This window comes from Ensifer sp. 22521 (assembly GCF_052044795.1).
Classification (GTDB): Bacteria; Pseudomonadota; Alphaproteobacteria; order Rhizobiales; family Rhizobiaceae; genus Ensifer.
Genome location: NZ_JBQENM010000010.1, coordinates 226,935 through 283,805, shown reverse-complemented (window position 1 = coordinate 283,805; position 56,871 = coordinate 226,935). Strand labels below are relative to the sequence as shown.

Below are 56,871 nucleotides of genomic sequence, written 5' to 3'. Positions count from 1 at the left end.
TCGTCAGCCTTCTAGAGCATGGCGCAGGCAAAGGGAACCGGTGGATAGCCGGGGGACCAGTCGATTTTTCCCTTTTGCCATCGGGCGGCAGGATCATTATATTCCGGGCACGGCAGGATGTGCCTGCGAGTGTGGAGTGACATGGTACTGCGCAATCCCGGAGCAAAGGAAATCGCAGCCGCGCTGGATGAGCGCTCGGGCGAAATTTTCCGTCGCATCGTGGAAACCTATCTGACGAGCGGCGAGCCGCTCGGCTCGCGCAATCTGTCGCGGCTCCTGCCGATGTCGCTCTCTCCCGCTTCCGTTCGCAATGTGATGAGCGATCTCGAAGATCTCGGTCTCATCTACTCGCCGCATGTCAGCGCTGGCCGTCTGCCCACCCAGACGGGGCTGCGCTTCTTCGTCGATGCCTTCATGCAGGTCGGCAATCTCTCGGTCGAGGACCGGGCGTCGATCGACCGTCAGGTTCGGCGCGATGATCATATGCAGCCGGTCGATGCGCTGCTGACCGAAGCCAGCCAGATGCTGTCAGGCATGTCACGCGGGGCCGGCCTCGTCATCACCGCCAAGGCCGATCCCGTACTGAAGCATGTCGAGTTCATTCGCCTGGCGCCGACCAAGGCGCTGGCCGTTCTCGTCGGCGAGCACGACCAGGTGGAAAACCGCATCGTCGAGCTGCCCGCCGGGGTCACCAGCTCGCAGCTCACCGAAGCCGCGAATTTCCTCAACGCCCATCTTGCCGGCCAGACGATCGGCGAGGTGCGCGCTCAGCTTGAAACGGTGAAGCGGACGGTGCGCGGCGAACTCGACGCGCTGTCGCAAGACCTCGTCGAGCGCGGTCTCGCCATCTGGTCGGGCAATGAAGGCGACGAGAAGCCGGCGCGGTTGATCGTGCGCGGCCGTGCCAATCTGCTCGAAGGGCTGGAGGGGGCCGAGGATATCGATCGGCTGCGCATGCTCTTCGACGACCTCGAAAAGAAGGACAGCCTGATCGAGCTGCTCGATCTTGCCGAGAGCGGTCCGGGCGTCCGGATCTTCATCGGCTCGGAAAACAAGCTCTTCTCGCTCTCCGGCTCCTCGCTGATCGTCGCGCCCTATCGCGATGGCGAGGATCGCATCGTCGGCGCGGTCGGCGTCATCGGGCCGACGCGGCTCAACTACTCCCGCATCGTGCCGATGGTCGATTATACCGCGCAGCTGATGTCGAGGCTTTCCCGCTAAAGGCGGGCTTTTAGTCGCTGCATGTCTCCTTAAATCGACCTCGATCAAGGACAAAGACATGCAGCAAATCAAAGTGTTACAGCGACCTTTGCGCGTCTGATAAGTCGCGCGGCGCTGTAGGAGCGCGATTGGACCCTTGATTTTTCGGCCCCAAACCTCGATATCGGCTTCAAATCCAGTCACAGCGCATTTTTGCTGACACGCAGGCTCGCGCTTGCGGCGTGGAAATGCGAAGGACGATAGAGACGACACTGCGGAGAACGTCATGACCGACGATACGAACAAGCACGGACCCGAGGCCACCGACGAGGTATTCGATGCCGCGCCCGATGTTGCCGACGCCGCTGAAGCTGCGCCGGTTGCCGAGCCCGATCCGTTGGAGCTCGCGAGAGCCGAGAGCGCCGAGCTGCGTGACAAGTACCTTCGACTTGCCGCCGAGATGGACAACCTGCGCCGCCGCACCGAACGCGACGTGAAGGATGCGAAGTCCTATTCCGTCGCCGGCTTCGCCCGCGACATGCTCGCCGTTTCGGATAACCTGCGCCGCGCCCTCGATGCCATTCCGGCAGAGGCCAGGGAAGCAGGCGAGGCTGGCCTCACCGCCCTGATCGAGGGCGTGGAAATGACCGAGCGCTCGATGCTTTCAGCGCTTGAGCGCCACGGCGTCAAGAAGCTTGAGCCGGAAGGCCAGAAGTTCGACCCGAACTTCCATCAGGCAATGTTCGAGATTCCCAATGCGGACGTGCCCAACAACACGGTGTTGCAGGTCGTTCAAGCCGGCTACGTGATCGGTGACCGTGTTCTGCGTCCGGCCATGGTCGGCGTCTCCAAGGGCGGACCGAAGGTCGTGGCCGGCGAAAACGGTGACGCACCGACTGCCTGATCCAACTGATCAGAGTTTAAAGAAACGCCGCGCGAAGTTCGCGCGGCGTTTTTGTTTTGAGCGGCGTCAGCCGCAAACGCTATCCGAAAAGCTGGTGCAGGTGATCGTTGAGGAAGCGGCCCTCCGGATCGACCTTGGCCCTCAGCGCCCGGAAATCGCCTGCACGGGGATAGAGCGCCGTCACATCCTCGGCGCCGAGGAAATGCAGCTTGCCCCAATGCGGCCGTGAGCCGTACTGCCGCAGGATCGTATCGACATCCCTCAGGTAGTCCCAATAATCGGTTCCCGGCTCGCCCGAGACCGAGAGCGTGATCGAGTCCTGCTCGAAGAAGGGGCTGATCCAGCCGGTGTCTCCGGCGGTGAAACGGTACTCGATCGGATAGATGCAGGTCGGGTGCTTTTCCAGCATCAGCTTGCGCACCGCCTTCACCGCATCCTTGCCGTGGGCGACGGGCACCGCATATTCGAGTTCGTGGAAATTCGGCACGTATTCGATCGGATAGATCTCGGAGGAATATGCGATCTTCTCGAAGCGGCGCTCCGTCGGTGCTTCCTCGGTGATGTCGATCACCTTCATCTCGCAGACGTCGGAGGTGCTGTCTGTGGTCGAGACCGATGCGGTGTCCGGCAGGCAATAGCAATGCCGGCTCTCGGGCACTGGGCACCAGAAAAAGCCGAAGTGGCGGTGTTTGGCGGCCAGTTCGTCGTGCTGTTCGATCATTTCGTCGAAGGTGCAGCGCCAGAGCCTTTCATGCAGATTGTAGCTGTCCATCGCCTGCAGCGTGATCTCCGAGATCACACCAAGCATGCCGACCGATACCCGCGCCGCCTCGAGCAGATCCGGTGTCGTCTCGTCGACAACGAGAATGCTCCCATCCGGCTGCACCAGGCGCATGCCGACGATCTGCGAGGCCATGTTGCCGAGCTTGGCGCCGGTCCCATGCGTCCCGGTCGTCAGCGCGCCAGCCAACGCCTGGCTGTCGATGTCGCCCTGATTGATCAGCGACAGGCCGTTGGATTTCAGCACCTTGCCGAGCTGATTGATGGTGGTACCCGCCTTCACCGCGACGCGCTTGCGCGCGTAGTCGATGCCGACGACACCCTGCATGTTGGAGAGCGTCAGCTGCAGCCCGCTGGTCAGCGCCACCGGCGTGAAGGAATGGCCGGAGCCGGCGCAGCGCACGTTCAGCCCTTGCGACGTCGCCTCGCGCACCATTTCGGCAAGAGCTGCCTCGCTCTCCGGCGCGCCGCGATGACGCACGATGCATGATTGGTTTCCGACCCAGTTGCGCCAGTGGCCACCTGCCTGAAGCATTTTCCCCTCCCTCAAACCGCGGTGAAGCAATTGTCGACGAACAGATGCGTGCCGTTGATGAAGCTCGCCTCATCGCTCGAAAGAAACAGCGCCGCGTTCGCCACCTCTTTCGGGTCGCACATGCGGCCCTGCTGCACGGCGATGGCCGCCTCCGAAACGTCGACCCCGTATTTGCTGAGGCCGACGAGCTCGCGCTTGCCATGATCGGTGGCGATAAAGCCCGGGCAGACGGCATTGCAGCGGATGCCGCGGTCGCGGAACTCGACGGCGATGGCGCGGGCGAACATGTGGCAGGCGCCCTTGGTCGTGTCGTAGAGCACCTCCATCGGCGTTGCCGCCACGGCCGAGATCGACGAGGTGCAGACGATGCTGCCGCCGCCGGCGGAAAGCATGCCGGGCAAAACAGCCTTGGTCATCAGAAACATGCTGCGCACATTGACCGCCATCAGTCGGTCCCATTCGTCTTCCTCGACCTCGAGGAAGGGGCCGACGGCAAGAATGCCGGCGTGATTGAAGAGCACCGTGATGGCGCCGAACGCCGCCTCCACCGCCTTGACGGCCGATGTCACTTCTGCGGATACCGAGACGTCGGCAGGGGCAAAAATCGCCTCGCCGCCATTGGCGCGGATCGATGCCGCGACCTCTTCGCCCTTGCTGCGCGGCAGGTCGACGATACCGACCTTGGCGCCTTCGCGCGCGAAAAGCTCCGACGCCGCCAGGCCGCAGCCTCCCGCGCCACCGCTGATCAGCGCCACCTTGCCTGAAAGCCTGCCTGCCATTGCGCCCTCCTCATCGGCGTTCGCCGCAGTGTTCGCCAAGGGCGACCCGTTTCGCGACGACCTGTTGCTCTCCCGGGGGGAATTATTGTTGACGAAGCAGGGGCTGTCGATATCCCATGGGGGATACGAGGAGCGGGGGGATGAAACCGGAATGCTGGCAAGGGAGTCCGCTGATATTTCGGCGATGATCGGTCTGATCGGCACGCAGGATTTCGGCCAGGCGCTCGACCGGATGCTGCGGTCGTTCACCAGTTTCGACCTCTCCGTCGCCTTTGCCTATCCGTACGATGCCAGGCCGATCGTGCTGCACGACGGCTACACGGCAAAGGTATCGGCGAGCGCGCTTTCCGCCTATCTCGGCGGCGCCTATCTGCTCGATCCCTTCTACGTCGCCTGCTCTGCCGGCCAGCCGGCCGGCCTCTGGCGCATGCGAGAACTCGCGCCGGACCGATTCTTCCAGTCCGACTTCTCGTCGTCCGCCGAGGTTCACCCCTGCGTATCGATGGAATCGGGTGTGCTGGTGGAGGAGGTCGGCTTCGTCATTCCGCTCGACGGTGGCCTGCAGGCGACCTACTCGCTGATGCGCGGCCGCGGCGGCCAGCCTTTCAGCGAGGCCGAACTCGAGCGACTGCGCGTCTATGAGCCGATCGTGCGCGAGGCGGTCCGCTCGAACTGGCGCCAGCACGGCCGGAGCTTTGCGCCGCCGCCCTCCGAAGAGGGCGACAATGTAATGGAAGCGGCGTTCGACAGCCTTTGTTCAGACCGGCTGACGAAGCAGCAGCGCAACATCGTGCGGCTGATCCTTCGGGGACACAGCAACCTTTCGATCGGCAAGGTGATGAACATTGCCGAGGGAACGGTCCGGATCCATCGCAAGAACATCTATCGCCGGCTCGGCATTTCGAGCCAGGGCGCTTTGTTCCGGATTTTCATAGATCATTTGAACGGTCGTCAGCTTTACTGACGCAGGCACTGCGCGTCCGGCGGACGCGCGCCGTTGCTATTTTCAGGCGGCGTGCGAGGTCGCGTCGTCGTCGAGCAGCGTGTAGATCGCGCTGGCGGAATCGCTCGAGCGGATCTTGGCGACCATGTCCTGATCACGCAGGACGCGGGCAATGCGCGACAGGGCCTTGAGGTGATCGGCGCCGGCACCTTCCGGGGCGAGCAGCAGGAAGACGAGGTCGACGGGCTGGTCGTCGAGCGCTTCGAAATCGACAGATGTTTCCAGTCGCGCGAAGATGCCGATGATCGAGGGAAGATTGTTGAGCTTGCCGTGCGGGATGGCGATGCCATTGCCGACACCGGTGGAGCCAAGACGCTCCCGCTGCAGGATCACGTCGAAGATTTCACGCTCGGGAAGCCCGGTGATCTTTGATGCTTTTGCCGCCAATTCCTGGAGGAGCTGCTTTTTCGAGTTGGCCCTCATGGCCGGGATGATCGCATTTTGATGCAGTAGACCTGCCAATGCCATTCTTTTGTCCTCGTTCGCCGGTTAGAGCCGGACAACATCATCATAAATGCGTCGCAATGGCTCTAACCATCTTTGTCATGGCGGGTTCCATGCACAGAAAAGTCACATTTTCCGGCCTGCCCGCTGATTCTGGGCGCGGGGAGTGCCGGCGTGCCGGCACTCCCCTATCCGCTCATGCTTTGATATTGGCAGCGTCAATCCAGCCAATATTTCCATCGTTGCGTCTGTAGACGATATTCAGATCGTCCTTGCCGGGGCTACGGAACATCAGGACGGGTTCATCGGTCATGTCGAGTGCCATCACGGCGCTGGCGACAGACATCGTCCTCAATTGTTTCGTGCTTTCGGCGACGATCGTCGGTGCATAATCCTCGGGGACCTCATCGTCCTCGAACGGCACCGAATCCATCACTGTGTAAGCCACTTCGGCAGCATTCGTACCGTTGCCGTTATGGTGATCCTTCAGCTTCCGCTTGTAGCGGCGCAGACGCTTTTCGATGCGATCCGACGCCGCGTCAAACGCAGCCTGTGGGTCGTTCGCCTGACCGTTCGCCTGCATAACCACGCCCGTATCGAGATGAAGCTTGCAGTCGGCGCTGAAGCGCGGCCCGGATTTTTCCACAGTGACCTGGCTTGAATATCCTCCGTCGAAATATTTGGTAACGGCCTGCTCGATCTGCTCGCCGATGCGAGCTCGAAACGAATCGCCGATTTCCATCTGTTTACCGGATACACGCACACTCATGGAGTTTCCTCTCTCGTTCGTGATTTGCGCAGCCAGTCTATTCCAAGCGGTCCCGTCATCCAAGCCTTTCAGGCTTGCGGGCGCGCCTCTGTCGCAGCTACCGGTCGTACCGGTCCGCTTCCGGGGCGAGCTTGTCCCCGGCAATTGCGGCGGGCTCATATCGCCTGTGTCGGAGAGAGTCAATCGAAGGTCGCAAAAAAGTTAATGCGGCTTAACTTCCGGTGCTCAGAAACCGGCGGCTTTGGCCAGCGCCCGCTTTTCCCGTCGCCGCTGTACGGAGGAGGGGATGCTCATCGCTTCGCGATATTTGGCGACAGTGCGACGGGCAAGGTCGATACCAGCCTTCTTGAGGACATCGACGATATCGTCGTCGGAAAGCACCGCTTCGGCGCTTTCCTCCTGGATCATCGCGCGGATCCGGTGGCGCACGGCTTCCGCCGAATGGCTGTCGCCGCCCTCGGCCGAGCCGATCGAGACGGTGAAGAAATATTTGAGTTCGAACAGCCCGCGCGGCGTCAGCATGTATTTGTTCGAGGTGACGCGGCTGACGGTCGATTCATGCATCTTGATCGCGTCAGCGACGGTCTTGAGGTTCAGCGGCCGTAGGTGACCGATGCCGTTGGCCAGGAACGCGTCCTGCTGGCGAACGATCTCCGTGGCGACCTTCATGATCGTTCGGGCGCGCTGGTCGAGGCTGCGTGTCAGCCAGTTGGCGTTCTGCAGGCATTCGTTGAGGAAGGCTTGGTCGGCACTGTTTTTCTGCGTCCCGCGCGAGACCTTGGCGAAATAGTCCTGGTTGACCAGCACGCGCGGCAGCGCGTCCGGATTGAGTTCGATCATCCAGGAGCCGTCGGGCGCGGCCCGCACGACGATGTCGGGCACGATCGCCTCGCTGACGCTGGTCTCGAAACTGGTTCCGGGCTTCGGATCGAGCTTGCGGATTTCCGCCAGCATGTCGATCAGGTCCTCTTCATCGACGCCGCAGATCTTCTTGAGCGTCGCGAAATCGCGCCGCGCCAGCAGTTCGAGATTGGCGAGCAGTGCCTCCATCGCCGGATCGAGGCGGTCGCGGGCGCGCAACTGGATTGCAAGACATTCGCCAAGCGAACGCGCGAAGACACCGGGCGGATCGAACTGCTGCAGCGTCAGCAATACCCGCACGACATCCGTATGCGCGGCGCCCAGCCGTTCGGCGACTTCGCCAAGGTCCGCCTGGAGATAGCCGGCGTCGTCGAGCTGATCGATAAGGTGCTGCGCGATCAGCCGATCCGAGGGGGCGGGCAGCGCAAATGGCAATTGCTCCGTGAGCGTCTCGCGCAGGCTCTTGCGGCCGGCAACGAAGTCGTCGAGGTCATAGTCTTCGCCTTCACTGCTGCCGGGCATCGATTTCCACTGGCCGAGCAGTTCCGGGGCATCGGCGCGCTGCGGTGTCGTGTCGTCCTGAAAGACATTGGCGAAGTCGGCGTCGAGTTGCTCGCCAAGCCGCTCGCTGGTCGGCGATGTCGCGCTGTCGTAGAGATCGTCCTGCGCGCCGAAGTCGTCGCCGGCAGGCTCGTCCCCGGCTGTGCTCTCGCCGCGCTCCGGCGTGCCTGGCAGATCGTCATTCGCCTGAAATTCGAGCAGCGGGTTCTTTTCGACTTCCTGGGCGATGAACTGATTGAGTTCGAGATGCGTCATCTGCAGCAGCTGGATCGACTGCATCAGCTGTGGCGTCATCACCAGGGACTGGGACTGGCGCAGATGAAGGCTGGCGGACAGTGCCATGCTGACGCGAAACTCCCGAGAAATCTCCTGGGCCGCGGTGTTTCTCCGGTCGCCGGGGTGGCCCTTATCAATTGGCCCAAAAATTGCTTATCGAGAAGGTTTGGTCAAGCGTGGTCGCGGGCGGAATCGCCCGCGAAGCGGTCTCAAAGGCTGAAATTGTCGCCGAGATAGAGCCGGCGCACGTCAGGATTGGTGACGATATCGTTGGCGCGACCATGAGTCAGCACTTCGCCGGCATGGATGATATAGGCGCGGTCGATGAGGCCGAGCGTCTCGCGGACGTTGTGGTCGGTGATCAGCACGCCGATGCCGCGCGAGGTCAGGTGACGGACAAGCGCCTGGATATCGGCGACCGAGATCGGATCGACACCGGCAAAGGGCTCGTCGAGCAACATGAAGGTCGGATCTGTCGCAAGCGCACGGGCGATTTCGAGACGCCGCCGCTCGCCGCCCGAAAGCGCAATCGCGGGGGACTTGCGCAGGTGCGTGATGTTGAACTCGCCGAGCAGGTCGTTGAGCTTGCTCTCGCGCCGCTCCAGGTTCTTGTCATGGACCTCGAGCACGGCGCGGATGTTTTCCTCGACCGTCAGCCCGCGAAAGATCGATGCTTCCTGCGGCAGGTAACCGACGCCAAGACGGGCACGCCGGTACATCGGCATGGTCGTGACGTCGTTGCCATTGATCTCGATCGAGCCTTCGTCGACCGGTACGAGGCCGGTGATCATATAGAAGCAGGTGGTTTTGCCGGCGCCGTTCGGTCCGAGCAGGCCCACGGCTTCGCCGCGCCGCACCACCAGTGAAACGCCGTTGACGACGCGGCGCTCGCGATAGGCCTTCGTCAGGCCGCGCGCGATCAGCGTGCCGTCGTAACGCGCCTTGTCGACCGCGTGTCCGGAAACAACCGCAGCTGTCGCCGACGGCTTGCGGACCCGTTTGCGCTTGTGAAGGAAGGGAAAGTGCACGAGCGATCTACGTCAGTTCTGCTTGCGGGACTTCGGGTCGAGCTGGATCTGCACGCGGCCGCCGCAGGCTTCGAGCTGAGCCTCCCCGGTTTCCATTTGGACGTTGAGCTGGCAGCCGACGAAGACGTTTTTGCCTTCCGACAACACCACCTTTTCGCCCTTCAGCACGAAGACCTGTTTCGTCATGTCGAAGGAACCGGTGTCTGCCGTTGCCTGCTGCGTGCCCGAGCTCAGGAAAACCTTCTGGCTGACCTCGATGCGGTCGATGTCGGCGTCGCCGCTCGAAACCGAGCCGCCGCCGGACTTGTAGTACACCACCATGTTGCCGGCCTGCAGCGTCGTCGTGCCCTGCACGACCTTGACGTTGCCGGTGAAGATCGCCTTGCTCTCCGGATCCTTGATTTCGAGCTTGTCGCTCTCGATCTGGATCGGCTTGTCGTTGGAGAGTTCAAGGCCCTTCATCTTGCTGGATGTGGCCTGCGCCGAAGCGCCGGAGGCAATGATCAAAGCGCCGACACCGGCAATCGCCAGGCTGGCGGAAATCTTGAAAAAAGAGGCGGTTGTGACCGACATGGAGTGCACCGGGTCCTATTTCGCGTTCTTGCGGATGGCGGTGGGCTCGACGTTCACCCTCACCATGCCCTCAAATATTACAATACGTCCCTTATCCGTCATTCGCAGCGTCTGCGCAATGATCGAACCGCCCTTCATGCTGATCGCAACGGGCTGTTTCGTTTCCATCTCGCCGGCATTGATGTCCAGATAGGCCGACTGGAAGTCGGCGTTGATGCCATTATTGACGGAAATGGTGAACGGGGCGTTCATATCGAGCGTATTGGCGCCGCGGTCGTAGATGCCGTTGGTGGCGTCCACCGTCGCGACCATCGAATCCTTCATCGGCATTTCCGCATGGATCGTCTGCAGCGTGATGATGTCAGGATTGGCGATGTCCTGGAGCGCTCGCTGGGCCTTCATCGAATAGCTGATCCCCTGCTTGTTGCGGCCGGAGATGGCCGGATTCTGCATCACGATCTTGCCGTCCTCGATCGTCGCCGTTTCGAGTTGCAGATCGACGGGCATGAAGGCCCGGACGAAGGAAACGGCGGCAAAGATCACCGCGATGACGCCGGCGACCACGGGCAGGATGACTTTCAGCCGGCGGACGCGCACGGAGTGTCTCGCGGCGAGCGCATAGGCGTCGGCGGAGCTCTCACCCGTATCGGCAAAAATGCCCGGGGCTGGCGCGTGGTTCAACATGAAAGGGCCTGTCGGTTCTACTGCTTTTATCGCTGAACCCATCAAGGGATCATATACATACAATGGTGTAAGTCGTCGCAAATATGGATATTTTTTGCTGCTGCACAATGGCGCTGCAAAAAAACTCGGGTGAAGCACGAAAACGCCAGCCGCGGCTTTCAACCGTGGCCAAGCGCGTTTATGGAATATGCCTCTGCGCGCGCAGATAGCACGTTCCCGCGGAAACTGACAGAAGCTGCGCCAACAATTCGGGAGAAACCCACATGGACGAACTCGCCATCGCCGATCGCCGCAGCCTGCGCCGGAAACTCAGTTTCTGGCGCTTTGTGGTGGCGGGGCTGCTTCTTGTGGCAGCGCTCGCGATCTTTGTCTGGTCGGGCGCTGCGGACGATGTCGGCCGCACTCGTCAGCACGTGGCTCGCGTCACCATTAGTGGTCTGATCCAGGACGACCGGGAGCTTCTCGATCGCCTCCAGAAGATCGCCGACAACGACAGCGTCAAAGCACTGGTCGTCACCATTTCGTCCCCGGGCGGCACCACCTATGGCGGCGAAGTGATCTACAAGGCGATCCGCAAGGTTGCCGCCAAGAAGCCCGTTGTCTCCGATGTGCGCACGCTCGCCGCTTCTGCGGGTTACATGATTGCGCTCGCAGGCGACACGATCGTCGCGGGCGAAAGCTCGATCACCGGCTCCATCGGTGTCATCTTCCAGTATCCGCAGATCAAGGACCTGATGGACAAGCTCGGCGTGTCGCTGGAATCGATCAAGTCGCGGCCGCTGAAGGCGGAGCCGTCGCCCTTCCATCCGGCGAGCGACGAGGCGAAGGCGATGATCCAGTCGATGATCGATGACAGCTATGCCTGGTTTGTCGACCTGGTTGCCGAGCGCCGCAAGCTTCAGCGCCCCGAGGCGCTGCTGCTCGCCGACGGCCGCATTTTCACCGGCCGCCAGGCGCTGAAGGCGAAGCTCGTCGACACGCTTGGCGGCGAGGACGAAATTCGCGCCTTTCTGACGGAGAAAAAGGTATCGAAGGACCTGCCGATCGTCGATTGGGAAGCACCGCGCAAGACCCTGCCTTTTGGCCTCGGCGCGCTGGTCGGCAACTGGATCAAGATGTTGGGATATGACGCTTTTCCGGCAATGAGCGGCCTCGAAAAAATTGCGGGCGACAAGTTGTTTCTTGACGGTCTTGTTTCCGTTTGGCAGGTTGATGGCCAATGAGGAAGGCGACATATACCCAGCCTGAGCCGTGAGGAGTTGGCGGCGTTTTTGCAAGCGTCGTCGATATTCTTGCAGCAATCACAATGCAGACCGAAAAAGCAAAACAAACAAGAATTTGAGGGGGCGACAGTGATCAAGTCAGAACTGGTGCAGATTGTTGCAGCTCGCAATCCGCATCTCTATCACCGCGATGTCGAAAACATCGTCAATGCGGTTCTCGATGAGATCACGGACGCGCTCGCGTCAGGCAACCGGGTCGAACTGCGCGGCTTCGGTGCCTTCTCCGTCAAGAACCGGCCGTCGCGTTCCGGGCGCAACCCGCGCACCGGCGATTCCGTCTTCGTCGAGGAAAAGTGGGTGCCGTTCTTCAAAACCGGCAAGGAATTGCGCGAGCGCCTTAATCCCGGCATGAATGGTGACGACGAAGACTGATCGTCTTTCTCGGTCTCAGCGGCCTGGCGCAATGGACGCCCGTCGTCCCGCGTGGCCAACGGAAACCACGCGGCCGCTCGCAAGCTGGAGCGCTTGAATGTTCAAGAAACTGATCAATATCGTTGTTCTCATTCCGGTTGGCGTGATCCTGATCGTTCTCAGCGTCGCCAATCGCCAGAGCGTGACGCTGGCACTGAACCCTTTCCGTCCGGAAGACAGCGTGCTTTCGGTCAGCGCGCCCTTCTTCGTCTTCCTGTTCCTTGCCGTCATCGTCGGCATGATCCTCGGTGCGGCAGCGACCTGGTTCAGCCAGGGCAAGTACCGTCGCCGTGCGCGCACCGAGGCGAACGAAGCGGTGAAGTGGCATCGCGAAGCCGAGAAGCATCGCAGCCAGGCTGAAAAGCTCGCCACTCAGGCAACGTTGGCTGCCCCTCAGAACTGAACGCTTGACTTGACGCTGCGGAGTGGCGAGCCGTTCAGCTCGCCGCTTCCGCGGTACCGCTGACGGCGGCGCCGAAGTCGGTGAAGAACTGCTGGGCCAGCTTCTTTGCGGTCGAATCGATGAGGCGCGAGCCGAGCTGGGCGAGCTTGCCGCCGATCTCTGCCTTGACGTCGTAACGCAGCACCGTGTCTGCGCCATCCTCCGTCAAGGTGACGTCGGCGCCCCCCTTGGCAAAGCCGGCGATCCCGCCCTTTCCTTCGCCCGAGATCGTGTAGCCCTCTGGTGGATTGAGATTGGAGAGCATGACGTTGCCGGTGAAGGAGGCAGAGACCGGGCCGATCTTGATCTTCACAACCGCTGCAAGCTCGGTCGGCGACGTCATCTCCAGCGACTGACAGCCGGGGATGCACCGTTTCAGGATTTCCGGATCGTTGAGGCCGCGCCACACCGCGTCGCGCCCAGCCGAAATCCGCTCTTCGCCGGTCATGTCCATGCGCTTTCCTCCCATTGCAGTTCCGCGCATCGGCATCGACGCGCCAAGGTCGCTGTAACACACTAGGCCTGCTGCAGAATTTTGTCCCCAAGCCGGTTCCGGCCCAAGGAAATTCGCGGCGGGTTCTCCCGCGCCGATCTTCGCAAAACGGAAACGACTTTGCCAAGTGCATCAGCGATGCTATTTGCACCTTCAATAGATGCCGCGGCTGAAGGCTGCGGCGACAAACCTCATGGCGTCCGCCGGCTCGCGCTCGACACTGCGAAGGGCAGGCGGCACATGCACTAACAAGTCCAGGGATCTCAGCGTGAAGGAAAAGGACCGGCGGTCGAAGAATGCCTCCGTGACGACGGCCAAGGGCCGCGGCGCCGAGGCGCGTGGCGGCGGTCGCCACGAGCAGAAGCGTCCGGCACCGCCGAAGGGCGGCGGCTTCAAGGAACGGCCGGCTCGCCCGGCGGAAGCGCAGGCCGCCGAGACACGCGACAGGCCCGCCAAGCAGGCACCCGTGCAGGAAACACCTGTACGGGCGATCGCCCGGCGAACCGGCGAAAAGCCGGCCGAGCGCGTGCCGCTCATTCTCGAGACCGTGGGCGCTTCCGGCTACCATCTGATCGACAGCGGCGCCGGCGAGAAGCTCGAACAATACGGTCCCTATCGCATCGTGCGTCCCGAGGCGCAGGCGCTCTGGCCGCGCAGCCTGGCGGACGGCGTCTGGGAAAAAGCCGACGCGATTTTCACAGGCGACACCGACGAGGACGGCATGGGCCGCTGGCGCTTTCCGGGCGCCGTGCTCGGCGAAACCTGGCCGATGCAGCTTCTCGGAACCGATTTCCACGGCCGCTTCACCTCGTTCCGCCATGTCGGCGTCTTCCCCGAACAGCTCGCGCACTGGAGCTGGGTCAAGGACCAGGTGCAAGCTGCAGGGCGGCCGCTCAAGGTTCTGAACCTCTTCGGCTATACCGGGGTCGCCTCGCTGATCGCCGCCAGGGCCGGCGCCGAGGTCACCCATGTCGACGCTTCGAAGAAGGCGATCGGCTGGGCACGCGAGAACCAGCAGCTGGCGCGGGCCGACAAGCTGCCGATCCGCTGGATCTGCGACGACGCAATGAAGTTCATCCAGCGCGAAGAGCGCCGCGGCAGCCGCTACGACATCATTCTGACCGACCCGCCGAAGTTCGGCCGTGGTCCGAATGGCGAGGTCTGGCAGCTTTTTGATCACCTGGCGGCGATGCTCGACATCTGCCGCGAGATCCTCTCGCCGGAGGCGCGCGGCCTGGTGCTGACCGCCTATTCCATCCGGGCGAGCTTCTATTCGATCCATGAACTGATGCGCGAGACGATGCGCGGCCGCGGCGGCCGGGTGGAATCGGGCGAGCTCATCATCCGCGAGGGCGGGCTTGACGGACGCGAGCCGGGCAGGGCGCTTTCGACCTCTCTCTTCAGCCGCTGGGTACCGCAATGACGAACGACAGAAGCGAACACGGCGCCGGTCGTGTGGGTCAGGTAAAGGAGGTCACGAGCCTCACCAACCCGATCATCAAGGATATCCGCGCGCTGGCACAGAAGAAGCATCGCGACGAGACGCGGTCCTTCATGGCCGAAGGCCTGAAGCTGGTGATCGACGCGCTCGATCTCGGCTGGAAGATCAAGACGCTGATCTATGCCAAGGCGGCCAAGGGCAAGCCGCATGTGGAGCAGGTGGCGGCGAAGACCTTCGCCAAGGGTGGTCTGGTGCTCGAGGTCAGCGAGAAGGTGCTGACGACGATCACCCGGCGCGACAATCCTCAGATGGTCGTCGGTATCTTCGAGCAGCGCTACCAGGCGCTAAAGGATCTGAAGCCGCAACTGGGAGAAACCTATGTGGCGCTGGACCGGGTGCGCGATCCCGGCAACCTCGGCACGATCATCCGCACGGCCGATGCCGCCGGTGCCTCCGGCATCATTCTCGTCGGCGAGACCACCGACCCGTTTTCGCTTGAAACCGTGCGCGCCACCATGGGCTCGGTCTTCGCGATGCCGGTGGCACGCGCCAGCGTGGACGACTTCATCCGCTGGCAGAAATCCGCCGGCGTGAAGGTGGTTGCCACCCATCTCGCCGGCGCCGTCGATTACCGCACCATCGATTACAAGTCGAAGCCCGTGGTGATCCTTATGGGCAACGAACAGGCGGGTCTGCCGGAGGAGCTTGCCCGTGAGGCAGGTGCGCTCGCACGCATCCCGCAGGCCGGACGCGCCGATTCACTCAACCTTGCGATCGCTACCGGCATCATGCTGTTCGAGGCGCGCCGTCATCTGCTGACGCTGGACGCCCGCGCATGAGCGAGAGGCAGGTTCTGTTTTCGCGGCCGCTGCCGATCGCGGTCTTCATCCTTCTCGCGCTCATCGCCGATCAGTTGATCAAGTATCTGGTCGAGATCTACCTGCCCTTCAATCAGGCGGTCCACGTCGTGCCGATGCTGGCGCTTTACCGTACCTACAACTATGGCGTCGCCTTCTCGATGCTGTCGGGCATGGAAGGCTGGTTCATCGTCGGCATGCGGCTTGCCGTCGTCGCTTTCGTGCTCTGGCTCTGGAAGCGCACGCCGAAGGACCGGTTCTTTGCGCATTTCGGCTACGCGCTGATCATCGCCGGCGCACTCGGCAACCTCGTCGACCGGCTGATCTTCGGCTACGTGATCGACTACATCCTTTTCTATACCGAAACATGGTCCTTCGCCGTCTTCAATCTGGCCGATACCTTCATCACCATCGGCGCCGGAGCCATCATCCTTGACGAACTGCTGCACGCGAAAAAGGCCGATCGTTAAGATTTTACCGGTGCATTGAAGCCATTCGGAACGCTTGTCGTGTTAGCCGGATTGCATGAGCGAACCGTCACGATTGCTGGAGCGGATCGAATCCGGCTTCCGGACAGGAAGCCGGACGGGTGACGCGCCGCCGGTGGCTCCGCTCCCTGTCGAGGTATCGCCTCCGGCTCACGAGCAGGAAGCACCCGTCAAGGGCAAGCGCCATGCGGTCAATCAGGCGTCGCTGGCATTGCTCGGCCTTGTCGCCTCCGGTCTCATTCTCGTCATCGGCATGAGCGCCGGCTTTTACCTGTTTTCCGCAGCGATTGCGGCGGCAGGCTCTGTCGGCGTGTTCCTGCTCGTCGTCGAAGCCATACGGTCGTTCGATGGCAGGCAGGCAGGCGACGAAGCGGACCGGGATCGCGATTGGCATCGCTCCGAGACGTCGGCGTTGCTCTCGACCATTCACGATGCGCTGGGTGACCTCGCGATCATGCGCGGCATGGACGGAAAGATCGTTCATGCCAACGCGGTCTTCCATCAGGTCTGCGGCCACTCCGATGTCCACGGCCTCGATTGCGCGGCGCTTGGCCTGAGCTTCGAGCCAAAGGCTGCGCCCAATCACTATCTGGTCCGGATTGCCGCATCGGACGGCGTGCGCCTTTACGACTGGCACGACGTGATCGCCCGCGATCCGGCAAGTGGCAGGCTCATGCGCCACAGCATCGCGCGCGACGTCACCGAGGAGGCCGCGGCGGCGCGTGAGCGCGAAGCGGCGCGCCGGCGGGCAGAGGAGGCGAGCAAGGCGAAGTCGAGGCTTCTCGCCACAGTCAGCCATGAGATCCGTACGCCGCTTTCCGGCATCCTCGGCGTGAGCCACCTGCTCGGCCAGACCCGGCTGTCGAGCGAGCAGAAGAACTACCTCGCCGGCATGCAGCAGTCCGGCCATGCGCTGGTCCAGCTCGTCGAGGACCTGATCGATTTCTCGTCGCTGTCGGCCGGTCGCTTCCAGTTTCGCCCGACCCGACAGGATCCGCGTGGCGTCATCGAGAGCGTGGTGGAAATGCTCTCCAACCGGGCGCATGAGAAAGGCATCGAGATCGGTGCCACGGTCGCCGTCGATGTGCCCGCTGAGATGGCCTTCGATGCGGCGCGCCTGCGCCAGGTGCTCTTCAACGTGATCGGCAATGCGGTGAAGTTCACCGAGGTCGGCGGCGTCTTTGTCGGCGCCGATACGGTCGACGAATGCGTGCGGATCCGGATCGACGACACCGGTCCGGGCATGTCGCCTGACGACCTGAAGCGCATTTTCGAGGAGTTCGAGCAGGCCGGAAACGACGAACAGCGGGCGAAGGGCACCGGCCTTGGCCTCGCCATCTCCCGCAGGATCATGCAGGCCTGCGGTGGCAGCCTTACGGCCGCAAGCGCGCCGGGACGCGGCAGCCGTTTCGAAATTCGTCTGCCATTTGCCGAGATCGAGGCGGTCGCACCGGAGCGCCGGTCGTGCCTTGCGGGCTCGCATGTCCTGGTGATGGCGCCCGATGGTCCGGCCTCGGCGGCGCTCGCCGCGACGATCGCGACACTCGGCGGGCGGTGCCATCGTGCCACCACGCTTGCCGCGGCCCAGCATGTCCTTGCGGACGTGCTCGCCGGCGGCGCGCCGCTGACGGACGTGATCGTCGACCACCGCCATGCCCAGCAATACAAGCAGCTTCTTTCCCTGCAGCCGTCCGTTGCACGGCTGGAGGTGCGGCGCACCTATCTGATCAATCCGGAGGAGCGCAACAGCCACCCCGTCAACCAGATGGACGGCTACGAGGCATGGCTGATCCGGCCGCTGCGCGAAAAGTCCCTGGTCGAGGTGCTGCTCGGTCGCCTGAAGGGTATCGAGAAACGCGACGCGATCAACGACAACCGGCCCGTTCTGCGAGAGGAGCCTGCGACCACGCCTGTTTACAACAGGGCGAATGGGATCCTGCTGGCCGAAGACGATCCGGTCAACGCGCTGATCGTTCGCACCGTGCTCCAGCGCTCGGGGTATTCGGTCCGCCTTGTCAGCGACTTCGGCGCCGTTGCTGAGGCCCTGCATGCGCCCGGCCAGCGCTCGCTTCCGGAGCTGCTGGTGACCGATCTCAACATGCCGGGTGGCGACGGCCTTTCGCTGCTGCAGCACCTGCGCGCCGATGAGGCCGCGCGATCCGCGCCCCGGCTGCCCGTCATCGTCCTGACGTCGGATGTTCGTGCCGACATGCGCGAAAGGCTGATGGGCGCCGGCGCCGACTTCGTGTTGTCGAAGCCCGCCGATCCGCAGCTGCTGACATCGGAGATCGCCCGCCTGCTGCGCGAACGGTAACTTCGGCAGTGGTAACCGTAACCATCGGGGCGTGGGGGTTGTATGCCGCTTTCATGTCACTATGTTGTTGCAGAAACGTGGTCTAAGCCCGGCAGATAGAATTGATTCGGGATGACGCGGATGGCCATCGAGCTACTGGATTCAGCGAACGTGGTTGACACTTCTCAGGCTTGCATCGGCAAGAAGGCTGCCGCCCCGACGACTGACGTTCTTGGCAGGATCGCCAATCTCGAGACGCGCCTGGCACGGACGGCATCGGAGATCGATGCCGCCCAGGCCGTACGCTACAAGGTTTTCGTCGAAGAGATGAATGCGCAGGTTGGCGCCGAAGCCGACCGCCGCAAGCGCGACATCGACAGCTGGGACGCGATCTGCGATCACCTTCTGGTTCTCGATACCTCGATCGAGGGCGATGCCGAGGATCAGATCGTCGGCACCTATCGCTTGCTCCGCCAGGACGTGGCCGAGCGCTCGGGCGGTTTCTACTCGGCTTCCGAATTTGCCATCGACCAGCTTCTCGCTCGCCATCCGACCAAGCGCTTCATGGAGCTTGGCCGTTCCTGCGTGTTGCCGGACTACCGTACCAAGCGGACGGTGGAACTGCTTTGGCAGGGAAACTGGGCCTACGCCCTCAAATACGGCATGGACGCCATGTTCGGCTGCGGTTCGTTCCCCGGCGTGGTGCCGGCCGAGCATGCGCTGGCGCTTTCCTTCCTGCATCACAACATCCGCGCCCGTGACGAATGGGCCGTGAGCGCACGTCCGGAACTGCATCGGACCATGGATTTGATGCCGGCCGAGGCGATCAATGCGAAAAAGGCGCTCGGCGCCCTGCCGCCGCTGATCAAGGGCTATATGCGTCTGGGCGCAATGGTCGGCGACGGCGCGGTGGTCGATCATGCATTCCGCACGACGGATGTTTTGATCGTGCTGCCGATCAGCAATATCTCCGGCCGTTATCTCAATTATTACGGCGCAGACGCAGGGCGGTTCGCGACCTCCGTCTCCTGACGGGCGCGCGACTGGATTAACCAAGTCTTAATGACGAGTTTGACTTTCGAGACTGAAAGAGAGACTTGTATTGTCAAGTTATTCTCTAATTTCATCACGAGAGAATAGAGAAAATAACGGAGGAATGGCCGATCATTTCCGGAGGTTGGCCGGCATGAAATCCCAAATCCTCCGTCTTTCATTACCTGAAACGTAGTTCGGTTGCCTGATTATGAGCTCGCTTCTTCTCTCCAGGGGATGCGGGCTCTTCTTTTTATAACTTGTAGCGATTTGTTACTATTTCGGCAGACCTGGCGACTTTGAGTGCCAGGCCTGCGCCAAAATAGTACATCCGTCGGTGTCACATGCCGGCGTTGTAGGCGGCAATCGCCGCCATGTTGACGATGTCGGAATCCTTGGCCGACATCGAGACGATCTGGATCGACTTGTCGAAGCCGACGAGCAGGGGACCAATCACCGTCGAGCCGCCGAGTTCCTGCAGCATCTTGGTCGAGATCGACGCCGAGTGGAACGCCGGCATGACGAGCACGTTGGCGGTGCCGGAGAGGCGGCAGAACGGATATTGCTCCATGACGCGGGCGTTGAGCGCCACGTCCGCCGCCATTTCCCCGTCATATTCGAAGTCGACGCGGCGCTTGTCGAGGATGTTGACCGCTTCGCGCACCCGCTCGGAGCGTTCGCCCGAGGGGTGGCCGAAGGTGGAATAGGCGAGCATCGCCACGCGCGGCACGTAACCGAGCCGTTTGGCGAGGCCGGCTGCCTCCTCGGCGATATCGGCAAGCTCCTCCGAAGAGGGCATGTCGTGCACTGCCGTGTCGGCGACGAGCACGGTGCGGCCGCGGCAGAGCGCGATCGAGACGCCGATGACACGATGGCCCGGCTTCGGATCGATGCAGCGGCGCACGTCCTCGAGGGCGGTCGAATAGTTGCGGGTGAGGCCCGTCACCATCCCGTCGGCGTCACCGAGTGCCACCATGCAGGCGGCGAAGTGGTTGCGGTCGTTGTTGATCAGGCGCTGGGCGTCGCGGAAGAGGAAGCCCTTCCGCTGCAGGCGGGCATAGAGATAGTCCGTATAGGCGCCGACGCGCTTGGAAAGGCGTGCATTGACGATCTGGATGCCGGGGCGGTCTAGGTCGATGCCCTCGCGCTCCGCCGTCTCGCGCATGCGCTCCTCGCGGCCGAGCAGGATGGCGGTGCCGAGCTGCTGGTTGGCATAGGCGATCGCCGAGCGCATGACCTGCACCTCTTCGCCTTCGGCAAAGACAATGCGCTTCGGCTGGCGCCGGACGCGTTCGTAGATACGCTGCAGCGTCGAGGCGATCGGGTCGCGGCGGGCGGAAAGCTGACGGCCATAGGCTTCGAGATCGGTGATCGGCTTCTGCGCGACGCCGCTTTCCATCGCAGCCTTGGCGACCGCCATCGGGATCGACGAGATCAGCCGCGGATCGAAGGGGACCGGGATGATGTATTGCGCGCCGAAGCGTGGACGGTTGCCCTGGTAGGCGGCCGCAACATCATCAGGCACATCTTCCTTGGCAAGGCTTGCCAGCGCTTCAGCCGCCGCGATCTTCATCGCGTCGTTGATCGTCGAGGCGCGCACGTCGAGCGCGCCGCGGAAGATATAGGGGAAACCAAGCACGTTGTTGACCTGGTTCGGATAGTCCGAACGGCCGGTCGCGACGATCGCGTCGTCACGGATGCGGGCGACTTCCTCCGGCGTGATTTCCGGATCCGGGTTGGCCATGGCGAAGATGATCGGCCGCGGTGCCATCGAGCGGACCATGTCTTCCGAAAGCGCACCCTTGGCCGAAAGGCCGAAGACCACGTCTGCGCCCTCGAGCGCTTCTGCGAGGGTGCGGCGGTCGGTCTTGACCGCGTGCGCCGACTTCCACTGGTTCATGCCTTCGGTGCGACCCTCGAAGATCACGCCCTTGGTGTCGCAAAGGATGATGTTTTCCGAATTGAAGCCCATCGACTTGATGAGCTCGATGCAGGCGATGGCAGCAGCACCCGCGCCGTTGCAGACGAGCTTCGTCGTCTTGAAGTCGCGGCCGGTCAAAGCCAGCGCATTGATCAGGCCGGCAGCGGCAATGATCGCGGTGCCGTGCTGGTCGTCGTGGAACACCGGGATGTCCATGACCTCGCGCAGCTTCTGCTCGATGATGAAACAGTCCGGGGCCTTGATGTCCTCGAGGTTGATGCCACCGAAGGACGGCCCCAGGAAGCGCACGCAGTTGATGAACTCGTCGACGTTCTCGGTATCGACTTCGAGGTCGATGGAATCGACGTCGGCGAAGCGCTTGAACAGCACCGCCTTGCCTTCCATGACCGGCTTGGAGGCAAGCGCCCCGAGGTTGCCGAGGCCGAGGATGGCGGTGCCGTTCGAGATGACGGCGACCATGTTGCCGCGCGTCGTGTAGTCATAGGCGGTGCTGGGGTCCTCGGCGATCGCCTTCACCGGCACCGCGACACCCGGCGAATAGGCAAGCGACAGGTCGCGCTGGGTCGCCATGGCCTTGGTGGGGGAAATCTCCAGCTTTCCGGGACGACCCTGCGAGTGAAAATCGAGCGCTTCTTGCGCGGTGACGCTCGTCATTGTGCGATCGGTCTTGTCGGTGGCCGGCATGTTTCCTCTATCCTCCTGTGGGCGAGCCTTGCGGCGCGCCTCTTTATGGTTGTCGTCTACAATTGCTTGGGGATAGTGTGCCATCTCTTTTTTCGGAACAATCATGAATTTCGTGACAGACCAATCGAACCGCGCCGGGGAGGTGTTGTCCGCAGCCGAACTGGCGAGCGAGGAAAGCCGTTCCACGGCCACGCCGATGATGGAACAGTTCATCGAGATCAAGGCGAACAACCCGGATTCGCTGCTGTTCTACCGCATGGGCGACTTCTACGAGCTGTTCTTCCAGGACGCGGTCGAAGCGTCGCGCGCGCTCGGCATCACGCTGACGAAGCGCGGCCAGCACATGGGACAGGAAATCCCGATGTGCGGCGTACCGGTGCATGCCGCCGACGATTATCTGCAGAAGCTGATCGGCCTCGGCTTCCGCGTCGCCGTCTGCGAGCAGGTCGAAGACCCGGCGGAGGCCAAGAAGCGCGGCGGCAAGTCGGTGGTGCGCCGCGACGTCGTGCGCCTGGTGACACCGGGCACGATCACCGAAGAGAAGCTGCTGTCGCCGTCGGAGACCAACTACCTGATGGCGCTGGCGCGCATCAAGAGCGGGTCCGAACCCGCTTACGCGCTTGCCTGGATCGATATCTCCACCGGCATCTTCCGGCTGGCCGAGACCGCCGAAAGCCGGCTGCTCGCCGATATCCTGCGCATCGAGCCGCGCGAACTGATCCTTGCCGATACGGTGTTTCACGATCCGGAATTGAGGCCCGTCTTCGACGTGCTCGGCCGCGTGGCCGTGCCGCAGCCGGCGGTGCTGTTCGACAGCGCGACGGCCGAGGGCCGCATTAGCCGCTATTTCGGCGTCAAGACGCTCGACGGCTTCGGCACATTCTCGCGCGCCGAATTGGCCGCCGCTTCGGCTGCGATCTCCTATGTCGAGAAGACCCAGCTTGCCGAACGTCCGGCGCTCGGCACCCCCGAGCGCGAAAGTGCCGCCTCGACGCTGTTCATCGATCCGGCGACCCGCGCCAACCTTGAACTGGTCAAGACACTCTCCGGCGCGCGCGAGGGCACGCTGCTGAAGGCGCTCGACCGCACGGTGACGAGCGGCGGCGCCCGGCTTCTCGCCGAGCGGCTGATGTCGCCGCTGACCGATCCGGACCGTATCAACCAGCGCCTCGACTCGATCGAGATCCTTGCGGATCAGCCTTCCTTCGCAGGCGACCTGCGCGACGCGCTGCGCCGTGCGCCGGATATGCCGCGCGCCCTGTCGCGGCTGGCGCTCGGCCGCGGCGGCCCCCGTGATCTCGGCGCCATCCAGGCCGGCTTGCATGCGTCCGCGTCGATATCGCGCCGGATGGCGGCCGGCACGCTATCGGATGAGCTGAAGGAAGCACGCGCCGCGATCGACGCACTGCCCGCCGGTCTGCTCGGCCTGCTCGATGCCACCCTTGGCGAGGAATTGCCGCTGCTGAAGCGTGACGGCGGTTTCGTATGTGAAGGCGCCAATGCCGAGCTCGACGAAGTCCGGGCGCTACGCGACCAGTCGCGCCGGGTGATCGCCGGGTTGCAGCTGCAATATTCCGAAGAGACCGGCATCAAGTCGCTGAAGATCAAGCACAACAACGTGCTTGGCTATTTCATCGAGGTGACGGCCGGCAATGCCGGGTCGATGACCGATACGGATGCCGGCCGCGCCCGTTTCATCCATCGCCAGACCATGGCCAATGCCATGCGCTTCACCACGACGGAACTGGCCGAACTCGAAAGCAAGATTGCCAACGCCGCCGACCGGGCGCTGTCGATCGAGATCGAAGCCTTTGACGCCATGACGGCCGAGGTCGTTGCGGCTGCGGAGACCCTCAAGGCGGCGGCATTGGCGCTTGCGACCGTCGATGTATCGGTCGGCCTCGCCGTGCTCGCCGAGGAGCAGGCCTATGCCCGCCCCACTGTTGACCGCTCGCGCATGTTCGCGATCGACGGCGGCCGCCATCCGGTGGTCGAGCAGGCGCTGAAGCGCCAGGCAAGCAATGCCTTCGTCGCCAATGGCTGCGATCTCTCGCCGCCCGAGGGCGAGGAGGGCGGCGCGATCTGGCTGCTCACCGGTCCCAACATGGGCGGTAAGTCGACCTTCCTGCGCCAGAATGCGCTGATCGCGATCATGGCGCAGATGGGGACTTTCGTTCCCGCCGCAAGCGCCCATATCGGCATCGTCGACCGGCTCTTCTCCCGTGTCGGCGCCTCCGACGATCTGGCGCGCGGCCGCTCGACCTTCATGGTGGAGATGGTCGAGACGGCGGCGATCCTCAACCAGGCGACCGACCGCTCGCTGGTGATCCTCGACGAGATCGGTCGTGGCACCGCCACATTCGACGGCCTGTCGATCGCCTGGGCGGCGGTCGAGCATCTGCATGAGGCCAATCGCTGCCGCGGCCTCTTTGCCACCCACTTTCATGAGCTGACGGTGCTTTCGGAAAAGCTCGGTCGCCTGTCGAACGCGACCATGCGCGTCAAGGAATGGCACGGCGACGTGATCTTCCTGCATGAGGTGGGGCCTGGTGCCGCCGACCGGTCCTACGGCATCCAGGTCGCTCGCCTTGCCGGCCTGCCGGCCTCGGTGGTGGCGCGTGCCAAGGATGTGCTTGCCAAGCTCGAGGATGCCGACCGCAAGAACCCGGCCAGCCAGTTGATCGATGATCTGCCGTTGTTCCAGGTGGCGATCCGCCGCGAAGAGGTGAAGGCCGCAGGTCCGTCCAAGGTCGAAGAGGCGTTGAAGACGCTGAACCCAGACGACATGACGCCGCGCGAAGCGCTCGACGCGCTCTATGCGCTGAAGAAGGAACTGAGCGCCGTCAAGGCGGGATGAGGAAAAGTGTGTGCGGTTTTCCGCCCGCATCCCGCCAACCGCTGGCTAAGGCGGCGCGCGCCTTTTTCCTGTGCAGCCTTCCGTAAAAAGGGTATACAGCGCCGCGCGCCTTTGCCGGCGCGGCGATTGAAATGCTGTGTGGTCTTTGTTCGGCCTCGGTCGTAAGGATCATGCAGGAGCGCTCGATCGCGAGCGAACCACGCAACCAGTCGGACAGGACGCCCCTCGGCACTACATGGGCAGACACGAAACTTTCTTTCCCGAAATCCTCGATGTCGCAGCGCTCCGGGCAAAATGCGACTTCATCGCCTCGGCCCATGCCGAGCAGCGCGAGCCGATGCGCCAGGCGCTGCTGGCCGCCTTCAAGCAGGCAAACGTCGCCGGCCGGGCCAAGGCGCGCGAACTGTTTTATGCCGACGGAGCCGGCATTCTCTGCGCCGAGCGTATTTCCTGGCTGCAGGATCAGCTGATCACCGTACTGCATGATTTCGTGCTGAACGAGATCTTCGACGCAGCCAATGCGCCGCCGGCCTCGCGCATCGCGGTGGCGGCGGTCGGCGGTTATGGCCGCGGCACGCTGGCGCCGGGCTCGGATATCGACCTTCTGTTCCTGCTGCCGGTCAAGAAGGCCGTCTGGGCGGAACCGGCGATCGAGTTCATGCTCTATATCCTCTGGGATCTGGGCTTCAAGGTCGGCCACGCCACCCGCACCATCGACGAATGCATCCGCCTGTCGCGCGCCGACATGACCATCCGCACCGCCATTCTCGAGACGCGTTACATCTGCGGCTCCGAGACGCTGAGCGCCGAACTTGAAACCCGTTTCGACCACGAGATCGTGCGCAATACCGGCCCGGATTTTATCGCCGCCAAGCTTGCCGAGCGTGACGAGCGCCACCGCAAGGCGGGCGATACGCGCTATCTCGTCGAGCCGAACGTCAAGGAAGGCAAGGGCGGTCTTCGCGACCTGCACACGCTGTTCTGGATCGCCAAATATTTCTACCGCCTCAAGGACACCGCCGACCTCGTGAAGGTCGGGGTATTGTCGCGGCAGGAGTACCAGCTTTTCCAGAAAGCCGAGGACTTCCTCTGGGCGGTGCGCTGCCATATGCACTTCCTCACCGGCAAGGCGGAAGAGCGGCTCTCCTTCGACATCCAACGGGAGATCGCCGAAGCGCTGGGCTACCACGACCATCCGGGCCTTTCCGCCGTCGAGCGCTTCATGAAGCACTTCTTCCTGGTGGCGAAGGACGTCGGCGACCTGACCCGCATTTTCTGCGCCGCACTCGAAGACCAGCAGGCCAAGGATGCCCCCGGCATCTCCGGCATCATCGGCCGCTTCACTCATCGTAGCCGCAAGATCGCCGGCACGCTGGATTTCGTCGACGACGGCGGTCGCATTGCGCTCGCAAGCCCCGATGTCTTCAAGCGCGATCCGGTCAACCTGCTGCGCTTCTTCCACATCGCCGACATCAACGGCCTCGAGTTCCATCCGGCGGCCCTGCGCCAGGTGACGCGATCGCTGAGTTTGATCAAGCCGGCCCTTCGGGAAAACGAGGAGGCGAACCGCCTCTTCCTGTCGATCCTCACTTCGCGCCGCAAGCCGGAACTCATCCTCAGGCGCATGAACGAAGCGGGCGTGCTCGGCCGCTTCATTCCGGATTTCGGCAAGATCGTCTCGATGATGCAGTTCAACATGTATCATCACTATACGGTCGACGAGCACCTGCTGCGCACCGTCGACGTGCTCTCGCGCATCGAGGGCGGCATCGAGGAGGAGGCGCATCCGCTCGTCGCCAAGCTGATGCCGGGGATCGAGGAGCGCGAGGCGCTTTACGTCGCCGTGCTGCTGCACGACATCGCCAAGGGCAGGCCCGAGAATCACTCGACCGCCGGCGCAAAGGTGGCGCGCAAGCTCTGCCCGCGTTTCGGGCTGTCGCCAAAGCAGACCGAACTCGTGGCCTGGTTGATCGAGGAGCATCTGTTGATGTCGATGGTCGCCCAGACGCGCGACCTCAACGACCGCAAGACGATCGTCGACTTCGCCGAGCGGGTGCAGTCGCTCGACCGGCTGAAGATGCTGCTGGTCCTGACGGTCTGCGATATCCGCGCCGTCGGTCCCGGCGTCTGGAACGGCTGGAAGGGGCAGCTGTTGCGCACGCTCTATTACGAGACCGAACTGTTGCTGTCGGGCGGCTTCTCGGAACTGTCGCGCAAGGAGCGCGCCGCGCATGCCGCGATCATGCTTGGCGAGGCGTTGACGGACTGGACGGAGAAGGAACGCGACGATTATGTGCGCCTGCATTATCAGCCCTATCTGCTGACGGTGGCGCTCGAAGATCAGGTGCGCCATGCACGCTTCATCCGTGAAGCGGACGCCGCCGACAAGGCGCTGGCGACGATGGTGCGTACGCACCAGTTCCATGCGATCACCGAAATCACCGTGCTTTCGCCCGACCATCCGCGTCTCCTGACCGTGATCGCCGGCGCCTGCGCTGCCGCCGGTGCCAACATCGTCGATGCCCAGATCTTCACGACGTCTGACGGCCGGGCACTGGATACGATCCTGGTGAACCGCGAGTTTGCCGTCGACGGGGATGAGATGCGGCGAGCGGGCAGTATCGGCAAGCTGATCGAGGACGTGCTTGCCGGCCGCAAACGCCTGCCGGAAGTGATTGCCAGCAGGACGAAGGTGAAAAAACGCACCAAGGCGTTTACCGTGACGCCCGAGGTGACGATCAGCAACACATTGTCGAACAAGTTTACGGTGATCGAGGTCGAGGGCCTCGACCGTCCCGGCCTCTTGTCCGAGATCACTGCGGTGCTTTCCGATCTCTCGCTCGATATCGCCTCGGCGCACATCACCACCTTCGGTGAGAAGGTGATCGACACCTTTTACGTCACCGACCTCGTCGGTCAGAAGGTGACGAGCGAGAACCGTCAGATGAACATTGCCGCCCGCCTCAAGGCCGTCATGGCCGGTGAGGGTGACGAAGCCCGCGACCGCATGCCCTCCGGCATCATCGCTCCGCCACCGGGCGTTTCCTCCGCTCAAAGAACGACAAAAGCCGAAACATGAGTCTGGTCAAGAAATTTGCAACCGTCGGCGGCGCGACGCTTGGAAGCCGCCTGTTCGGCTTCATCCGCGAAACCTTCATGGCCGCTGCCCTCGGCACCGGCCCGGTCGCCGATGCCTTCAACACGGCCTTCCGCCTGCCGAACACCTTCCGCCGGCTGTTTGCCGAGGGGGCCTTCAACTCCGCTTTCGTGCCGCTCTTTGCCAAGGAGATCGAGGCGAACGGCATGGAGGGCGCGCGGCGCTTTTCCGAGGAAGTCTTCGGCGTCCTCTTCACCGTGCTTCTGTTCCTGACGATCGCGATGGAACTGACGATGCCCTTCATCGTCAGCAACCTGATCGCCCCCGGTTTTGCCGACGATCCGGAAAAGCTCGGCAATACCATCGTCTTTGCTGGCATCATGTTCCCCTATCTCGCCTGCATGTCGCTGGCGGCGATGATGGGCGGCATGCTGAACTCGCTGCATCGCTTCTTTGCGGCAGCGATTGCGCCGGTGTTCCTCAATGTCATCCTGATCGCGGTGCTGGCCTACGCCTGGTATGAGGGCCAAGATCCGGTGGCCGTCGGCTATGCGCTGTCCTGGGGGGTCATGGCGGCCGGTCTGGTGCAGCTTGCGATCGTCTGGATCGCCGTGCGCGACGCCGGCATCAAGATCGGCCTCCGCCGGCCGAAGATGACCGCCAGTGTCAGGCGCCTGCTGGTGCTAGCCCTGCCGGCGGCGATCACCGGCGGTATCACCCAGATCAACCTCCTGATCAATACCAATATCGCTTCGGCGAGCGAAGGCGCGGTCTCGTCGCTGGTCTATGCGGACCGCATCTACCAGCTTCCGCTCGGCGTCGTCGGCATCGCGGTGGCAACCGTGCTCCTGCCGGAACTTGCCCGGGCGCTGCGTTCCGGCAATGTCAACGAAGCGTCGAACCTGCAGAACCGCTCGGTCGAGTTCACGCTGTTCCTGACGCTGCCGGCGGCAGCAGCACTTCTGGTCATGTCCGAGCCGATCGTTCGGCTGCTCTTCGAGCGCGGCAAGTTCTCGCCGGAATCGACCGTCATCGTCGGTCACATCCTGGCGATTTACGGTCTCGGCCTGCCGGCTTTCGTCTTGATCAAGGCCTTCATTCCCGGTTTCTTCGCGCGCGAGGATACGCGCACGCCGATGATCTTCGCTGCCATCTCCGTCGTTGTGAACGTCTCGCTGGCGCTCACTCTGTTTCCGCGGCTCGGCGCAAGCGGCATCGCCACGGCCGAGATCGTTGCCGGCTGGGTCAACGCTGTCCTGCTTTTCGCAACACTTGTCTGGCGCGGCCATTGGGGCAGGGACATCCCGTTGCTGACCCGCATTCCGCGCCTCGCCATCGCGGCGGCCGGTATGGCCGCGGCGCTGTATTTCGCGATCGACTGGTTCGCCTTCGAGCTCTCTTCCGCCGCGCCGCTCGTGACGCGGGCAGTAACCCTGCTCGGTCTGGTCTCGGTGGCGATGGTGATCTACTTCGCGCTCGCCTTCGGTCTCGGCGGCGCCAGCCTCGGCATGATCCGCCGCAGCATCAAGCGCAAGGCCAAAGGACCGGCAGAACCCGCTGCAGCACCGGAGGCGAGCGACTGATGCGCCAGACGATCGCACGCATTGCCCTGGTCGTGCCGGACTACGATGCCGGCATCGCCTTCTATTGCGGCAAGCTCGGCTTCGACCTCGTGGAAGACACGAGGCTCGACGATAGCAAGCGCTGGGTCGTCGTCCGTCCCAGGGGCGCGGTCGAGACTTCGCTGCTGCTTGCCAAGGCCGACGGCGAACGCCAGCAGGCGGCGATCGGCAACCAGACCGGCGGCCGCGTCGGCTTCTTCCTCTTCACCGACGATTTCGCTCGCGACCATGCGGCGATGCTGGCCGAAGGCGTCGCCTTTCTGGAAGCGCCGCGCCACGAGCCCTATGGCACGGTGGCGGTCTTCAGCGACCCGTTCGGCAACCATTGGGATCTGCTGCAACCGGCGGAATAGACGAGGCTGCGGCGACCTCTTGATTGCCTACCGCCACCCGTGCATAAGCCATGCCGTTAGCTACATGGGCGACAAAGCCCTGGGGCCCTCCACCAGCCTATTGAGGACGACATGAACGAATTCAAGCCGCTCGTATTCTCCGGCGTACAGCCAACGGGCAATCTCCATCTCGGCAATTATCTCGGTGCGATCCGCAAGTTCGTGGCACTGCAGGAAAACAACGACTGCATCTACTGCGTCGTCGACCTGCATTCGATCACGGCGCAGCTCGTGCACGAGGACCTGAAGGGGCAGATCCGCTCGATCGCCGCCGCCTTCATCGCTTCGGGCATCGACCCCAAGAAACATATCGTCTTCAATCAGTCGGCCGTGCCCCAGCATGCCGAACTCGCCTGGATCTTCAATTGCGTCGCCCGCATCGGCTGGATGAGCCGCATGACGCAGTTCAAGGACAAGGCCGGCAAGGACCGCGAGAACGCCTCGCTCGGTCTGCTCGCCTATCCGAGCCTGATGGCGGCCGACATTCTCGTCTATCGCGCCACCCACGTTCCCGTCGGTGACGACCAGAAGCAGCACCTGGAGCTGACGCGCGACATTGCCCAGAAGTTCAATATCGACTTCATGGAGCATATCCGCAGCGCCGGCTACGGTGTCGATATGGTTGTCGGCGAGGAGCCGATCCACGCCTATTTTCCGCCGGTCGAGCCGCTGATCGGCGGCGCGACGCCGCGCGTCATGTCGCTGCGTGATGGCACGAAGAAGATGTCGAAATCCGACCCGTCCGACCTTTCGCGCGTCAACCTGATGGACGACGCCGAGACGATCTCGAAGAAGATCCGCAAGGCCAAGACCGATCCGGATGCGCTACCAAGCGAGGTCGAAGGGCTCAAGGGTCGTCCGGAAGCGGAAAACCTCGTCGGTATCTATGCGGCGCTGTCGGACAAGACCAAGGAGCAGGTGCTCGCCGAGTTTGGCGGGCAGCAGTTCTCGGTCTTCAAGCCGGCTCTGGTCGACCTCGCGGTCGAGGTCCTGTCGCCGATCACCGCCGAAATGCGCCGCCTGATGGGCGACACCGCTCACATTGACGCCATTCTCCGCGATGGCGGCGAGCGGGCGCGGGCGCGGGCGGAAAAGACGATGAGCGAAGTGCGCGAGATCATCGGTTTTCTGCAGTAGTTGACTGAATCCGGGTCCTCGGACCCGGATTCACTTCGGTTCAGGAGTCGAAGCGGACCAAGAGCGGAAGGCTACGGGCACTTTTCCGTGTCCCGCTCCGAAACGCGAAAATCAGACCTTGCGGCGGCCAACCCGGGATGTATTGTTCACCCTATGGTCTCGACCCGACTCTCTCGACTTGAAGGTCACCGCCGCAAATTCATGGCGGTGATAGACGATACCCCGGAATGCGGGCGCGCCGTGCACTATGCGGGCATGCGCGCCAAGAACTCCAATGGCGGTCTCGTCCTGCTCTATGTGATCGCCGATGGCGACTTCCAGCAATGGCTGGGGGTCGAGGAAATCATGCGTGCGGAAGCGCGCGAGGAAGCCGAGGCGACGCTCGCCAAGGTGGCCCAGTCGGTCCGCGAACGGATCGGTATCGAGCCGGAGATCGTCATCCGCGAGGGAACTGCCACGGAGCAGATTCATGCGGCGATCGAGGAGGACCGCGACATCGCCATTCTGGTGCTCGCCGCCGGATCGGCAAAAGAGGGCCCAGGCCCGCTGGTGTCGTCGATCGCGGGCAAGGCAGCCGCCTTCCCGATCCCCGTCACGGTCATCCCCGATGCCCTGACGGACGAGGAGATCGACGCGCTCAGCTGACCTGCGTCGCTTTTCATGGGTCAAGCGGGATGCGGGCGGAAAACCGCTCACACTTTTCCTCATCGCGCTTTATGTACTCTTGCGACCAGAGGGCCATGCCCCTATATTCTTTTGAATAATTCTAAAGAGCTGGGCGACTGTCGCTCCCGGCGAAACGGAGACAGACATGTTCATTCAGACCGAAGCCACGCCGAACCCGGCAACGCTGAAGTTTTTGCCGGGCAAGGTTGTTATGGAAAACGGCACCGCCGAATTCCGCGACGAGGAAGAAGCCCGCGCCGGCTCGCCGCTGGCGGCACGGCTGTTTTCGATTCCGGGCGTCACCGGCGTCTATTTCGGCTACGATTTCATCACCGTCAGCAAGGAAAGCCAGGAGTGGCAGCACCTGAAGCCAGCGATCCTCGGTTCGATCCTGGAGCATTTCATGTCGGGCCAGGCGATCATGGCTGGCAGCGGCCGCGCCGAGCAGTCGGATCAGGAAGACGAGTTCTTCGACGAAGGTGACGAGACGATCGTTGCCACGATCAAGGAGCTTCTGGAAACCCGCGTGCGCCCGGCCGTTGCACAGGACGGTGGTGACATCACCTTCCGAGGCTTCAAGGACGGCACCGTTTTCCTCAACATGAAGGGTGCCTGCTCGGGCTGCCCGTCGTCCACGGCGACGCTGAAGCATGGCGTGCAGAACCTGCTGCGCCATTTCGTTCCCGAGGTGCAAGCCGTCGAGGCCGTCTGACACCGGACGCCGTCCGGCGTCTCGCGAAAAAGGGCGGGATGAAGAAAAATGTGCGCGGTTTTCCGCCCGCATCCTGACCTGACCGAGTAGTATCGATTTTGCCGCAAAGCCTGGTCGGCCTTGCGGCTTGTGGCGTCTGAAAGATCCAGCGTTGAAATGATTGTACTTGCGATCGACACGTCCGGCTCCGGCTGCTCCGTTGCCGTCTACGACGGCGAAGCGGCTGTTGTGCTCGGGCGCTCGGGCGCCGATCTCGGCAAAGGTCATGCCGAGCGGCTGATGGAATTCGTTGACGAGGCGCTGGCCGCGGCTGGCCGATCGCTTGCCGATATCGACCGCATCGCGGTCACCGTCGGTCCGGGCTCGTTCACCGGCATTCGCGTCGGCGTGGCGGCCGCTCGCGGCCTGGCGCTGGCGCTCGGCAAGTCTGCGGTCGGCGTCTCGACGCTCGCGGTCTTGGCTGAAGGTATACGTGCTGCAGCGCCCGGCAGGGACATCCTCGTGGCCATCGATGCCAAGCGGGACGAAGTCTATGTCCAGGCTTTCGGCGCGACCGGTGATGCCATAAGTGAGCCCGAAGCGCTCTCTGTCGAGGTGGCGCGCGAACGCTTCTCCGGCTTTGATGGCGTCATCGGCGGCTCCGGCGCGGCTCTCGTTGCCCCGAATGCCCCTGCCAAACCCTCCGAACTCATCGATGTTGCCTTTGTCGCCGCGCTCGGCGCCGCTGCTGATCCAGCCTCGGCCAAGCCGCGACCGCTATATCTCCGAGGCCCCGACGCCAAGCCGCAGGCGGGCTTCGCGATTGCCCGAGCGTAGACCGAGATGAGCTTCACCGATTACTTCACCCGCCGTACCGAGTTCGACATTTTTCCGCTGGAGGAAGCCGACCTTCTCGCGGCGGCAGCGCTGCACCGCCAGCGTTTTGCAAGCCCCTGGACCGACGGCGAAATTCACGCGCTGCTGGTGCAGGACACTGTATTCGGTTTTGTCGCCCGCCAGACGAACGGCTCGTTCCGTCCGGCCTTTGGCGGTTTCGTCCTGTCGCGCGCCGTCGCCGGCGAGGCCGAAATCCTGACGATCGGCGTCGAGCCGCGTTATGCGCGCTCCGGTCTCGGCTGGCGGCTGATGCAGGCGGCGATGCGCGAGGCCCTGGTCAAGGGTTCCGAAGCGCTGTTCCTCGAAGTGGACGAGACCAATCAAGCGGCGATCGGGCTTTACCGTAAGCTCGGCTTCAACAAGGTCGGCGAACGCCGCGCCTATTACCAGGACAAGGCCGGCCAGCGGACTGCCGCGCTTGTCATGCGGCTTGATCTTCGCTAGTCCCAAGCGCGGATTAGCGTGGGATGAGGAAAAGTGTATGCGGTTTTCCGCCCGCATCCCGCTCTAACTTTTCAAGGATGGGCGCGGGAACTCTTTCCGGATGATCAATTGGCTACGGATTGCGATCTTCGCAGCGCTTCTGGCGCTGGTTTCGCTCGTTCTGATGCCGATCCAGATCGTCTGCCTCTGGCTCAACCTGAGCCTTCGCCGCCGGCTGCCGCGATACTGGCATCGGCTCGCCTGCTACCTTCTCGGCATCAAGGTGCGGGTTCACGGCGAGGTCGAGCGGCGGCGGCCGCTGCTCATCTGCGCCAATCACGCCTCCTGGAAGGACATTCTGGTACTGTCCTCGGTCACCGACGTCGTCTTCGTCGCAAAGTCCGAAGTGAAAAGCTGGCCGGCCTTCGGCCACCTCGCACGATTGCAGGCGTCGATCTTCGTCGAGCGCGAGCAGAAGCGCTCGACCGGCAAGCAGGTGAGCGAAATCGGTCAGCGCATGGCGTCGGGCGAGATCGTCGTGCTCTTTCCGGAGGGAACGACGTCGGATGGCAACCGCCTGCTGGAGATCAAGACCTCGCTCTTCGGCGCTGCCGCGTCCGCCGTGCCGCATTCGCCGACCGGGCTCGTGCATGTCCAGCCAGTCGCGATCTCCTATACCGGCATCCATGGTATGCCGATGGGCCGCTTCAACCGGCCGATTGCCGCATGGCCGGGCGACACCGAACTGGTGCCGCATCTGCTCGGCATCCTGCGCGAAGGGGCGATCGAAGTTGACGTCGATTTCGGTGAAGCCATCGACTACGATCGGCACACCAATCGCAAGGAAGTGAGCCGCAAAGTCGAGCAGCGCATCCGGAGCATGCTGTCGGACCGGTTGCGCGGACGGGCCTGACGCCTGCCGGCAAAGGCAGTCGTGCCGAAAATACTTCAACTTCGGGCCGCTTTGCACTAAGTAAGCCGCCATGACCCAGGATACAGCCCTTCTGTCGACAACGCCCGTAACGGGCGACGAGCGCGTGCCGGCCCGCAAGGTCTTCGTCAAGACCTATGGCTGCCAGATGAACGTCTATGATTCCGACCGCATGTCGGATGCCTTGTCGCGTGATGGTTATGTCTCGACCGACGTGCTGGAAGATGCCGACTTCGTGCTCCTCAACACCTGTCATATCCGTGAGAAGGCGGCGGAAAAGGTCTATTCCGAGCTTGGCCGCCTGCGTGACCTGAAGAAGGCGAAGGCCAAGGAAGGCCGCGAGATGGTGATCGGCGTTGCCGGCTGCGTCGCACAGGCCGAAGGCGACGAGATCCTCAGGCGCGCGCCGGCGGTCGATCTGGTGATCGGCCCGACGACCTATCACCGCCTGCCGGAAGCACTGAAACGTGCCCGCAGCGGCGAGCGCGTCGTCCAGACGGACTATGCCGTCGAGGACAAGTTCGAACACCTGCCGGCGCCCGACAGGGCGAAGACCCGCGCCCGCGGCGTCACCGCCTTCCTGACGGTGCAGGAGGGTTGCGACAAGTTCTGCACCTTCTGTGTCGTGCCCTATACGCGCGGCTCGGAAGTTTCCCGCCCGGTTGCGCAGATCGTCTTTGAAGCGGAAAAGCTGGTCGATGGCGGCGTCCGTGAAATCACCCTGCTCGGCCAGAACGTCAACGCCTGGCATGGCGTCGGACCCGACGGCCGCGAATGGGGGCTTGGCGACCTGCTCACGCGTCTCGGCGAGATCGAGGGGCTTGCGCGGCTCCGCTACACGACGAGCCACCCGCGCGACATGGACGACAGCCTGATCGAAGCGCATCGCTCGATGGGCAAGCTGATGCCTTACCTGCACCTGCCCGTGCAGTCCGGCTCCGACCGCATCCTGAAGGCGATGAACCGGAGGCACACCGCGGCCGAATATCTGGCGCTGATCGAGCGTATCCGCGCGGTCCAGCCGGACCTCGCACTGTCGGGCGATTTCATCGTCGGCTTCCCGGGCGAGACCGACGAGGACTTCGAAGACACCATGCGCCTCGTCGAGGCCGTGGGTTATGCACAGGCATTTTCGTTCAAATATTCGACGCGCCCCGGCACGCCCGGCGCCGAGCTCGGCGACCAGGTTCCCGAGGACGTAAAAGCCAAGCGCTTGGAAAAATTGCAGGCTTTGCTGTTTTCGCAGCAGCGCGCCTTCGCCGAATCCTGTGTCGGTCGCGAAATCGACCTGCTTTTGGAGAAGGCAGGACGCATGCCGGGCCAGCTCGTCGGGCGTTCCCCTTGGCTGCAGCCCGTGAATGTTGATGCAAAAGCATCGCAAATCGGTGACATTATCAAGGTGCGAATCATCAAGGCCGGGCCGAACAGCCTGTTTGCGGAGATGATCGGGTAAGGACCGAACACAAGGAGCCTGAACCGCTTGAACGGACACGAACTGATCTCTTCATCATCGCGCCAGTCGAAAACAACTGCGACAGACGCCAATCACTTCGTGCTCACGTTCGAGAACAACCGGTTCGCCAGCGAACTCTTCGGGCAGTTCGACCAGAATCTGAAGCTCCTCGAAGAGCGGCTCCGGATCGAAGCGCACCCGCGCGGTAATTCCGTTGCGATCTCAGGTGATGTCGTCGCCACCAATCAGGCGCGGCGCGCTCTCGATTTTCTCTATGGACGGTTGCAGAGCGGCGGATCGATCGATACGTCGGATGTGGAAGGCGCGATCCGGATGGCGGTCGCTGCCGACGATCAGCTACAATTGCCGACCATGGAGAAAAAAGCCAAATTGACGATGGCGCAGATTTCGACGCGCAAGAAGACGATCGTCGCCCGCACGCCGACGCAGGATGCCTATATCCGCGCGCTCGAGCGTTCCGAGCTCGTCTTCGGTGTCGGTCCGGCTGGTACCGGCAAGACCTATCTCGCGGTTGCCCATGCAGCACAGCTGCTGGAGCGCGGCGCCGTCGACCGCATCGTGCTTTCGCGTCCTGCCGTCGAGGCAGGCGAGCGCCTGGGCTTCCTGCCCGGCGACATGAAGGAGAAGGTCGACCCCTATCTCCGGCCCCTCTACGACGCGCTCTATGACATGATGCCGGGCGACAAGGTCGAACGGGCGATTACCGCCGGCGTCATCGAAATCGCACCGCTCGCCTTCATGCGTGGCCGCACGCTTGCCAATGCCGCCGTCATCCTCGACGAGGCGCAGAACACGACATCGATGCAGATGAAGATGTTCCTGACCCGTCTCGGCGAAAACGGCCGCATGATCGTCACCGGCGATCCGAGCCAGGTCGACCTGCCGCGCGGCGTCAAGTCGGGCCTGGTCGAGGCTCTGCAGATCCTGAGGGGCGTCGAGGGCGTCTCGGTGGTGCGCTTCAAGGATGTCGACGTCGTCCGTCATCCGATGGTGGCGCGTATCGTCAGGGCTTACGAGTCCCACACGGCCGTTCACGACGAAAGCGAGCAGAGCGACCGCTGATCGGCGGTCGTTGCGATCATGACGGCATTGGACATCCAGATCAGCGTGGAAGAAGGCAATTGGCCCGAGGAAGAGGCCTTGCTTGCCTTCTCAACGCCCGTGCTCGAAGCGGCTGCAGCCTATCTCGCGGCCGAAGAGAAGCAGCCGCTGCCGCAGATGCCGCCGGAACTTTCCCTTGTCTTCACCGACGACGCTTCCATGCGGGCGATCAACGCCGAATGGCGCAACCAGGACAAGCCGACCAATGTGCTGTCCTTCCCCGCTTTCCCGGTGAAACCGGGTGCGATGCCGGGACCGATGCTGGGTGACATCATCGTCGCCCGCGAGACGCTCGAGCGCGAAGCCGTGGAACTCGAGAAATCCTTCGATGCGCATCTGACGCATCTTCTCGTGCATGGATTCCTGCATCTTTTCGGTTATGATCATATGGAAGATGACGAAGCCGAAAGAATGGAAAGCCTGGAGACTCGCATTTTGGCGCGTCTTGGCTTATCTGACCCCTACGGGGATCGTACCCCGGATTAACAGTTTGGACCGATGAGCGATTACAAAACACAGCCCGTCGCGCTGGCGACCGAGGAGGCAGACGCCTCCGGAGAGGCGGAGGCGGGCAGTAGTAGCACCGCCACTCGACACGAGGGCACGAAATCCACTTCTACCTTCTGGAGCCGGGCCGCGCGCCTGTTGCGCGGCGCAAGTCCATCGAGCCTGCGCGAGGATCTTGCCGACGCGCTTCAGACCGATGCCGATAGCAACACGGCCTTCTCGCCCGGCGAACGGGCGATGCTCAACAATATCCTGCGCTTCCGCGAGATCAGGGTCGAGGACGTCATGGTCCCGCGTGCCGACATCGAAGCGGTCGACCAGAGCATCACCATCGGCGAGCTGATGGTGATCTTCGAAGAGTCCGGCCGCTCGCGCATGCCGGTCTATAACGAAGGCCTCGATGATCCCCGCGGCATGGTGCACATCCGCGACCTGCTTTCCTATGTCACCAAGCAGGCCCGCAATCGGCGCCGCAACGGCAAGGCGCCGGCTGCCACAGGCGAAAAGACCGAGAAGACGCCCCGATCGCCGAAGGCGAGCTTCGATCTCTCCCGCGTCGATCTCGGCAAGTCGCTGGAAGAGGCGGGCATCGTCCGCCAGCTCCTGTTCGTGCCGCCTTCGATGCTGGCCTCGGACCTGATGCAGCGCATGCAGGCCGCCCGTATCCAGATGGCGCTCGTCATCGACGAGTACGGCGGCACCGACGGTCTCGTTTCGCTCGAAGACATCGTCGAGATGGTCGTTGGCGATATCGAGGACGAGCACGACGATGACGAAGTGATGTTCGCCCGTACCTCGGACGATGTTTTCCTCGCCGACGCTCGCGTCGAGCTGGAAGAGATCGCCGCGGCGATCGGCCCCGATTTTGACGTGCGTGAGCAACTCGAAGACGTCGACACGCTCGGCGGCCTGATCTTCGCCTCGCTCGGCCGTATTCCGGTGCGTGGCGAGGTCGTCCAGGCCATTCCGGGCTTCGAGTTCCAGATCCTCGACGCCGACCCGCGGCGCGTGAAACGCGTTCGCATCATGCGCAAGCGTCCGCCGGCTCGCCGTCGCCCGTTGCGGCCGGAGGGTGAAACCGCTCCGGAGACGGTTACGGTCAATCGTGCCAACGGCGCAGCACCTTCCGAAGCAGCGGCCGACGAGTAATAATCGCTCTGCCCCCGCGCACGTTTCCATGTGCGCGGCGCAGAGTGTGCGTGGCAGACGCCTCCCATCCATCCGCTTGACGTCTCCCGGCTTGAACGCGGTTCTCAAGGACCGGCGGCTCGACCCAAGCCGGAGCACATGCCTTCCGTATCCAAATCCGCCCCTGAAGGGGACAAGCAGCCGGTTTTTTGGAACACTGGCGCCGATTGATTCGGTTGTTGTTTCGCTCCGGCGCCGCGGCTAGCGGCCGGGATCGACTGGAGGCTGCATGGTAAGACTGGCTGGCAGGGTGATGCTTCTCTCCGGTTTCCCGAGGGCATTGCTCGCGTTCCTTGCGGGGCTTCTCGCGGTTCTGGCGCAACCGCCCTTCGGCATCTTCGCCTTTGCTTTCGTCGCTTTCCCGATCCTCGTCTGGCTGCTTGACGGCGCGACCGGAAATCCGGATGGCGGCAGCGTCAGGCGGCTCTGGCCGGCGGCGGCGATCGGCTGGTGGTTCGGCTTCGGCTACTTCCTCGGCGGTCTCTGGTGGCTCGGCAACGCGCTCCTGGTGGAGGCCGACGACTTCGCCTGGGCGTTGCCGCTCGCTGTCGTCGGTCTCCCGGCCTTCCTGGCGCTCTTTTATGCGCTGGCGACGCTGATCGCGCGCCTGTTCTGGTCCGATGGTGTCGGGCGGATCGCAGCACTTGCTCTGGCCTTTGGCCTTTGCGAATGGCTGCGCAGCTTCCTCTTCAGCGGGTTTCCCTGGAATGCCATCGGCTATGCGGCGATGCCGATGCCGCTGATGATGCAGTCTGCAAGCGTCGTCAGTCTTGCGACCATCAACATGCTGGCGGTCTTCGTCTTCGCGGCACCCGCACTCATTGCCACCGGCAGGGGAAGCCGGATTGGTCTCGCGGCCGCACTCATCCTCCTCACGGCGCACGTCGGCTTCGGCTTCTATCGCCTGGCACAGCCAGCCCCCCCTGCGGCCGAGCCGCCGCTGACGGTCCGTCTCCTCCAGCCGGTGATCGATCAGGCGAAAAAGCTCGACGACCGCGAGCGTGCGGCGGTCTTCGAGGAACATCTTTCGCTCACTGCTACCGCGCCCGAAAACGGCGGCAAACGCCCGGACATCGTCGTCTGGCCCGAGACGTCGATCCCCTTCATCCTCACCGACAATCCCGACGCCCTGGCGCGCATCGCCGAGGTGCTCGATGACGATCAGATCCTCATCGCCGGTGCGGTGCGCGCCGAGGACGCGGGCGCCGGTCTGCCGCCGCGCTACTACAACTCGATCTATGTCATCGATGGCCGCGGCCAGATCATTGGTGCCGCCGACAAGGTGCATCTCGTCCCGTTTGGCGAGTATCTGCCGTTCGAGGAGGTGCTGTCGTCCTGGGGCTTGAGTTCCATCGCCGCCTCCATGCCGGGCGGCTTTTCGGCGGCAAAGAGCCGCTCGCTGCTGACCTTGCCCGGCGGCAGGAAGTTCTATCCGCTGGTCTGCTACGAGGCGATCTTCCCCGACGAGATCGACGGGGCCGCGCGCGGAACGGATGCGCTTCTCAACATCACCAATGATGCCTGGTTCGGCGACACGCCCGGTCCGCGCCAGCATTTCCATCAGGCACAACTGCGCGCCATCGAGACCGGAACCCCCCTGATCCGCGCAGCCAACAGCGGTATATCAGCAATTGTTGATGCACGTGGGGTTTTAATGGTAGGATTGTCCTACAATTATAGGGGAGTGGTCGACACACTTCTGCCGGGAAAGATGCCTACGCCTTTGGACGACGCTATGCGAAGCCGAATCTTCTGGCTGAGTGCACTCTTGCTCCTTCTGGTTGCGGTGTTTTCGCGTGTTGGTTTTAATATTAGGAAGAATTGACCTAAAACCCCTAAAATTGCATAGTGGTCCGCACCATCGTCCTTGTTGTGGCGGCTTTGTCGTATCACCGTGGCGGTCGCCTCGGTGAGCGGTGCTTCATGCCGGGCGGTGGATCAAACGAAACAGCGTGTTTGGGAACGCAGATATGATCGAAAACAAAAAGAAGCCGAACCCGATCGACATTCATGTCGGTAGTCGGATTCGTCTTCGCCGCACGATGCTTGGCATGAGCCAGGAGAAGCTCGGCGAAAGTCTGGGGATCACTTTTCAGCAGATCCAGAAGTATGAGAAGGGCACGAATCGCGTCGGCGCGAGCCGGTTGCAGAACATTTCGGGCATCCTGAATGTTCCGGTTTCCTTCTTCTTCGAAGATGCCCCGGGTGATAGCGGTACCGGTCAGCCCGGCATGGCAGAAGCGTCCAGTTCCAACTACGTTGTCGATTTCCTGTCGTCCTCCGAGGGGCTGCAACTCAACCGCGCTTTCGTCAAGATCACCGATCCGAAGGTTCGCCGCCGGCTTGTCGATCTGGTCAAGGCTCTCGCTGCGGAAGCAGAAAGCGAATAGTTCCAACGTTCCCCGTCGGGACTTGAAAACAAAGCGGCCTTTGTGCCGCTTTTTTCATGCGCGCTTTTCTCCGGGCGCGCCAAAGTGATTGGCCCTGATGGTGATATAAAGATATATTTATGTCGTTGTGCGCTTGTTTTTCGGGCGCAAAACCACTAACACCATGCCAGCGCTTTTTCTTCATTGAGGGGACTTCCCGCATGCGTGCAAACTACCTGTTCACGAGTGAATCTGTAGCCGAAGGTCATCCGGACAAGGTGTGTGACCGTATCTCCGACGAGATCGTGGATCTGGTCTACCGCGAAGCGGCCAAGACCGGTGTCGACCCGTGGGGCGTTCGCATCGCCTGCGAAACCCTGGCGACCACCAACCGCGTCGTCATCGCCGGCGAAGTGCGCCTGCCGCCGAGCCTTCTGAAGAAGGACAAGGACGGCAACGACGTCATCAACCCCTCGAAGTTCAAGTCCGCCGCCCGCAAGGCGATCCGCGAGATCGGCTATGAGCAGGACGGCTTCCACTGGAAGACGGCCAAGATCGACGTGCTTCTGCACTTCCAGTCCGCCCACATCGCTCAGGGCGTCGACAGCGCTGCCGACATGCAGGGCGAAGAGGGTGCCGGCGACCAGGGCATCATGTTCGGCTACGCCTGCCGCGAGACCGCCGAACTTATGCCGGCGCCGATCTACTACTCGCACCGCATCCTCAATCTGCTCGCCGCCGCCCGCAAGAAGGGCGAAGGCGAAGTCGCCAAGCTCGGTCCGGACGCCAAGAGCCAGGTCACCGTGCGCTACGTCGATGGCAAGCCGGCGGAAGTCACCTCGATCGTTCTGTCGACGCAGCATCTCGATGACACCTGGGATTCGGCCAAGGTTCGCTCGGTTGTCGAGCCCTATATCCGCGAAGCGCTCGATGATCTGAAGATCGCCGACGATTGCACCTGGTACATCAACCCGACTGGCAAGTTCGTCATCGGTGGCCCGGACGGCGACGCCGGCCTCACCGGCCGCAAGATCATCGTCGACACCTATGGTGGTGCTGCGCCCCATGGCGGCGGCGCCTTCTCGGGCAAGGACACGACCAAGGTCGACCGTTCGGCTGCCTATGCCGCGCGCTACCTGGCAAAGAACGTCGTAGCCGCCGGTCTTGCCGATCGTTGCACGATCCAGCTCTCCTACGCCATCGGCGTTGCCCAGCCGCTGTCGATCTATGTCGACCTGCACGGTACCGGCAAGGTCTCGGAAGACCAGGTCGAGCAGGCCATCCGCAAGACGATGGACCTGTCGCCGTCTGGCATTCGCCGTCACCTCGATCTCAACAAGCCGATCTACGCCAAGACGTCTGCCTATGGCCACTTCGGCCGCAAGGCTGGCCGCGACGGTTCCTTCTCCTGGGAGAAGCTCGATCTGGTGAAGCCGCTGAAGGCTGCGATCGAGCAGAGCGGTGCCGTCAACGGCCGGGCAGCCGCCTAATCCTGCGATTGGCGTGGCGTGTAACGCCGCGCATTGAAGATAGCGCAGCGGCCTGCTATCAGGCGCTTGCGAAATTCAGGGCGGGCGCTCCGGCAAGGAGCGCCCGCTTCGTTCATTTTGATTTTGGGTCGGCTTGATCCGGGATCAGCGTGACCAAGGGACAAACGACATGACCGAACCGCGCCGTGCCAGAGCAACCGAGGCCTTTTTCGGCCGCCGCAAGGGCAAGCCGCTGCGCGAGCGGCAGGCGGCGCATCTGGAAACCGTGCTGCCGACGCTGAAGCTCGATCTGTCGAGCCCGGCTCCGGCGGAACTGAAGACGTTGTTTCCTCAGGGCGTCGATCGCATCCGGCTGGAAATCGGCTTCGGCGGCGGCGAACATCTGATCCACCGCGCCGCCGAGACGCCTTCGACAGGCTTTATCGGCGTCGAACCCTTCGTCAATTCCATGGCCAAGCTCGTCGGCCACATCGAGGCTCGCGGTGTCAGCAACATCCGCCTTTATGACGACGACGCCACCCAGGTTCTCGACTGGCTGCCGGCCGCTTCCGTCGACCAGATCGACCTGCTCTATCCGGACCCGTGGCCGAAGCGCAAACACTGGAAGCGCCGCTTCGTCTCCAAGGTCAATCTCGACCGCTTTGCGCGCGTGCTGAAGCCGGGCGGGCTTTTCTGCTTCGCCTCGGATATCGACACCTATGTCAATTGGACGCTGTTGCATTGCCGCGATCACGCGGCCTTCGAATGGACGGCGGAGAAGGCAGCCGACTGGCTGACGCCGTACGAGGGGTGGCCGAGCACACGCTACGAGGCCAAGGCACGCCGGGAAGGCCGGAGCTCCGCCTATCTCACTTTCCGCCGAGCCTAGCAATTCCAGGAAAAGTGCGAAGCGGTTTTCCGCCCGGAATTGCGGCACTCCAAAATCAATTCCAGGAAAAGTGCGAAGCGGTTTTCCGTCCGGAATTGTGTCGCTTCACAGTCAATTCCAGGAAAAGTGCGAAGCGGTTTTCCGTCTGGAATTGCGTCGTTCAATGCAGAGCGGCGGCTTCAATTCAGCCCCATAGATCTACCGTCAGCGACGGCAGCCTGATCAATGCAGGGTGACCGTCTTCAGGTCATCCTCGGCGGCCTTGAAGAAGGTGCTGGAACGATTGTCGGTCAGGAGGATCGGCGTGCCGTCGGCGCCGAACAGGGCCCAGAGATCGATGCCCGGTCCCATCTCGGGTGCTTCCGGGAAGCAGCGCGAGACTTCTTCCGAACGCATTTTCCGGATGTAGCCGATTTCGCCTTCGCCGAGATGTGCGAGGTCGTTCTTCGACAGTGACGAGCTGACAGCTTTCAGTCCCATGGTGATACTCCGTGGTCGCCGGCCAGGGGAAAATCCCGCCGGTTATCCTACTCTGGGACTGAAATGTTAATTTTCTTTACCATACGCACCGGTTCGGGACGGACGAGGTCGACGGAGAGCAAGCCGTTGCGCAGCTCGGCGCCGAGAACTTTCATGCCATCGGCGAGAACGAAGGTGCGTTGAAACTGGCGCGCAGCGATACCGCGGTGCAGGTACTCGCGATCGCCGTTGTCGACCTGGCGGCCACGGATGACGAGCTGATTCTCTTCAGTGGTCACTTCGAGGTCTTCTTCGGAAAACCCGGCCACGGCAAGCGTGATTCTGAGCCGCTCGGGTGCGTCAACGGCGGCATCGCCGCGGATTCGCTCGATGTTGTAGGGCGGGTATCCGTCATTGCCCTTGGCGATGCGCTCAAGGGTCTTTTCCATTGTGTCGAAACCCAGCAGAAGCGGGCTCGTAAAGGGCGTAATTCGGCTCATTCTTCAAGTCCTTGCGAGATCAAGCGACCGATGTTCGGACCTGCCCAGCAGCATCCTTGCCGCAATATGGTAGCTGTGCGCAATGAGTGCAAGCCGCTTGCCTCGGGCGTGCACGCAAATCATAGTCCGCTCTCGCAGAATCCAAGAGTGGGGCGAGGAGGGCGCATGCGACGCTACCCGTATCCGCTCCGGTGCATTGAAATCGATCGCGCCTGGCTTTGGGTCGGGTCGACCCAACCAAACGTGATCCAGGGAGGACGAGAGAGTGCCCGCGCCCAGAAAGATAATCATAGACACCGATCCCGGGCAGGACGATGCCGCCGCCATCATGCTCGCTTTCGGCAGTCCGGAAGAGATCGACCTGCTCGGCATCACCACGGTCGCCGGCAACGTGCCGCTGACCTTGACGGCCCGCAATGCGCGCATTCTCTGCGAGCTCTGCGACCGGCCGAAGGTTCGGGTTTTTTCCGGCGCCGACAAGCCGATCGCCCGTCCACTGGTCACCGCCGAGCACGTGCACGGCAAGACCGGCCTCGACGGCCCGACGCTCGATGAGCCCAGGATGAAACTCGAGGAGCAGCACGCGGTCGACTTCATCGTCGAAACACTGCGCAACGAGGCAGAGGGCTCGGTGACGCTCTGCACGCTGGGACCGCTCACCAACATCGCGCTCGCGCTCCAGAAGGCGCCTGAGATTGCGCCGCGGGTGAAGGAACTGGTGATGATGGGCGGCGGCTTCTTCGAAGGCGGCAACATCACGCCGGCGGCCGAGTTCAACATCTATGTCGATCCGGAAGCCGCCGATATCGTCTTCCGCTCGGGCATTCCGATCGTGATGATGCCGCTCGACGTCACCCATCGCGTGCTCACCCACAAGGCGCGGGTGCAGAAGATCCGCGACATCGGCAGCCGCCCGGCGATCGCCATGGCCGAGATGCTCGAATTCTTCGAACGCTTCGACATCGAGAAATACGGCACCGATGGCGGCCCGCTGCACGACCCGACGGTCATCGCCTATCTGCTGCGCCCCGAGCTTTTCACCGGTCGGGATTGCAACGTCGAGATCGAAACCAAGTCGCCGCTGACGGCGGGCATGACGGTTGTCGACTGGTGGCAGGTCACCGGCCGGCCGCACAATGCCAAGGTCATGCGCTTCGTCGACGACCAGGGCTTTTTCGATTTGTTGACCGAGCGCCTGTCGCGCATCTGAGCCTACGCTCGATCATCATGCTTCAAACAAAAACGGCGCCCCGAGAGGCGCCGTTTCTTTTCTCGATCTGTTGATCAGAACTCTTCCCAATTGTCCTGGGCAAGCGCGTTGGCGCCCGAGGTCTGGGTGAGCACCCGCTGCGTTGAAGCCGAGTAGCTGCTTCGTGCCGGGCTTGCTGCCGGAGCCGGCCGCGCCTCGCGGGCAGGTGCCGGTGCCGGGCGTTCGGCCGCACGCATGCGTTCGGCGGTGCCACGCAGCATCTCCGACGAGGTAGGCTGGGCCGACGTCGAGGACTGGGCGACGCGGAAGCGGGCAACCAGGGCGTTGAGCGTGCGGGCCTCTTCGTTGAGCGCCATGCCGGCGGCCGTCGTCTCCTCGACCATGGCGGCGTTCTGCTGGGTCACCTGGTCCATCTGGTTGACGGCCGAGTTGATCTCCTTGAGGCCGACGGCCTGCTCGGAGGCCGAGCTCGAGATCTGGCGGATGAGGCCGTTGATCTGCACCACCTGCTCGGCGATCTTTTCGAGCGCGCCGCCCGCCTTGCCGACGAGGTCGACACCTTCGCGCACCTGGCCGGCCGAAGTGTTGATCAGCGTCTTGATCTCCTTGGCGGCATTGGCGGAGCGCTGGGCAAGCTCGCGTACTTCCTGGGCGACGACGGCAAAACCCTTGCCGGCTTCGCCCGCGCGGGCCGCTTCGACGCCGGCGTTGAGCGCCAGAAGGTTGGTCTGGAAGGCGATTTCGTCGATGACGCCGATGATGCGGCTGACCTCGTGCGACGACTGCTCGATGCCCTTCATCGCGGCGATGGCCTTCTGTACCACTTCGCCCGACTGTCCGGCATCGCTGCTGGCCACTTCCACCGACTTCGCGGCGACCTTGGCGTTTTCGGCGCTGGCGTTGACCTGCGAGGTCAGCTCGTCGAGGGCTGCTGCCGTTTCTTCGAGGCTCGCCGCCTGCTGTTCGGTGCGGTGCGACAGGTCGTTGGCGGCGCTGCTGATTTCGCTCGTGCCGTTGCCGATGTTGACGACCGAATGGTTGACGGTGCGGATCGTCGCTTCGAGGCTTTCCATCGTCGCGTTGAAGTCGCGCTTGAGCTGGGCATATTCGCCCGGGAACTCGTCGGTGATGCGGAAGGCGAGATCGCCGGACGAGAGATGGGACAGGCCCTTGCCGAGGCGGGCGACGATGTCGCGCTGCAAGGCGCTGCTCTCGGCACGCTCGGTTTCCGACCGGCCGCGTTCGCGCTCGGCCTGTTCGCGCTCATGGCGGGCTTCGCCTTCCAGGCGCTTGGTGTCGGCAAGCTGGTGGCGGAAGCCCTCGAGTGCCTTGGCGACTTCGCCGGTTTCGTCGGAGCGATCCTGGCCGGCGATCGCCTTGGTATAGTCGCCGTGGCTGAGTCCTTTGACGTCGTTCACGAGGGCGGCGAGAGGCTTCTGCACGAAGCCGCGGACGGCGAGATAGAGACCGAGCAGAACGGCGCCGAGCACGACCAGGCCGCCGACGATCATCATGTAGGTCTGGTCCTTGACCGGGGCATTGATCGCGGCGCGCGGCACGTCGACGAGCACGACCCAGCTGGTGTTCACGCCCGAAAGCGCGAAGGGATAGACGAGGCGGTCGAAGGGTTCGTTGCCGTCATAGGAAAGGTTGGAAATGACGCCAGGCTTGCCGGAATCAAGCGCATTCTTGACGATGTCGTTGCCTTCGCCGTCATAGGCTTTGAGCAGCAGTTCCGGGATCGGCGCGACGAGCCACTTGCCGCTCTGCGACAGCAGGTAGACGCGGCCGGTTTCGAACGGCTTCAACTTCGCCAGACCCTCGGCCAGCGAGGCGAGTGAAATGTCGACGCCGGAGACGCCGATCAGCTTGCCGCTTGACATAACGGGATAGGCGATCGAGCTCATCGCGGTCGGAATGTCGGTACCCTCGGCAGTATAGGGCTGGGTGATCGCGCCCTTGCCGCTCTTTGCCGCGAGCGCATACCACTCCGCCGGATAATCGGCCTTGAAGGTGGAGTACTGGATTTCGTTGTTCCGGGTCTTCGACCAGTAGGGCGTGAAGATGCCGAGCTCGTTGCCGCCCAGTTCCTTATTGTTGACAACATCTTCCTGGCGGCCGTCGAAGGCCTTGGGCTCTTCCGCGAACCAGCTGCCGAAGGCGAAGGGGTTCTGCTCGAGGTTCGCCCTCAGGATATTGATCACCCCGGTGCGCTCCATCGACTTTTCCGCATGTGCCCGGCCGAGAACGCCGGCCATCGAGCGGGCAGCGCTCGCAAGCTCGCCGACGTCGCCGGCGATGTCGGAGGCGATCGCGCGGGCTTCACCGTTTGCCTGTTCAAGGACCAGCGTTTCGACGCGATCCTGGGTCTGGGAGATGAGAACGAAATTCGAGGCGAGCAGGACAAGTGCAATCGTGCCGCCTGTCACCGCGATCAGTTTGGTCGCCAGCGATTTGGCTTGGAACTTGAACATGAAATCCTCACGTGCTGGGAGGTCCGCCGGCTCTCGCCTGCGGTGGACGCATTTCGCAATGGGGGTGAACTCCATCATGGAGCGTCAGATGCCGACCGGCATGTTGGAGGCAACCGGATCGCTTCGACCGGCCTTCTCAGGCTCCTGAATAGACTGGAGATTCTTAAAATAGGCCCAACGCGGACGCTGTTTTACCTGTTGCTTTGATAAAATTGCGCGCGGAGTTTTATCTCCGCGACATCGGCTGTCCGGATTGCGCAAGCGGAGATTTTGAGACGGTTGGAAACGCGCGGCGGCAGAGAGCCGGCAAGAAAAATGCGGGCGATCTCCGCCCGCACCAGATGCCCTTTGGCCTATCACGGGTCGGTCCGACCCAAGGTTGTCGCGATCTAGATACGCGACGCCACTTCCGAGGAAAGCGGGATCGAGGGCTGGGCGCCGCTCTTCAGGCAGGCGAGCGAGCCGGCGACGGCTGCACGGCGCAGCGCATCGGGAAAGGCAATGCCGGCGTCGAGGCTGGCGGCAAGATAGCCGCAGAAGGTGTCGCCGGCGCCGACGGTATCGACCGGTTCGATCTTCAGGCCCTTGGCACGCTGGATCTCGCCTTCGTGCACGGCGACGACGCCTTCGGCGCCGAGCGTGACGATGACCGTCTGGCCGGTCTCGGCGTGAAGCGCCTTCATCGCGTCTTCGCGTTCCGCGCTGCTGATGCCGCTCCTGCCGGCAAGCAGCTCGAATTCGGTCTCATTGGCAATGACGATATCGGCCATGCGCCCGAGGCGAGCCGCATCCGCGGTCAACGGCGCGATGTTGATGACAGACCGGACGCCCTTCTGCTTGGCTATATTGAGCGCCTTCTCGACGGAGGCTGCCGGAATTTCGAGCTGCAGCATCAGCGTGTCGCCGGGCTTCATGCCGTCGACGGCTTTCACCGCATCGGCCTCATTGACAGTCGCATTGGCACTGGCGACGACGACGATGACGTTTTCGCCGTCACCGCCGACCAAGATATGCGCGGTGCCGGTTGGCTCTTCCACCGTCTTGGTCAGGGAGAGGTCGGTGCCAGCACCCTTCAGCAGTTCCAGCGCGCCATCGGCAAAACTGTCCTTGCCCACAGCACCAGCCATCTTAACTGTCGCTCCGGCACGTCGCGCGGCAAGCGCCTGGTTTGCGCCCTTGCCGCCGGCGGCGGTCGAAAAACCAGTTCCGGCAACGGTCTCGCCCGGCTTCGGAAGGCGTGCGGTCGTGGCGATCAGGTCCATGTTGATGGACCCAAAAACAGTGATCATGTGAAAATTTCCCGTCGGATTGCAAAGTGGGCCGGAGAGTGCCCGACAGCCTCAGTCCTCGTCAACCACCCGCAGGCGCAATTGCCCGACGCGGTTGTCGACGGCGGCACGCGGATCGCTTGCTTCTTGCGTCCCGCCTTCGGCTTGAAGTTCGAGCGCCTCGATCTTGGCGCCGCGCCGCGTGAGCTTGCTGGACGAAATCAGAATATCCTCGACGTCCTTCTGGCTCATGGCGAAATGGCCCTGAAGCTTGCGCACGCGCTCGTCGAGACGGCTGAGGTCCTCCATCAGCCTGGCTACTTCACCCTGGATCAGATGCGCCTGCTCGCGCATGCGCGCATCCTTGAGGATCGCCTGGATCACCTGGATCGACAAGAGCAGCAGCGACGGCGAGACGATGACGATCCGCTGGCGATGCGCCTTCTGCACGATCGCTTCGAAATGCTCGTGGATTTCGGCGAAGATCGATTCCGATGGCACGAAGAGGAAGGCGGTGTCCTGTGTCTCTCCGGGGATCAGGTATTTGCTGGCGATATCGCGCACATGGGTTTCCATGTCGCGGCGGAAGAGTTGCGCGATCTGTTGGCGGCGTTCCGCATTCGGGGCATCCCGCATCGCGTTCCAGGCTTCCAGCGGAAATTTCGCGTCGATGACGAGCGCCGGCTGGCCGTTCGGCATGCGGATGGTGCAATCGGGTCGTGCGCCGTTCGACAGCGTCGTCTGAAATTCAAAGGCGCCCATCGGCAGCCCATCGGCGATGATCGCCTCCATGCGTGACTGGCCGAAGGCGCCGCGCGTCTGCTTGTTTGAAAGGATCGCCTGCAACCCGGCCATGTCCTTGGCCAGCGACTGGATGTTGTTCTGGGCATTGTCGATGACCGCCAGGCGCTCCTGCAGCCGCCTGAGGTTTTCGTGCGTCGCCTTGGTCTGTTCGGTGATCGAAGTGCCGATCCGATGGGTCATGCCGTCGATGCGCTGGCTGAGGGACTGGTTGAGTTCGGCCTGCCGGGCGCCGAACACCTCGGCCATGGCGGCAACCCGCCCCTGCATCTCCGTCTGGGCCGCAAGCAGCATCGCCATCTGCTCCTGCCGTTCTTCGTCGCGAGTATCCCGACGCCGCGAAAGCGCCATCAGCAGCGCGACTGCCACCATCAGACCGCCGGCGATGGCGAGATGGCCCAGCGTGACCGGCAGAGTGCCGATGAAAAACAATGGCTGGGAAAGGTCGATGGGCGCTGGTTCCATGGTGTAAGCCTAACAGATTCGCGGATGTTTTATAGATCAAAACATGAACATCTGTACCGTGCGGTTAACGCGAGGCCATGGGAAAACGGCCGCTGAGGGTGGCAAGGCAATTTTCTTGCACGCCGGTGGAAAGATCGGCTATGGGAGCAGCATGACGATCAAGCCGCTTATCATCCTTCCCGATCCTGTGCTTCGCCAGGTTTCCACGCCGATCGAAACCATCGATGCGGACATCCGCCGTCTGGCCGACGATATGCTCGAAACCATGTATGACGCGCCCGGCATCGGCCTTGCCGCGATCCAGATCGGCGTTGCCAAACGCATGCTGGTGCTCGACGTTTCGAAAGAAGGCGACGACAAGACCCCGCTCGTTTTCATCAATCCCGAGATCGTTGCTTCGTCCGATGAGCGCTCGGTCTACGAGGAAGGCTGCCTGTCGATCCCGGACTTTTACGCCGAGGTCGAGCGCCCCGCGGCGATCACCGTCAAGCATCTCGACCGTGACGGCAAGGAACAGATGATCGAGGCCGATGGCCTGCTCGCCACCTGCCTGCAGCATGAGATCGATCACCTGAACGGCGTGCTGTTCATCGATCACATCTCCAAGCTCAAGCGCGACATGGTGATCCGCAAGTTCACCAAGGCCGCCAAGACGCGCGGTGCGAAGGCGATCTGACGCCGACCACGTAAGCGGTCGCGAACAGATCGCGCGATGGCACGATTTGAGGGCGGGGATCCACTGAGCAATCCCAGGAAAGCGTGAAACGGTTTTCCGCCCGGGGTTGTCCTGTTTCAGAGAATGAGATCATTTCGCTGTTTCCCCGCATGAAGTGATCTGAAAGGACGGAGTTACCGCCTTGTCACTTCGCATCATCTTCATGGGTACGCCGGAGTTTTCGGTGCCGACGCTGGCGGCGCTTGCCGAGGCTGGCCACCAGATTGTTGCCGCCTATACGCAGCCGCCGCGGCCGGGCGGCCGACGCGGGCTCGATCTGCAGAAGTCGCCGGTGCACCAGGCGGCCGAGCTGCTCGGCATCCCCGTGCTGACGCCGGTCAACTTCAAGGACGAGCCGGATCGCCAGACCTTCCGCGACTTCGACGCCGATGTCGCCGTCGTCGTCGCCTATGGCCTGCTTCTGCCCGAGGCGATCCTCACCGGCACCAAATACGGCTGCTACAACGGCCATGCTTCGCTGCTGCCGCGCTGGCGTGGTGCTGCCCCCATCCAGCGCGCCATCATGGCCGGCGATCATGAGACCGGCATGATGGTGATGAAGATGGACAAGGGGCTCGATACCGGCCCCGTCGCCCTCACCAAGGCCGTCCAGATCGGCGAGACGATGACGGCGGGCGAATTGCACGACCGGCTGATGCAGGTCGGCGCCGGCCTGATGCGGGAAGCGATGGCGAAGCTCGCGGCCGGCGATCTGCCGCTGACCGCGCAGCCCGACGAGGGCGTCGTCTATGCGGCGAAGATCAGCAAGGCGGAAACCCGCATCGACTTTGCCCGCAGCGCTCGCGAGGTGCATGATCATATTCGCGGCCTGTCGCCATTCCCGGGCGCATGGTTCGAACTCGAAATCGCTGGCAAGCCGGAACGTATCAAGGTTCTGAATTCCGAGCCGGCATCGGGCGCCGGCGAGCCCGGCACGGTGCTTGACGACAATCTCACGATTGCCTGCGCCGAGGGTGCGGTCCGGCTCACGCGCCTGCAGCGCGCCGGCGGCAAGGCGCTCGGCGCCGCCGACTTCCTGCGCGGAACGCCGGTCGCGTCCGGCACGAGGGTCGGCTGATGCCGCGGTTCAAGCTGACCGTCGAATATGACGGCTCCGACTATGTCGGCTGGCAGCGGCAGGACAATGGCGAGTCCGTGCAGGGTGCGATCGAAAAGGCCGTCCTGTCCTTGACCGGCGAGACCGTTTCGATCCGCGGCGCCGGTCGCACCGACTCCGGCGTGCACGCCAGTGGCCAGGTCATGCATGTCGATCTGACCCGCCCGTGGAAGCCCTATACGCTGCGCAACGCGCTGAACGCGCATCTGGGGCTTGCGGGTGAGCGTGTGGCGATCCTCGAAGCCGAGGAAACGTCGCCGGAGTTCGACGCGCGTTTCTCGGCGCTGCGCCGGCACTATCTCTACCGCATCATCTCCCGGCCGGCGCCGCTGGCGCTGGAAGCCAGGCGCGCCTGGTGGGTGCCGAAGCCGCTCGACCACGCGGCGATGCACGAAGGCGCGCAACGTCTCGTCGGCCATCACGATTTTACGACCTTCCGCTCGGCCCATTGCCAGGCAACGAGCCCGGTGCGCACCCTCGATCGGCTGGATGTCGCGCTCGTCGCCGGTGTCATCGAAATCCGCGCCACGGCGCAGAGCTTCCTGCACAATCAGATCCGGTCCTTTGCCGGTTCGTTGAAGCTGGTGGGCGAGGGGAAGTGGACGCCGGACGACCTGCAGGCCGCACTCGAAGCGCGTGACCGCAAGGCTTGCGGCCCCGTGGCTCCGCCCGATGGGCTATATTTCCTGCAAGTGGATTATTGATCGCCGGCTGATCCCGGGCTCCAGGCGTGTCTCGATCTTTCAGATTCGCTCGCGATTTGAGTCCTTGAAATTCCGCATGTCGTTATCGCAAAACCGCTGCGCACTTTTGCGCGACATGCGCTAGCCCGGGATCAGGCCGAAGAAGCGCTGCAGGAGATCGCCGATCATCATCGATGGCAGCAGGAAGAGTGCCGTCAGCGCCGAGGCAAGCAGGATCTGGTTGCCGGTAATCATGCGCAGAAGCCGGAAAAGCACCGCGACGCTGACGACGAGCAGCGCCAGCCAGATCAGGCTCGTCAGGCCCTGGCTTCCCGGAATGATCAGGCGAATGGCGGCGGGAATGGCCATCGCATAGGAAAGCGGGACCGAGAGCCAGTTGGTAGTGACGACGATGGGCACCACCGCGCCGGCAAAGCCGAGCGGGCGCGATAGAACAGCGATCAGCACCAGCGGCAGCAGCCAACTGACGAGATCGACGACCAAGAGCTTGAAGATGAAGCCGATGCCGATCACCGTGCCTTCAGGCATGGCCGACAGGTAGTAGAACCGCCAGGATGCCCATGTGACGGCGATCGCCGGCAGGCACCAGAGCATAGAGGTGAAGGAGCGCCAGAGGCCGCTCTCACTGAAATCGAGCCAGCGGAATCCCTCCTCTTTGCCCTGAGCCAAGAGCCAGAGGCCCTTGATATAGGCAAGCACCTCATCAAGCAGCGGCATGGCCGAACCAACTGAAGATGAAGGTTTCGTAGATGTTCGTCAGCGTCTCGAGGTCGGCGACGGCAACGCGCTCGTCGACCATGTGCATGGTCTGGCCGACCAGGCCGAATTCGACCACAGGGCAGTAGTCCTTGATGAAACGCGCATCCGAAGTGCCGCCCGTGGTCGACAGCTTCGGCTGGCGGCCGGTGACCGCTTCGACAGCGCCGGAAAGCGAATCGATCAGCGCATTGTTGCGCGTCAGGAACACGTGGCTCGGGCGTTCGGCCCAGGTGATCTCGTAGCGGACGGGCGCGCGGTCGGGCCTGAGGCTGCCGCTTGCAGCCGCCCGGTCGAGCCGGGCGATGATCTCGGCCATCAGGCTTTCCGCCGTCCAGGTGTCGTTGAAGCGGATGTTGAAGGCGGCACTCGCCTTGGCCGGAATGACGTTGACGGCGCCATTGCCGACATCGATCGTCGTCACCTCAAGGTTCGATGCCTGGAAACTCTCGGTGCCGTTGTCGAAGGGCGGATCCATCAGCGCCTGGGTCAGCTGCAGGATGCCGCGCACGGGATTGTCGGCAAGGTGCGGATAGGCGGCATGGCCCTGCACGCCGTTGACGTTGATGCGGCCGGAGAGCGAGCCGCGCCGGCCGATCTTGATCATGTCGCCGAGATGGTCCGGATTGGTCGGTTCGCCGACGAGGCAGGCGTCCCAGCGCTCGCCCTTGTCGGCCGCCCATTGCAAGAGCTTGGTGGTGCCATTGATTGCCGGCCCCTCTTCGTCACCGGTGATGAGGAAGGAAACCGAGCCCTTCGGGAGCCCTTGTTTTTCGATGTGGCGGGCGACTGCGGCGACGAAGCAGGCGATGCCGCCCTTCATGTCGACGGCGCCGCGGCCGTACATTTCTCCGCCGGCGATGTCGGCCGAAAACGGGCCGTGGCTCCAGGCGGCTTCGTCGCCGACGGGAACGACATCGGTATGGCCGGCGAACATCAGATGCGGGCCTTCCGTGCCGAGCCGGGCATAGAGGTTCTCGATATCGGGCGTGCCGACGTCCTTCGCCACCATGCGATCGACCGCAAAGCCGAGCGGCTTCAGCATCGCCTCCAGGGCGGAAAGCGCTCCGCCTTCGGCCGGGGTGACCGAGGGGCAGCGAATGAGGGTGGCGAGATTGGCGATCGGATCGGTGGGGGTCATCTAACGCTATGCCGTCTGCTTGGCCGCTGAGGCCAATGGAATGGAGGCTGCTGGTTTATCCGATCGCCAGCGAACTGTCACGCGGGATGGGGAACTGTCACGCGGGGATGCAATGCGGCGCCGCGCCTGGGCGGAGGCGCGACGCCGCAGCGTCAGCGGGCCGGGATGGATCCGGCCCGCGTGAAGAGTGTAACGGGTAAAAAGGCCCTATTCTCCGGGTGCGAGATGCGGCGCTTCGATATGGGCTCCGGCGTGCTTCAGAGGCCGCTCGCCGGTAAGCTTGCGGATCAGCACGTAGAAGACCGGCGTCATGAAGATGCCGAAGGCGGTGACGCCGATCATGCCGGCAAAGACCGCGACACCCATGGCCGAGCGCATTTCCGCACCGGCCCCCGTGGACGTGACCAGCGGCACCACGCCCATGATGAAGGCCATCGAGGTCATCAGGATCGGACGAAGACGCAGCCGGCTCGCCTCGATCGCGGCCTTGACCGGGGTGCTGCCCGACAGTTCGAGTTCGCGGGCGAACTCGACGATCAGGATGGCATTCTTCGCCGACAGGCCGACCAGCACGATCAGGCCGATCTGGGTGAAGACGTTGTTGTCGCCTCCCGTCAGCCAGACGCCCACCAGTGCCGCCATGATGCCCATCGGCACGATCAGGATGATCGAGATCGGCAGGGTTAGGCTTTCATACTGGGCGGCGAGCACCAGATAGACGAGCAGCAGCGCCAGCGGGAAGACCAGGATGCCCGAATTACCGGCCAGGATCTGCTGATAGGTGAGATCCGTCCATTCGAAGGCGATGCCCGGCGGCAGGGTTTCGGCGGCGATCTTCTCGATAGCCGCCTGTGCCTGGCCGGACGAGAAGCCCGGAGCCGGGCCGCCGTTGATGTCGGCGGACAGGAAGCCGTTATAGCGGATCGCCCGTTCGGCGCCGACGGTCTGCTCGACCTTCAACAGCGCCGACAGCGGGATCATCTCGCCGGTCTGCGAACGCACCTTCAGCTTGCCGATGTCGTCGGCATGGCTGCGGTAGTTGGCATCCGCCTGGATGCGCACGCTGTAGGTGCGGCCGAAGGCGTTGAAGTCGTTGACGTAGAGCGAGCCCAGGTAGATCTGCAGGGTCTCGAACACGTCGGTGACCGCCACGCCGAGCTGGCGTGCCTTCACCCGATCGAGGTCGGCATAAAGCTGCGGCACGTTGATCTGGAAGCTGGAATAGAGCCCGGCCAGCTCAGGCGTCTGGTAGGCCTTGGCAAGGAACGCCTTGGTCGCCTCGTCGAGCGCCTGGTAACCGAGGCCGTTCTTGTCCTCGAGCTGCAGCTTGAAGCCGCCGGTCGTGCCGAGACCCTGGACGGGCGGCGGCGGGAACATGGCGATGAAGGCATCCTGGATCGCGCCGAATTCCTGGTTGAGCTGCATGGCGATCGCGCCGCCTGACAGTTCGGGCGTCTTGCGCTCCTCGAAGGGTTTCAGGGCAACGAAGACGATGCCGGAGTTCGACGAGTTGGTGAAGCCGTTGATCGACAGGCCCGGGAAGGCGATGGCGTTCTTGACGCCCGGATGCTTGAGCGCAATTTCGCTCATGCGCTTGATCACGTCTTCCGAGCGGTCGAGCGTTGCTCCATCAGGAAGCTGGGCGAAGCCGATCAGGTACTGCTTGTCCTGGGCCGGCACGAAGCCGCCGGGGATGGCGCGGAACAGCGTGAAGGTGACGCCGAGCAGCAGGACATAGACGACCATGATCAGCGACTTGCGCGTCAGGATGCGGCCGACGCCGCGGCC

Annotated in this window: 51 protein-coding genes (1 of these 51 cut by a window edge); 33 read left to right on the top strand and 18 right to left on the bottom strand. The window is 63.0% G+C overall.

Going from position 1 to position 56,871, the window contains the following annotated elements; translation table 11 throughout:
• Positions 1-141: 141 nt before the first annotated feature.
• Both hrcA and grpE read left to right on the top strand, forming a co-directional pair.
• Positions 142-1,221, top strand: coding sequence for a heat-inducible transcriptional repressor HrcA (hrcA, locus tag ACTJKE_RS17925; RefSeq protein WP_058329101.1), 1,080 nt, complete (start codon positions 142-144; stop codon positions 1,219-1,221).
• A 265-nt stretch (positions 1,222-1,486) separates the two neighbouring features.
• Positions 1,487-2,104, top strand: coding sequence for a nucleotide exchange factor GrpE (grpE, locus tag ACTJKE_RS17920; RefSeq protein ID WP_058329100.1), 618 nt, complete (start codon positions 1,487-1,489; stop codon positions 2,102-2,104).
• 79 nt (positions 2,105-2,183) lie between these two features.
• On the opposite strand, the gene ACTJKE_RS17915 is transcribed toward grpE, so the two are convergent.
• Both ACTJKE_RS17915 and ACTJKE_RS17910 read right to left on the bottom strand, forming a co-directional pair.
• Positions 2,184-3,419, bottom strand: a complete 1,236-nt coding sequence (locus tag ACTJKE_RS17915) for a D-arabinono-1,4-lactone oxidase (protein WP_057247988.1) — start codon at positions 3,417-3,419, stop codon at positions 2,184-2,186.
• A gap of 11 nt (positions 3,420-3,430) precedes the next feature.
• Positions 3,431-4,198, bottom strand: a complete 768-nt coding sequence (locus tag ACTJKE_RS17910) for an SDR family NAD(P)-dependent oxidoreductase (protein WP_057247989.1) — start codon at positions 4,196-4,198, stop codon at positions 3,431-3,433.
• A 151-nt stretch (positions 4,199-4,349) separates the two neighbouring features.
• Between ACTJKE_RS17910 and ACTJKE_RS17905 the strand changes: the two genes are divergently transcribed.
• Positions 4,350-5,162 carry a helix-turn-helix transcriptional regulator gene (locus tag ACTJKE_RS17905; protein ID WP_057247990.1) on the top strand — a complete coding sequence of 271 codons (813 nt, stop codon included), beginning with the start codon at positions 4,350-4,352 and terminating at the stop codon, positions 5,160-5,162.
• A 42-nt stretch (positions 5,163-5,204) separates the two neighbouring features.
• On the opposite strand, the gene ptsN is transcribed toward ACTJKE_RS17905, so the two are convergent.
• The 6 genes from ptsN to lptC form a co-directional block, all read right to left on the bottom strand.
• A complete protein-coding gene (gene ptsN, locus ACTJKE_RS17900) occupies positions 5,205-5,669 on the bottom strand; it encodes a PTS IIA-like nitrogen regulatory protein PtsN (RefSeq protein ID WP_057247991.1) in 465 nt (154 codons plus the stop codon).
• Positions 5,670-5,841: 172 nt separating this feature from the next.
• Entirely contained in the window at positions 5,842-6,414 is a 573-nt protein-coding gene (gene hpf, locus ACTJKE_RS17895) for a ribosome hibernation-promoting factor, HPF/YfiA family (RefSeq protein WP_057247992.1), read from the bottom strand.
• A gap of 225 nt (positions 6,415-6,639) precedes the next feature.
• A complete protein-coding gene (rpoN, locus tag ACTJKE_RS17890) occupies positions 6,640-8,178 on the bottom strand; it encodes an RNA polymerase factor sigma-54 (RefSeq protein WP_057247993.1) in 1,539 nt (512 codons plus the stop codon).
• Between the two features lie 143 nt (positions 8,179-8,321).
• Positions 8,322-9,140 carry an LPS export ABC transporter ATP-binding protein gene (lptB, locus tag ACTJKE_RS17885; RefSeq protein WP_057247994.1) on the bottom strand — a complete coding sequence of 273 codons (819 nt, stop codon included), beginning with the start codon at positions 9,138-9,140 and terminating at the stop codon, positions 8,322-8,324.
• Between the two features lie 12 nt (positions 9,141-9,152).
• Complete coding sequence (locus ACTJKE_RS17880) at positions 9,153-9,713, bottom strand: LptA/OstA family protein (RefSeq protein ID WP_057247995.1); 561 nt, start codon at positions 9,711-9,713, stop codon at positions 9,153-9,155.
• Positions 9,714-9,728: 15 nt separating this feature from the next.
• Positions 9,729-10,397 carry an LPS export ABC transporter periplasmic protein LptC gene (gene lptC / locus ACTJKE_RS17875; RefSeq protein ID WP_057247996.1) on the bottom strand — a complete coding sequence of 223 codons (669 nt, stop codon included), beginning with the start codon at positions 10,395-10,397 and terminating at the stop codon, positions 9,729-9,731.
• A 263-nt stretch (positions 10,398-10,660) separates the two neighbouring features.
• Between lptC and sppA the strand changes: the two genes are divergently transcribed.
• From sppA to ACTJKE_RS17860, 3 genes are all read left to right on the top strand, one after another.
• Positions 10,661-11,620, top strand: coding sequence for a signal peptide peptidase SppA (gene sppA, locus ACTJKE_RS17870; RefSeq protein ID WP_057247997.1), 960 nt, complete (start codon positions 10,661-10,663; stop codon positions 11,618-11,620).
• Positions 11,621-11,749: 129 nt separating this feature from the next.
• Complete coding sequence (locus tag ACTJKE_RS17865) at positions 11,750-12,052, top strand: integration host factor subunit beta (RefSeq protein ID WP_057247998.1); 303 nt, start codon at positions 11,750-11,752, stop codon at positions 12,050-12,052.
• 97 nt (positions 12,053-12,149) lie between these two features.
• Positions 12,150-12,494: a hypothetical protein gene (locus ACTJKE_RS17860; RefSeq protein WP_058323665.1), complete on the top strand. Its 345-nt coding sequence runs from the start codon at positions 12,150-12,152 to the stop codon at positions 12,492-12,494.
• 34 nt (positions 12,495-12,528) lie between these two features.
• Here the strand turns inward: ACTJKE_RS17860 and ACTJKE_RS17855 are convergent, their stop codons facing one another.
• Positions 12,529-12,987: an SRPBCC family protein gene (locus ACTJKE_RS17855; protein ID WP_058329099.1), complete on the bottom strand. Its 459-nt coding sequence runs from the start codon at positions 12,985-12,987 to the stop codon at positions 12,529-12,531.
• A gap of 307 nt (positions 12,988-13,294) precedes the next feature.
• Between ACTJKE_RS17855 and ACTJKE_RS17850 the strand changes: the two genes are divergently transcribed.
• The 5 genes from ACTJKE_RS17850 (at position 13,295) to ACTJKE_RS17830 (ending at position 19,137) form a co-directional block, all read left to right on the top strand.
• Entirely contained in the window at positions 13,295-14,449 is a 1,155-nt protein-coding gene (locus ACTJKE_RS17850) for a class I SAM-dependent rRNA methyltransferase (protein WP_058329134.1), read from the top strand.
• Complete coding sequence (locus ACTJKE_RS17845) at positions 14,446-15,306, top strand: TrmH family RNA methyltransferase (RefSeq protein ID WP_057248001.1); 861 nt, start codon at positions 14,446-14,448, stop codon at positions 15,304-15,306. The genes ACTJKE_RS17850 and ACTJKE_RS17845 overlap by 4 nt, the downstream gene beginning before the upstream one ends.
• Positions 15,303-15,794, top strand: a complete 492-nt coding sequence (lspA, locus tag ACTJKE_RS17840) for a signal peptidase II (protein ID WP_057248002.1) — start codon at positions 15,303-15,305, stop codon at positions 15,792-15,794. Before ACTJKE_RS17845 ends, lspA begins: the two co-directional genes overlap by 4 nt.
• 55 nt (positions 15,795-15,849) lie before the next feature.
• Positions 15,850-18,126, top strand: a complete 2,277-nt coding sequence (locus tag ACTJKE_RS17835) for a hybrid sensor histidine kinase/response regulator (protein WP_057248003.1) — start codon at positions 15,850-15,852, stop codon at positions 18,124-18,126.
• Between the two features lie 120 nt (positions 18,127-18,246).
• Positions 18,247-19,137, top strand: a complete 891-nt coding sequence (locus tag ACTJKE_RS17830; protein WP_057248004.1) for a GNAT family N-acetyltransferase — start codon at positions 18,247-18,249, stop codon at positions 19,135-19,137.
• A gap of 340 nt (positions 19,138-19,477) precedes the next feature.
• Here the strand turns inward: ACTJKE_RS17830 and ACTJKE_RS17825 are convergent, their stop codons facing one another.
• The gene (locus ACTJKE_RS17825) at positions 19,478-21,763 is read right to left on the bottom strand and encodes an NADP-dependent malic enzyme (RefSeq protein ID WP_057248005.1); all 2,286 of its coding nucleotides are present in this window, start codon (positions 21,761-21,763) and stop codon (positions 19,478-19,480) included.
• A 103-nt stretch (positions 21,764-21,866) separates the two neighbouring features.
• Between ACTJKE_RS17825 and mutS the strand changes: the two genes are divergently transcribed.
• From mutS to trmB, 18 genes are all read left to right on the top strand, one after another.
• On the top strand, positions 21,867-24,620 hold the full coding sequence (mutS, locus tag ACTJKE_RS17820; protein ID WP_058329098.1) for a DNA mismatch repair protein MutS: 2,754 nt from the start codon (positions 21,867-21,869) through the stop codon (positions 24,618-24,620).
• 235 nt (positions 24,621-24,855) lie between these two features.
• Entirely contained in the window at positions 24,856-27,699 is a 2,844-nt protein-coding gene (locus tag ACTJKE_RS17815) for a [protein-PII] uridylyltransferase (protein ID WP_058329097.1), read from the top strand.
• Complete coding sequence (murJ, locus tag ACTJKE_RS17810) at positions 27,696-29,300, top strand: murein biosynthesis integral membrane protein MurJ (RefSeq protein WP_058329096.1); 1,605 nt, start codon at positions 27,696-27,698, stop codon at positions 29,298-29,300. The genes ACTJKE_RS17815 and murJ overlap by 4 nt, the downstream gene beginning before the upstream one ends.
• A complete protein-coding gene (locus ACTJKE_RS17805) occupies positions 29,300-29,692 on the top strand; it encodes a VOC family protein (RefSeq protein ID WP_058329095.1) in 393 nt (130 codons plus the stop codon). Before murJ ends, ACTJKE_RS17805 begins: the two co-directional genes overlap by 1 nt.
• Positions 29,693-29,803: 111 nt before the next feature.
• The gene (trpS, locus tag ACTJKE_RS17800; RefSeq protein WP_057248010.1) at positions 29,804-30,868 is read left to right on the top strand and encodes a tryptophan--tRNA ligase; all 1,065 of its coding nucleotides are present in this window, start codon (positions 29,804-29,806) and stop codon (positions 30,866-30,868) included.
• A 153-nt stretch (positions 30,869-31,021) separates the two neighbouring features.
• The gene (locus ACTJKE_RS17795) at positions 31,022-31,513 is read left to right on the top strand and encodes a universal stress protein (protein WP_057248011.1); all 492 of its coding nucleotides are present in this window, start codon (positions 31,022-31,024) and stop codon (positions 31,511-31,513) included.
• A 166-nt stretch (positions 31,514-31,679) separates the two neighbouring features.
• Positions 31,680-32,246 carry a NifU family protein gene (locus tag ACTJKE_RS17790; protein ID WP_440692041.1) on the top strand — a complete coding sequence of 189 codons (567 nt, stop codon included), beginning with the start codon at positions 31,680-31,682 and terminating at the stop codon, positions 32,244-32,246.
• Positions 32,247-32,402: 156 nt separating this feature from the next.
• Positions 32,403-33,062, top strand: coding sequence for a tRNA (adenosine(37)-N6)-threonylcarbamoyltransferase complex dimerization subunit type 1 TsaB (tsaB, locus tag ACTJKE_RS17785; RefSeq protein WP_058323655.1), 660 nt, complete (start codon positions 32,403-32,405; stop codon positions 33,060-33,062).
• A 6-nt stretch (positions 33,063-33,068) separates the two neighbouring features.
• Complete coding sequence (locus ACTJKE_RS17780) at positions 33,069-33,566, top strand: GNAT family N-acetyltransferase (protein WP_058323654.1); 498 nt, start codon at positions 33,069-33,071, stop codon at positions 33,564-33,566.
• Between the two features lie 100 nt (positions 33,567-33,666).
• Positions 33,667-34,458 carry a lysophospholipid acyltransferase family protein gene (locus ACTJKE_RS17775; protein WP_440692039.1) on the top strand — a complete coding sequence of 264 codons (792 nt, stop codon included), beginning with the start codon at positions 33,667-33,669 and terminating at the stop codon, positions 34,456-34,458.
• Positions 34,459-34,528: 70 nt separating this feature from the next.
• Positions 34,529-35,929, top strand: coding sequence for a tRNA (N6-isopentenyl adenosine(37)-C2)-methylthiotransferase MiaB (gene miaB, locus ACTJKE_RS17770; RefSeq protein ID WP_057248016.1), 1,401 nt, complete (start codon positions 34,529-34,531; stop codon positions 35,927-35,929).
• A 27-nt stretch (positions 35,930-35,956) separates the two neighbouring features.
• Positions 35,957-37,012 (top strand): PhoH family protein, encoded by a 1,056-nt coding sequence (locus tag ACTJKE_RS17765; protein ID WP_057248017.1) that lies wholly within the window; start codon positions 35,957-35,959, stop codon positions 37,010-37,012.
• A gap of 18 nt (positions 37,013-37,030) precedes the next feature.
• Entirely contained in the window at positions 37,031-37,537 is a 507-nt protein-coding gene (gene ybeY, locus ACTJKE_RS17760) for an rRNA maturation RNase YbeY (RefSeq protein WP_058329094.1), read from the top strand.
• Positions 37,538-37,549: 12 nt separating this feature from the next.
• On the top strand, positions 37,550-38,707 hold the full coding sequence (locus ACTJKE_RS17755; RefSeq protein ID WP_058329093.1) for a hemolysin family protein: 1,158 nt from the start codon (positions 37,550-37,552) through the stop codon (positions 38,705-38,707).
• Positions 38,708-38,975: 268 nt separating this feature from the next.
• Positions 38,976-40,571 (top strand): apolipoprotein N-acyltransferase, encoded by a 1,596-nt coding sequence (lnt, locus tag ACTJKE_RS17750; protein WP_440692037.1) that lies wholly within the window; start codon positions 38,976-38,978, stop codon positions 40,569-40,571.
• A 145-nt stretch (positions 40,572-40,716) separates the two neighbouring features.
• Positions 40,717-41,136 (top strand): helix-turn-helix domain-containing protein, encoded by a 420-nt coding sequence (locus ACTJKE_RS17745; protein ID WP_057248021.1) that lies wholly within the window; start codon positions 40,717-40,719, stop codon positions 41,134-41,136.
• 200 nt (positions 41,137-41,336) lie between these two features.
• Positions 41,337-42,605, top strand: a complete 1,269-nt coding sequence (metK, locus tag ACTJKE_RS17740) for a methionine adenosyltransferase (RefSeq protein ID WP_057248022.1) — start codon at positions 41,337-41,339, stop codon at positions 42,603-42,605.
• A 169-nt stretch (positions 42,606-42,774) separates the two neighbouring features.
• A complete protein-coding gene (trmB, locus tag ACTJKE_RS17735) occupies positions 42,775-43,473 on the top strand; it encodes a tRNA (guanine(46)-N(7))-methyltransferase TrmB (RefSeq protein WP_057248023.1) in 699 nt (232 codons plus the stop codon).
• Between the two features lie 222 nt (positions 43,474-43,695).
• Here the strand turns inward: trmB and ACTJKE_RS17730 are convergent, their stop codons facing one another.
• Positions 43,696-43,953: a DUF1150 family protein gene (locus tag ACTJKE_RS17730; protein ID WP_057248024.1), complete on the bottom strand. Its 258-nt coding sequence runs from the start codon at positions 43,951-43,953 to the stop codon at positions 43,696-43,698.
• Between the two features lie 47 nt (positions 43,954-44,000).
• Complete coding sequence (locus ACTJKE_RS17725; protein ID WP_057248025.1) at positions 44,001-44,432, bottom strand: Hsp20 family protein; 432 nt, start codon at positions 44,430-44,432, stop codon at positions 44,001-44,003.
• Positions 44,433-44,697: 265 nt separating this feature from the next.
• On the opposite strand from ACTJKE_RS17725, the gene ACTJKE_RS17720 reads away from it, so the two are divergent.
• Positions 44,698-45,642, top strand: a complete 945-nt coding sequence (locus tag ACTJKE_RS17720; RefSeq protein ID WP_058329092.1) for a nucleoside hydrolase — start codon at positions 44,698-44,700, stop codon at positions 45,640-45,642.
• 74 nt (positions 45,643-45,716) lie between these two features.
• On the opposite strand, the gene ACTJKE_RS17715 is transcribed toward ACTJKE_RS17720, so the two are convergent.
• The 3 genes from ACTJKE_RS17715 to ACTJKE_RS17705 form a co-directional block, all read right to left on the bottom strand.
• Positions 45,717-48,116, bottom strand: a complete 2,400-nt coding sequence (locus tag ACTJKE_RS17715; protein WP_058329091.1) for a methyl-accepting chemotaxis protein — start codon at positions 48,114-48,116, stop codon at positions 45,717-45,719.
• A 389-nt stretch (positions 48,117-48,505) separates the two neighbouring features.
• The gene (locus tag ACTJKE_RS17710; protein ID WP_058329090.1) at positions 48,506-49,405 is read right to left on the bottom strand and encodes a ribokinase; all 900 of its coding nucleotides are present in this window, start codon (positions 49,403-49,405) and stop codon (positions 48,506-48,508) included.
• Positions 49,406-49,456: 51 nt separating this feature from the next.
• Positions 49,457-50,650: a DNA recombination protein RmuC gene (locus ACTJKE_RS17705; protein ID WP_093234097.1), complete on the bottom strand. Its 1,194-nt coding sequence runs from the start codon at positions 50,648-50,650 to the stop codon at positions 49,457-49,459.
• Between the two features lie 151 nt (positions 50,651-50,801).
• Between ACTJKE_RS17705 and def the strand changes: the two genes are divergently transcribed.
• The 3 genes from def (at position 50,802) to truA (ending at position 53,186) form a co-directional block, all read left to right on the top strand.
• Complete coding sequence (def, locus tag ACTJKE_RS17700) at positions 50,802-51,326, top strand: peptide deformylase (RefSeq protein ID WP_058329133.1); 525 nt, start codon at positions 50,802-50,804, stop codon at positions 51,324-51,326.
• Positions 51,327-51,507: 181 nt separating this feature from the next.
• Positions 51,508-52,443: a methionyl-tRNA formyltransferase gene (fmt, locus tag ACTJKE_RS17695; RefSeq protein WP_058329089.1), complete on the top strand. Its 936-nt coding sequence runs from the start codon at positions 51,508-51,510 to the stop codon at positions 52,441-52,443.
• On the top strand, positions 52,443-53,186 hold the full coding sequence (gene truA, locus ACTJKE_RS17690; RefSeq protein ID WP_058329088.1) for a tRNA pseudouridine(38-40) synthase TruA: 744 nt from the start codon (positions 52,443-52,445) through the stop codon (positions 53,184-53,186). Before fmt ends, truA begins: the two co-directional genes overlap by 1 nt.
• A 120-nt stretch (positions 53,187-53,306) precedes the next feature.
• Here truA and ACTJKE_RS17685 read toward each other — a convergent pair whose 3' ends face one another.
• The 3 genes from ACTJKE_RS17685 to ACTJKE_RS17675 all read right to left on the bottom strand — a co-directional run.
• On the bottom strand, positions 53,307-53,903 hold the full coding sequence (locus ACTJKE_RS17685) for a hypothetical protein (RefSeq protein WP_058323640.1): 597 nt from the start codon (positions 53,901-53,903) through the stop codon (positions 53,307-53,309).
• On the bottom strand, positions 53,890-55,083 hold the full coding sequence (dapE, locus tag ACTJKE_RS17680) for a succinyl-diaminopimelate desuccinylase (protein ID WP_058329087.1): 1,194 nt from the start codon (positions 55,081-55,083) through the stop codon (positions 53,890-53,892). Before dapE ends, ACTJKE_RS17685 begins: the two co-directional genes overlap by 14 nt.
• A 207-nt stretch (positions 55,084-55,290) precedes the next feature.
• Positions 55,291-56,871 carry the final stretch of an efflux RND transporter permease subunit gene (locus ACTJKE_RS17675; protein ID WP_058329086.1) on the bottom strand. 1,605 nt of this gene lie beyond the right edge of the window, so the window shows 1,581 of its 3,186 coding nt (coding positions 1,606-3,186); the start codon falls outside the window, past its right edge — the gene reads right to left on this strand; its stop codon occupies positions 55,291-55,293.

What these genes read in the sequence shown, in the direction of transcription:
- hrcA (WP_058329101.1), top strand. Translation starts at nt 142, where the DNA reads ATGGTACTGCGCAATCCCGGAGCAAAGGAAATCGCAGCCGCGCTGGAT.
- grpE (WP_058329100.1), top strand. Translation starts at nt 1,487, where the DNA reads ATGACCGACGATACGAACAAGCACGGACCCGAGGCCACCGACGAGGTA.
- ACTJKE_RS17915 (WP_057247988.1), bottom strand. Translation starts at nt 3,419, where the DNA reads ATGCTTCAGGCAGGTGGCCACTGGCGCAACTGGGTCGGAAACCAATCA.
- ACTJKE_RS17910 (WP_057247989.1), bottom strand. Translation starts at nt 4,198, where the DNA reads ATGGCAGGCAGGCTTTCAGGCAAGGTGGCGCTGATCAGCGGTGGCGCG.
- ACTJKE_RS17905 (WP_057247990.1), top strand. Translation starts at nt 4,350, where the DNA reads ATGCTGGCAAGGGAGTCCGCTGATATTTCGGCGATGATCGGTCTGATC.
- ptsN (WP_057247991.1), bottom strand. Translation starts at nt 5,669, where the DNA reads ATGGCATTGGCAGGTCTACTGCATCAAAATGCGATCATCCCGGCCATG.
- hpf (WP_057247992.1), bottom strand. Translation starts at nt 6,414, where the DNA reads ATGAGTGTGCGTGTATCCGGTAAACAGATGGAAATCGGCGATTCGTTT.
- rpoN (WP_057247993.1), bottom strand. Translation starts at nt 8,178, where the DNA reads ATGGCACTGTCCGCCAGCCTTCATCTGCGCCAGTCCCAGTCCCTGGTG.
- ACTJKE_RS17880 (WP_057247995.1), bottom strand. Translation starts at nt 9,713, where the DNA reads ATGTCGGTCACAACCGCCTCTTTTTTCAAGATTTCCGCCAGCCTGGCG.
- lptC (WP_057247996.1), bottom strand. Translation starts at nt 10,397, where the DNA reads ATGTTGAACCACGCGCCAGCCCCGGGCATTTTTGCCGATACGGGTGAG.
- sppA (WP_057247997.1), top strand. Translation starts at nt 10,661, where the DNA reads ATGGACGAACTCGCCATCGCCGATCGCCGCAGCCTGCGCCGGAAACTC.
- ACTJKE_RS17860 (WP_058323665.1), top strand. Translation starts at nt 12,150, where the DNA reads ATGTTCAAGAAACTGATCAATATCGTTGTTCTCATTCCGGTTGGCGTG.
- ACTJKE_RS17855 (WP_058329099.1), bottom strand. Translation starts at nt 12,987, where the DNA reads ATGGACATGACCGGCGAAGAGCGGATTTCGGCTGGGCGCGACGCGGTG.
- ACTJKE_RS17845 (WP_057248001.1), top strand. Translation starts at nt 14,446, where the DNA reads ATGACGAACGACAGAAGCGAACACGGCGCCGGTCGTGTGGGTCAGGTA.
- lspA (WP_057248002.1), top strand. Translation starts at nt 15,303, where the DNA reads ATGAGCGAGAGGCAGGTTCTGTTTTCGCGGCCGCTGCCGATCGCGGTC.
- ACTJKE_RS17835 (WP_057248003.1), top strand. Translation starts at nt 15,850, where the DNA reads ATGAGCGAACCGTCACGATTGCTGGAGCGGATCGAATCCGGCTTCCGG.
- ACTJKE_RS17830 (WP_057248004.1), top strand. Translation starts at nt 18,247, where the DNA reads ATGGCCATCGAGCTACTGGATTCAGCGAACGTGGTTGACACTTCTCAG.
- ACTJKE_RS17825 (WP_057248005.1), bottom strand. Translation starts at nt 21,763, where the DNA reads ATGCCGGCCACCGACAAGACCGATCGCACAATGACGAGCGTCACCGCG.
- mutS (WP_058329098.1), top strand. Translation starts at nt 21,867, where the DNA reads ATGAATTTCGTGACAGACCAATCGAACCGCGCCGGGGAGGTGTTGTCC.
- ACTJKE_RS17815 (WP_058329097.1), top strand. Translation starts at nt 24,856, where the DNA reads ATGGGCAGACACGAAACTTTCTTTCCCGAAATCCTCGATGTCGCAGCG.
- murJ (WP_058329096.1), top strand. Translation starts at nt 27,696, where the DNA reads ATGAGTCTGGTCAAGAAATTTGCAACCGTCGGCGGCGCGACGCTTGGA.
- ACTJKE_RS17805 (WP_058329095.1), top strand. Translation starts at nt 29,300, where the DNA reads ATGCGCCAGACGATCGCACGCATTGCCCTGGTCGTGCCGGACTACGAT.
- trpS (WP_057248010.1), top strand. Translation starts at nt 29,804, where the DNA reads ATGAACGAATTCAAGCCGCTCGTATTCTCCGGCGTACAGCCAACGGGC.
- ACTJKE_RS17795 (WP_057248011.1), top strand. Translation starts at nt 31,022, where the DNA reads ATGGTCTCGACCCGACTCTCTCGACTTGAAGGTCACCGCCGCAAATTC.
- ACTJKE_RS17790 (WP_440692041.1), top strand. Translation starts at nt 31,680, where the DNA reads ATGTTCATTCAGACCGAAGCCACGCCGAACCCGGCAACGCTGAAGTTT.
- tsaB (WP_058323655.1), top strand. Translation starts at nt 32,403, where the DNA reads ATGATTGTACTTGCGATCGACACGTCCGGCTCCGGCTGCTCCGTTGCC.
- ACTJKE_RS17780 (WP_058323654.1), top strand. Translation starts at nt 33,069, where the DNA reads ATGAGCTTCACCGATTACTTCACCCGCCGTACCGAGTTCGACATTTTT.
- ACTJKE_RS17775 (WP_440692039.1), top strand. Translation starts at nt 33,667, where the DNA reads ATGATCAATTGGCTACGGATTGCGATCTTCGCAGCGCTTCTGGCGCTG.
- miaB (WP_057248016.1), top strand. Translation starts at nt 34,529, where the DNA reads ATGACCCAGGATACAGCCCTTCTGTCGACAACGCCCGTAACGGGCGAC.
- ybeY (WP_058329094.1), top strand. Translation starts at nt 37,031, where the DNA reads ATGACGGCATTGGACATCCAGATCAGCGTGGAAGAAGGCAATTGGCCC.
- ACTJKE_RS17755 (WP_058329093.1), top strand. Translation starts at nt 37,550, where the DNA reads ATGAGCGATTACAAAACACAGCCCGTCGCGCTGGCGACCGAGGAGGCA.
- lnt (WP_440692037.1), top strand. Translation starts at nt 38,976, where the DNA reads ATGGTAAGACTGGCTGGCAGGGTGATGCTTCTCTCCGGTTTCCCGAGG.
- ACTJKE_RS17745 (WP_057248021.1), top strand. Translation starts at nt 40,717, where the DNA reads ATGATCGAAAACAAAAAGAAGCCGAACCCGATCGACATTCATGTCGGT.
- metK (WP_057248022.1), top strand. Translation starts at nt 41,337, where the DNA reads ATGCGTGCAAACTACCTGTTCACGAGTGAATCTGTAGCCGAAGGTCAT.
- trmB (WP_057248023.1), top strand. Translation starts at nt 42,775, where the DNA reads ATGACCGAACCGCGCCGTGCCAGAGCAACCGAGGCCTTTTTCGGCCGC.
- ACTJKE_RS17730 (WP_057248024.1), bottom strand. Translation starts at nt 43,953, where the DNA reads ATGGGACTGAAAGCTGTCAGCTCGTCACTGTCGAAGAACGACCTCGCA.
- ACTJKE_RS17725 (WP_057248025.1), bottom strand. Translation starts at nt 44,432, where the DNA reads ATGAGCCGAATTACGCCCTTTACGAGCCCGCTTCTGCTGGGTTTCGAC.
- ACTJKE_RS17715 (WP_058329091.1), bottom strand. Translation starts at nt 48,116, where the DNA reads ATGTTCAAGTTCCAAGCCAAATCGCTGGCGACCAAACTGATCGCGGTG.
- ACTJKE_RS17710 (WP_058329090.1), bottom strand. Translation starts at nt 49,405, where the DNA reads ATGATCACTGTTTTTGGGTCCATCAACATGGACCTGATCGCCACGACC.
- ACTJKE_RS17705 (WP_093234097.1), bottom strand. Translation starts at nt 50,650, where the DNA reads ATGGAACCAGCGCCCATCGACCTTTCCCAGCCATTGTTTTTCATCGGC.
- def (WP_058329133.1), top strand. Translation starts at nt 50,802, where the DNA reads ATGACGATCAAGCCGCTTATCATCCTTCCCGATCCTGTGCTTCGCCAG.
- truA (WP_058329088.1), top strand. Translation starts at nt 52,443, where the DNA reads ATGCCGCGGTTCAAGCTGACCGTCGAATATGACGGCTCCGACTATGTC.
- ACTJKE_RS17685 (WP_058323640.1), bottom strand. Translation starts at nt 53,903, where the DNA reads ATGCCGCTGCTTGATGAGGTGCTTGCCTATATCAAGGGCCTCTGGCTC.
- dapE (WP_058329087.1), bottom strand. Translation starts at nt 55,083, where the DNA reads ATGACCCCCACCGATCCGATCGCCAATCTCGCCACCCTCATTCGCTGC.